Below are 57671 nucleotides of genomic sequence, written 5' to 3'. Positions count from 1 at the left end.
CCCGTGCGCCAGTTGCTGGCGCTCTGCCATCGCATCGAAGCCGATTTCGGCCGGGAGCGTCCCTTTCGCAACGCTCCGCGCACCCTCGACATCGACATCCTGCTGTACGGCGAGCTGTATATCGAAGAGCCGGATCTCGTCGTTCCGCATCCCCGCATGACCGAGCGCGCGTTCGTGCTCGTCCCTCTCGTCGAACTCGACGAATCGCTGATCATTCCGCAGCGCGGCCGCGCCGGCGCGTTTCTCGCGGCCGTCGCCGGGCAGCGCATCGAGAAGGTCAAATCGCCATGCCAGTGTCCGCTGCTGAGCGCGTTCGCGGGCGTGGGCAACGACACGTCGAAAGGCAACTGCCGATGAGTTCACCGCTCGTTTCTTCCCAGACCGCACCGCTGACGGTGACGGCGCCCGCCATGCGCGCACCCGTGCGCCACCTCGCGATCGAAGGGCCGATCGGCGTCGGCAAGACGTCGCTCGCGCGGCGGCTGTCGGAGCGCTGGTCGATGCAACCGATCTTCGAGCGGCCGCAGGACAACCCGTTTCTCGAACGCTTCTATCGCGACACCGCGCGCTACGCGCTCGCCACGCAGTTGCAGTTCGCGTTGCAGCGCGCACAGCAGGCGCAGGAGATCGCGAACGCGCAGGTCAGCGGCGCATCGATCATCACGGATTTCATGACCGAGAAGAACGCGATCTTCGCGCGGCTCACGCTACCCGACGACGAGTGGCAGCTCTACCGCACGCTCGCGCCGCGCATCGATGCGCCGGCGCCGATGCCGGACCTCGTCGTGTATCTGCAGGCGAGCCCCGAGGTGCTGTTCTCGCGCATCCAGAAGCGGGCGATCGCGATGGAGCTGCAGATTCCCGACGCGTACCTGCGCTCGCTGTGCGACGCGTACAACGACTTCTTCTATCACTTCGACGGCGCGCCCGTGCTGACCGTCAACGCGGAACACCTGAATCCGCTCGAATCCGACGCGGACCTTGCGCTGCTCGTCGAGCGCATCGAATCGATGCGCGGCCGCAAGGAATACTTCGTCAAGGGCACGTCGCTCTGAACGCGCGGCGGCGCTCATCGCGTTCCCTCATTTGCCTCTTTTGGACCCTCATTCATGACCTATCTGCAGGAAGCGAGCCGCAGCGCGATCACGGTGCCGAAGCTCCAGGCCATGCGCGACGCCGGCGAGAAGATCGCGATGCTCACGTGTTACGACGCGAGCTTCGCATCGCTGCTGGACCGCTCGGGCGTCGACGTGCTGCTGATCGGCGATTCGCTCGGCAACGTGCTGCAAGGCCATACGACGACGCTACCCGTCACGCTCGACGACATCGCGTATCACACGGCCTGCGTCGCGCGCGCGCAGCCTTCGGCGCTGATCGTCGCCGATCTGCCGTTCGGCACCTATGGCACGCCTGCGGATGCGTTCGAGAGCTCGGTGAAGCTGATGCGCGCCGGTGCGCAGATGGTGAAGCTCGAGGGCGGCGAGTGGGTCGCGGAGATCATCCGCTTTCTCGTCGATCGCTCGGTGCCGGTGTGCGCGCACGTCGGACTCACGCCGCAGTCGGTGCATGCGTTCGGCGGCTTCAAGGTGCAGGGCAAGACCGAAGCCGGCGCGAGCCAGCTGCTGCGCGATTCGCGCGCCATTCAGGACGCTGGTGCGCAACTCGTCGTGCTCGAGGCGATTCCTTCACCGCTTGCCGCAGAAGTGACGAAGCAGCTACGCATTCCGACGATCGGCATCGGCGCGGGGCTCGACTGTTCGGGTCAGGTGCTCGTGCTGCATGACATGCTGGGCATTTTCCCCGGCAAGCGGCCGCGCTTCGTGAAGGACTTCATTCAGGGCCAGCCGAGCATCGCCGATGGTGTGAGCGCGTATGTGAAGGCCGTGAAGGACGGCTCGTTCCCCGGGCCGGAGCATCAGTTCTGATGCGTGGGCGCGCTAGTCGACGATCGTCGCGTTTAGCGCGCCGCGTAGCGCATTGCAGACGATCAACGCTTCAGCGTGCTGCAGATCGTCGAGCGTCAGTACCCGCTCTGCGGCCGCCAATCGCGGATCGTCGAGCAGCACCGCGCGCATCACACCAGGCAACGCCCCCGACGACAACGGCGGCGTCCACCACCGCCCGTCAAGCTTCACGAACACATTCGTCCGGCCGCCTTCGGTCAGCTCGCCACGGTCGTTGAAGAACAGCGTATCGAAACCGCCGCGTGCTTCGGCTTCGCGCCAGCCGCGATCGTAGTCGGCGCGGCGCGTGGTCTTGTGCAGCAGCAATGGATCGTTTGCGTGAGTCGGCGAGAAGCCGTGCTTCGGGCCAATCAACACGCCGACGGTTGCTTCCGGCGCGAGCGGCGTTAGTGCGGCCGTTGTCAGCGTGAGCTTGCCTGCCTTATCCAGCGCGGCACGCATTCGATGCGGCGCGTTAGCGGGTAACGCGCCGCACGCTTCGTCGATCTTTGCCTGGATCGATGCGAGCTCACATGCAAACCCGAGCTTGTTCGCACTGGCCGATAGCCGTGCGAGGTGTCGTTCGACGTACCGCACGCCTTCGTCGCGCGTCGCGTGCATCGTCTCGAAGAGCTGGAAGCCAGGGTCCGCGTCCGTCAGGAAGCGCGCCTTCAGCCGGCATTCCGCGAATTCGTCGGCCGCCACGCTGTCGAGCACGATGCCCGCGCCCACACCCATCGTGCCGCGACGCTGTCCTGTCGTGGTATCGGCCGGGCTCACCATCAACGTGCGGATCGCGACCGACAGGCAGAAGTCGCCACAGGTCGCGTTTGTATCATCGTCGGCAGACGTCGCATCGAGCCAGCCGATCGCGCCCGTGTACACGCCGCGCGGCGTGCTTTCGAGCGCATCGATCAGCTGCATCGTGCTGTGCTTCGGCGCGCCGGTGATCGAGCCGCACGGGAACAGCGCGCGCATCAGATCCGCGAACGACGTGCCCGGCCGCAGCGTCGCCTCGATGCTCGATGTCATCTGCCACACCGACGCATACGGTTCGACCGAAAACAGCGCCGGCACCTTGACCGAGCCCGTCGCGGCGACACGCGAGATGTCGTTGCGCAGCAGGTCGACAATCATCACGTTCTCGGCGCGATTCTTCGCATCCGCCTGCAGATGTGCCGCGGCGGCGCGGTCGTCTTCCGCGTTCGACGCACGCGGGGCGGTGCCCTTCATCGGCCGTGCCCGAAGCATCGCGCCGGACTTCTCGACGAAGAGTTCCGGCGAGCACGACAGCAGCCATTCGTCACCCGGCAGCGCGATCAGCGCGCCGTAGGGCACTGGCTGACTGGCTCGCAGACGACGGTAGAACGCAACCGGCTCGCCGAATACGTCGAAACCGAGCCGGTACGTGTAGTTGACCTGATAGGAGTCACCGGCCCTGAGTGCGTCGTGGATGCGCGAGATCGCGTCGGCAAACTGCGACTCGTCGACGCTCGCGACGAGGTTCGCCGTGCCGGCGACACCAGGTGTTTCGGATGCGTGGTCGTGTTGCGCAAGCCATGCCGAGACTTCATCGGCGGATAGCCGCTCGCAGCGCTCAAAAAGCAAAAAACGCAGCGCGGCATCGCCACGCTGCGTTTCAGAAGAAGCGGACTCGCCGAGCACGAGCAGCCGGCCGAATCCGTAATCCGCCACGACGACCGCATGCAGTGCGGCACGCAGATCGTCCGACACGGCCGCGTTCACGGCATCGAGTTCGAACGGGTGTGCGCACACCCGTTCGTGGGAAAAGCCGGTGTAGAGGCGGCTCGACCGACGCGCCGCGGTAGCGCCGCAATCGTCGAGCAACGCGAACACCGGATCATCGTCAGTCGTCATCGGAACCGCCAATACGGCACGACCGTCAGTCGAAGAAGCTCTTCACGCGATCGAACCAGCTCTTGCTTTGCGGGCTATGCCGCGCTCCGCCTTCCAGCAGCGACTTTTCAAACTGCTTGAGCAGATCGCGCTGATTGTCCGTGAGCTTCACCGGCGTTTCGACCTGCACGTGCACATAGAGATCGCCGGCGATGCTCGAACGCAGCCCCTTGATGCCCTTGCCGCGCAGACGGAACGTCTTGCCCGACTGCGTGCCCTCCGGCACCGTGAAGCTTGCGCGGCCCGCGAGCGTCGGCACCTCGATTTCGCCGCCCAGCGCCGCCGTGGTGAACGGGATCGGCATCTGGCAATGCAGATCGTCGCCGTCGCGCTCGAACACTGTGTGCGGCTTGATGTGAATCTCGACGTACAGGTCGCCCGACGGACCGCCGTTGATGCCCGGCTCGCCGTTACCGGCCGAGCGGATCCGCATGCCGTCGTCGATGCCAGCCGGGATCTTCACTTCGAGCGTCTTGGTTTCCTTCACCTTGCCCGCGCCGTGGCAATGCGCACACGGTTCGGGGATATAGCTGCCGGTGCCATGACACTTCGGGCAGGTCTGCTGGATGCTGAAGAAGCCCTGCGACATGCGCACCGAACCCGAGCCGTTACAGGTCGGACAGGTTTCCGGCTTGGTGCCGGGCTTCGCGCCGGAGCCATGACAGATTTCGCACGACGCCCAGCTCGGCACGCGGATCTGCGTGTCGTAGCCATGGGCGGCCTGCTCGAGCGTGATCTCCATGCTGTAGCGCAGATCGGCGCCGCGATATACCTGCGGACCGGCGCGGCCACGCGCGCCGCCCGCCGCGGCCTGGCCGAAGATATCGCCGAAAATGTCGCCGAAGGCATCGGCGAAACCGCCGAAGCCCTGCGCGCCCGCACCCGCCATGTTCGGATCGACGCCCGCGTGACCGTACTGGTCGTACGCGGCACGCTTCTGCGAGTCGGACAGCATTTCATAGGCTTCCTTCACTTCCTTGAAATGCTCTTCCGCATCCTTGTTGCCCGGATTGCGGTCAGGGTGGTACTTCATCGCAAGCTTGCGATAAGCCTTCTTGATTTCGTCGTCGCCCGCGTTCTTCGCGACGCCCAGAACCTCGTAGTAATCCCGTTTCGCCATATCGGTTCAACACCGGCCACGCGAGCTACGCGCGGCGGTTCCTTTTGAATGCCGGAGTCTTGCGACTCGTCCGGCCATCGTGCCCGTTCGGCCCGCCCCTGTTGCGGACCAACACGACGACCCCTTAAAACAAATTGCCCGGCGAGCCGGATGGCTCGCCAGGCGTATCGACTGCGGACCACGCGGCAGTTGTTGCCGCGCGCGCTGCCCGTGCCCGGGCAGACGAACGGCGCACATTGCTGCACGCCATTCCCGGCCGGTCAAAGCCGGCTCAGTCCTTCTTCACTTCCTTGAACTCGGCGTCCACGACGTCGTCTTCCGGACGTGCCGACGAAGCACCCGCCGATGCGCCCGCGCCGCCTGCCGCGCCCTCTGCGGCGCCTTCCGCCGCACCCTGCGCCTGCATGTCGGCGTACATCTTTTCGCCGAGCTTCTGCGATGCCGTGGCAACCGCTTCGACCTTGGCTTCGATCTCCGCCTTGTCGCTCGAGCTGCTCTTCAGCGCATCTTCGAGGTCCTTCAGCGCGGACTCGATCTTGTCCTTCTCGCCCGCGTCCAGCTTGTCGCCGTATTCGGCGAGCGCCTTCTTCGTGCTGTGGACGAGCGCGTCGCCCTGGTTGCGGGCATCGGCCAGCTCACGCAGCTTGTGATCTTCTTCCGCGTTCGCTTCCGCGTCCTTCACCATTTTCTCGATCTCGGCTTCCGACAGGCCCGAGTTCGCCTTGATGGTGATCTTGTTTTCCTTGCCGGTCGCCTTGTCCTTCGCGCCGACGTGCAGGATGCCGTTCGCGTCGATATCGAAGGTCACTTCGATCTGCGGCACGCCGCGCGGTGCGGGCGGAATGCCTTCCAGGTTGAATTCGCCCAGCAGCTTGTTGCCCGCCGCCATCTCGCGTTCGCCCTGGAACACCTTGATCGTCACGGCGCCCTGATTGTCGTCCGCCGTCGAATACACCTGCGAGTGCTTCGTCGGGATCGTGGTGTTCTTGTTGATCATCTTCGTCATCACGCCACCGAGCGTCTCGATACCGAGCGACAGCGGCGTCACGTCGAGCAGCAGCACGTCCTTGCGGTCGCCCGACAGCACCTGGCCCTGGATCGCCGCGCCCACGGCGACAGCTTCGTCCGGGTTCACGTCACGGCGCGGCTCCTTGCCGAAGAACTCCTTCACCTTCTCCTGCACCTTCGGCATACGCGTCATGCCGCCGACGAGGATCACGTCGTCGATGTCGCCCACCTTCACGCCCGCATCCTTGATCGCGGTGCGGCACGGGTCGATCGTGCGTTCGATCAGCTCTTCGACGAGCGCTTCGAGTTTCGCGCGGGTGAACTTGAGGTTCAGGTGCTTCGGACCGGTTGCATCCGCCGTGATGTACGGCAGGTTGATGTCGGTCTGCTGGCTCGACGACAGCTCGATCTTCGCCTTTTCCGCGGCTTCCTTCAGACGTTGCAGCGCGAGCACGTCCTTCGACAGGTCGACGCCCTGCTCCTTCTTGAACTCGCCGATGATGTAATCGATGATGCGCTGGTCGAAGTCTTCACCGCCGAGGAACGTGTCGCCGTTCGTGGACAGCACTTCGAACTGCATTTCGCCGTCGACGTCCGCGATCTCGATGATCGAGATATCGAACGTGCCGCCGCCCAGGTCGAACACCGCGATCTTGCGGTCGCCCTTCTCTGCCTTGTCGAGGCCGAACGCGAGCGCAGCCGCCGTCGGCTCGTTGATGATCCGCTTCACTTCCAGACCGGCGATACGGCCGGCGTCTTTCGTGGCCTGACGCTGGCTGTCGTTGAAGTACGCGGGAACCGTGATCACGGCTTCGGTGACCGGCTCGCCGAGGTAGTCTTCGGCCGTCTTCTTCATCTTGCGCAGCACTTCAGCCGAAACCTGCGACGGCGCGAGCTTTTCGCCGTGCGCTTCCACCCAGGCGTCGCCGTTGTCGTGCTTGACGATCTTGTAGGGCATCAGGCCGATGTCCTTCTGCACTTCCTTTTCGTCGAAGCGACGGCCGATCAGGCGCTTGACCGCGTACAGCGTGTTCCTCGGATTGGTGACCGACTGGCGCTTGGCAGGGGCCCCGACCAGGATCTCGTTGTCGTCCATGTACGCGATGATCGACGGCGTGGTGCGCGCGCCTTCCGAGTTCTCGATCACCTTGACCTGATTGCCTTCCATCAACGCCACGCAGGAATTCGTGGTGCCGAGGTCGATGCCAATGATTTTGCCCATTTCTACTGATCTCCAGATTTTCGTTCCTGCCGGCGGGGCGCGTAGCTGTCTGGCCCGGCGTTCCGCCATCAAATTCATGCCTGCACCGCAAATGCGTGCGGCGGTTTCGTTTTCAAGACCTTGAACGCGATGCGGTCTTTAATTTTTTTCAATCGGGTGGTACGGGTTCATCGCCTGCGGACGAACCCGTGCGAGCCGCCGCAGCGGCGCCCGGCCGGGCAATTGCGCCCGGGCGGGGGACTTGCCAACCCTTACTTCGGCGCCGCGACCGTCACCAGCGCCGGGCGCAGCACGCGGTCGGCGATCATATAGCCTTTCTGCAGCACCGCGACAACCGTGTTCGGCTCCTGCTCGGCCGGCACCATCGAAATGGCCTGGTGGCGGTGCGGATCGAACTTCTCGCCGACCGGGTTGAGCGCAACGACGCGGCCCTTCTCCAGCGCGCCCACCAGCTGGCGCAACGTCAGCTCGACGCCTTCGCGAACCTTCGCGAGGTCGTCGGATTCGTGCGCGACCGCTGCCTCGAGGCTGTCGATCACCGGCAGCAGATGTTCGGCGAAACCTTCGATCGCGAACTTGTGCGCCTTCGTCACGTCTTCCTGGGCCCGGCGGCGGGTGTTTTCGGTCTCGGCCTTCGCGCGGAGGAAGCCTTCCTGCAGTTCGGCGATCTTCGCCTGAGCCGCGGTCAGCGCAACTTCGGCGCTGTTTTCGGCGACGACGCCTTCCTGCGGCTTGCCTGCAGGGGTCTCGTCGGCGGGCGTGGGAGTCTGGCTCGTCGGGTTCTCTTGCGTGTTTTCCATGTCGCTGAAAGTCGTCAAAAATAAAATGCCAAAAGTGCGTGTCGCACGATCCGTGCTCGACGCGGTTTTCCGCGTTGCTGCCGCGCAACACACCGACCGGTCACTGGCGGTGCAAATATGGGCGAGGTTGGCGTTTTCAAGCGGTTCCGCGGCGTTTTTTGCACTGCTGCCGTGCAACCGAAATGGGCCGTTACAACCATTACGCTGCCGTAGGCCAATTGAGATTGAGAGGAATTCGCGCGTCGCCTAAACTCCACTCATACATCCGAGAAGGCGCGTATACCCTAGTCGGACGACGGTAGTTTCCACCCATTCCAATTGCCCGTTTCCGTCCTGCACTGCCAGGGGGTTGCCGTGAAACTGACCTTTGCTATCTCGGTGGTCGCACTGGTACTCATCGCGGGCACCACGACCATCTGCATGTCCGGCGCTGTCACCGACCGTACAACCGAGTACGGCGGCGTACACGCAACCATCGAGCAGCTCTTCAATCCCCACGCGAAAATCTGTCGATAACGCGTCGGTCCCGCTTGGTCGGCCGCCCATGCATGTCGGCGGCCGGTTCATGAAACGTCTTGCGGCGCTCGTATTCCTGCTGCCGCTTCGTCCTGCTTGCTTCCGTTTCCTCGTAGAGCGTCTGCGCGATGCTGGCCGGCCCGCGCACGTCGCACATGCCGAGCACGCGCACCTGCCACACGATCCGTTCGATCTCGATCTCGACGAGATCGCCGACCCGGACGTCCTTCGAAGGCTTCACCGGCTCGCCGCCGATCCGCACGCGCCCCTTGCCGACCGCATCCGCCGCGAGCGAACGCGTCTTGAAGAAACGTGCGGCCCACAGCCACTTGTCGATCCGCAGCCGCGCGTCGGGTTCAGTCGAAATCCTGTAGTTCATGCTCGTCCATCAGTCCGTCCGATACCCTGAAGCTGCGGTCAGAGTTCGAACAATCAACATGTTAGCGGCGCCGCGTGTCCGGATCGTGCAGCGCGGGCCGCCGTGCGTCGACGCGTAACGGCGCCGTCATTCGACCAGCGCCGCCGGCGCGCTCGTCTGAACCGGCCAGCCCTGCAGGTGCTGCGCGACGATTTCGCCCAGCGCCGCGACGAATGCCGGCGCCGCATTCACGCACGGAATGCGGTGAAACTCCTTGCCGCCCGCATGCACGAATTCGTCGCGCACTTCCATGCCGATCTCCTCGATGGTCTCGAGGCAATCGGCCGTGAAGCCCGGGCAGAACACGTCCACGCGGCGGACGCCGGCCGCGCCCAGTTCCTTGAGCGTCGGCGCCGTGTAGGGCTGGAGCCACTCGGCACGCCCGAAGCGGGACTGGAACGTCACGCGGCACTCCACCGGCGTCAGCTCCAGCGCGTGCATTAGCAGCGTGCCGGTTTGCTGGCACTGGTCATGGTAAGGATCGCCGAGATCCAGCGTGCGCTTCGGCACGCCGTGAAAGCTCAGCACCAGCCGGTCGCCGGCCGCGAAGTCGGGGCGCCCGTGCTGATGCCAGTAGTGATGGATCTGCGCGGCGAGCGCCGCGATATAAGCCGGGTGATCCGCGTACTGACGCACCGTGCGTACTTCCAGCTGGTTGCGCATGCGCTTCATCGCGTGGAACGCGGCATCGAAGGCCGTGGCTGTGGTGGATGACGAGTATTGCGGATACATCGGCATCAGCAGCACGCGCTCCGCTCCAGCGAGTTTCAGCTGGTTCAGCATCGCGGGAATGTTGGGCGTGCCGTAGCGCATCGCGTAGTCGACGAGCACCGTGTAGTCGTTCGCGTGCAGCAGTTGCCGCAGACCGTCCACCTGTTTTTCCGTGTACACCCGCAACGGCGAACCTTCCGGCATCCACACCGCGGCGTATTTCTTCGCCGACGCGCGCGAGCGGAACGGAAGAATCATCAGACGCAGGATCAGCTGCCACAGCAGCGCGGGAATCTCGACCACCCGCGGGTCCGACAGGAACTCCGCCAGATAGCGGCCGACCGCACGCGGCGTTGGCGCGTCCGGCGTGCCCAGATTGATCAGCAGCACCGCCACACGATGGGCGGTGCTGGACTGCAGGGGCCGCTCGAGATCGAAACGCGAAGGCAGGCGCATAAACGGGGGCGACGCAGCGGCACAGGCCGCCGCGCGTGCGGTCGGAGTGAAGATCGGACAGCCATTATAGCGGCGCGATTCCCGCCTGCCCCCTGGCCGGATGGCCAGGTCGAACGGTGGATTGGCGGCCCGGCATGGGCGGCGCAAGATCGTCTCCAGCCGGGCGTGCCGGATCGCGTCGCAACGCCTGCAAACCGTTATTGCTGACTGAGCGTGAGCGAGAGCAGCCGCGCGGTGATGTCGACGATCGGGATCACGCGGTTGTATGCCATCCGCGTGGGGCCGATCACGCCGAGCGTGCCGACGATCTTGCCGTTCACCTCGTACGGCGCGGTCACGACGCTCATTTCCTCGATCGGCACGAGATTCGACTCGCCGCCGATGAAAATCTGCACGCCCTGCGCGTGGCTCGACACGTCGAGCAACTGAAGGAGGCCGGTCTTTTGGTCGAAGATGTCGAAGAGCTTGCGCAACCGCGCCATGTCGGACGACAGGTCCGCGACTTCGAGCAGGTTGCGCTCGCCGGAAATCAGCACGGTTTCGCCGGTGTCGGACGCATCGGTGCTGGCGGTCACGGCCGCGTGCATCAGCGCGGTCATGTCGCCGCGCAGCTCGTCGAGCTCTTCGCGCAGGCGCCGGCGCACCTCGTCGAACGAAAGACCCGCGAAGTGCGCGTTGATGTAATTGGACGCCTCGGTAAGCTCCGACAGCGAGAAGTCGCGCTGCGTGGCCATGATGCGGTTCTGCACGTCGCCTTCCGGCGTGACGATGATGAGCAGGATGCGCTTGTCCGACAGGCGCATGAACTCCACCTGCTTGAACACATGGCTGCGGCGCGGCGTCAGGATCACGCCGGCGAACTGCGAGAGGTTCGACAGCACGCTGGCCGCCGCCGCGACCACCTTCTGCGGCTCGCCGACCTGCAGCGTGGCCTTGACCGCATGCATCATCGCCTCCTCGTTCGCGGCGGACTCGACGGTCAGCATCGTGTCGACGAACAGACGATAGCCGCGCGGCGTGGGAATCCGGCCCGCCGAGGTGTGCGGGCTGATCACGAGTCCCAGCTCCTCGAGGTCGGACATCACGTTGCGGATGGTGGCCGGGGAAAGCTCCAGCCCGGAATACCGCGACAACGTGCGCGAGCCGACCGGCTGACCTTCGGCGATGTATCGCTCGATCAGCGTCTTGAGGAGGGTTTGTGCGCGAGGATCTAGCATGACGGAAAATTTTAGCTCAATGACGGCGTCATCACGGTTGCCGGCAACGTGCGCAACGGTTCGCGCAGGCTGCGCGCCGCGCGGACAGCCGCCCGGCAACGCGGCCTGTCATCAGCACGCCACCATTCTAACGATAATCGTCGTCTGGCCGGGTGCGTCAGCGAGGCCGAAGCGCGCCCCGGACGCCGCTCGCGGGCGGCCGCGGCGCTCGCGAGCGCCCAGCCCCGCCGGTTCTTTTCGCGACCCAGCTATGGTGTAATGCCGGCATGCAGATCAACAGCCAGTTCAAGACGGTTGCGCTTGTCGGGCGCAGCAACACTCCGGGCATCGGCGAGCCGCTGACCGCACTCGCCGCGTGCATCGCAAAGCGCGGCTTCGAAGTCGTATTCGAAGCGGAAACGGCCGGGCAGATCGGCGTGTCCGGCTACCCGACGCTGCGCCCCGCGGAAATCGGCGCGCGCGCGGACGTCGCGGTGGTGCTCGGCGGCGACGGCACGATGCTCGGCATCGGCCGCCAGCTCGCGCCCTACCGTACGCCGCTGATCGGCATCAACCATGGCCGGCTCGGTTTCATCACCGACATCCCGATCTCTGACATGCGCGAGATCGTCCCGCAGATGCTCGCGGGCAGCTTCGAGCGCGAGGAGCGCACGCTGCTCGAATCGCGCATCGTGCGCGATGGCGACCCGATCTACCACGCGCTCGCGTTCAACGACGTGGTCGTGAACCGCAGCGGCTTCTCCGGCATGGCGGAGCTGCGCGTCTCGGTGGACGGCCGCTTCATGTACAACCAGCGCTCGGACGGCCTGATCGTCGCGACGCCCACCGGCTCCACGGCTTATGCGCTGTCGTCGCAAGGCCCGATCCTGCACCCCCAGCTGCAAGGCCTCGTGCTCGTGCCGATCGCGCCGCACGCGCTGTCGAACCGTCCGATCGTGCTGCCGGACGAATCCAGGGTCAGCATCCAGATCGTGTCCGGCCGCGACGTCAACGTGAACTTCGACATGCAGTCGTTCACCGCGCTCGAACTGAACGACGTGATCGACGTGCGCCGTTCGCGCCATACCGTGCCGTTCCTGCATCCGGTCGGCTACAGCTATTACGCGACGCTGCGCAAGAAGCTGCACTGGAACGAGCACCCGTCGCACGAAGACGACCCCACCATTTAAGCCCGTCACTGACGTACGCCACCCGCACGCCATTTCATCGACCTCCATGCTTCGCCATCTCTCGATCCGCGACTTCGTCATCGTCGCCGCGCTCGATCTCGAATTCGACAGCGGCTTCACGGTGTTTTCCGGCGAAACGGGTGCCGGCAAATCCATCCTGATCGACGCGCTCGCGTTGACGCTCGGGGCCCGTGCCGATGCGAGCGTCGTGCGGGCCGGCGAATCGCGCGCCGATATCACCGCCGAGTTCGACACCCATGCGCTCGTCGCGCAATGGCTCGACGAGCAGGCACTCGCCGTCCCGAACGATGACGACCACGCCGGCAGCGTGATGCTGCGACGCGTCATCGATTCGAACGGCCGCTCGCGCGCATTCATCAACGGCACGCCCGCCACACTCACGCAGTTGCGCGAAGTGGGCGAGATGCTGGTGGACATCCACGGGCAGCACGCGCACCAGCTGCTGATGCGGCCGGACGCGCAGCGCAACCTGTTCGACACGCACGCCGGGCTCGCCGATGCCGCCGCGAAGGTGACGCGCGCATGGCGCGGCTGGCGCGACGCGACGCAGGCCGTCGAAGACGCGCAATCGCGCGATCGCGAGTTGCAGCTGGAACGCGAACGGCTCGCGTGGCAGCTCGCCGAACTGGACAAGCTCGCGCCGCAGCCGGGCGAATGGGAAGAAGTCGGCGCCGAGCATCGGCGGCTCTCGCACTCGGCGAATCTGATCGAAGGCGTGCAGGGCGCGCTCGCCGCGCTGTCCGAATCCGACGAGGCGATGATCACGCATCTCGGCTCGATCATCTCGAAGCTGCGCGATCTCGCGGAGATCGATCCCGAGCTCGGCGACGCGCTCGCCGCGCTCGAGCCCGCCGAGATCCAGCTGCAGGAAGCGGCCTACTCGTTGAACCACTACGCGCAGCGGCTCGACCTCGATCCCGATCGGCTCGCACAGGTCGAAAAGCGCCTCGACGCACTCCATTCCACCGCCCGCAAGTTCCGTCTGCAGCCCGAAACGCTGCCGGAAGAACACATGGCGCGCCGAGAACAGCTCGCGAAACTCGATGCCGCCGCTGATCTCGACAGCCTTCGCGCCGCCGAATCCAAAGCGAGAGACGCGTTCTTCGCGGAAGCGAAACTGCTGTCGAAGGCGCGCGCGAAGGCCGCGAAGGCGCTCGGCGCGGCAGTCACGACCGGCATGCAGGAGCTATCGATGGCGGGCGGCAGTTTCGAGGTGGCGCTGGTGCCGCTGCCAGAAGGCGGCGCGCACGGACTCGAGCAGATCGAGTTCCGCGTGGCCGGTCATGCGGGCGTGCCGCTGCGGCCGCTCGCAAAGGTTGCGTCGGGCGGCGAACTTGCCCGCATCTCGCTCGCGCTCTCGGTGATCGCGAGCGCCGCCAGCCCGACGCCGACGCTGATCTTCGACGAAGTGGATACGGGTATCGGCGGCGGTGTCGCGGAAGTGGTCGGCAGGCTGCTGCATCAGCTCGGCGAGCAGCGCCAGGTGCTGTGCGTGACGCACCTGCCGCAGGTGGCCGCGCGCGGCGATCAGCATTTCCAGGTGGCGAAGGCGTCCAACGGCAACGGCGGTACGATCAGCACGGTGAACCCGCTCGACCGCGCGAGCCGCATCGAGGAAGTGGCGCGCATGCTGGGTGGTCTGGAAATTACCGCGACCACCCGCAAGCACGCGAAGGAAATGCTGGCGGCGTAAGCTCCCAACCGGGGCCGCCACCCGAGCCGCAGGTTACCCGAACACCCGCCGCCACAACGCCAGCACCGCGTCGCGCTCGTCGTTCACCGACTCCGGCGCGACGCGCGCCTTCTCCATCCCATCGAGCCGCAGCGTGTGCTGCAGCTTCCGGTAGGTGCGGTACGCGGCGCCGACCGTTTCGGCCTCGTCGGCCGTCATCAGCCCGTAGCGCGACACCTCGCGCAGCAGCGCGATATTGCCGGTGTTGCGGATCAGCTCAGGGTCTTTGGCCGCGTGCAGCAGCACCCAGTACTGCACGAGAAACTCGATGTCCACCATGCCGCCGCGATCGTGCTTCAGGTCGAACAGTTCGGTCCGGTTCGGATGCCCGTCCTCGACCTTTTTGCGCATGTCGACGATCTCCTGCGCGAGCGGCGTCGCCTCGCGCGGGGTGGTCAGCACCTGCACGCGGATCGCTTCGAACTGCTCGCCGATCGCGGCATCGCCCGCGCAGTAGCGGGCACGCGTCAGCGCCTGATGCTCCCAGACCCACGCGGTATTGGCGGCATCGCCTTCGCGCAGCTGGTAGCGGCGGAACGATTCGAGGTCCGTTACGAGCAGCCCGGACTCGCCATTCGGGCGCAATCGTAGATCGACGTCGAACAGCGTGCCCGCGCCGGTCGCCATCGTGAGCCAGGTGATCAGCCGGCGCGCGAACGTCGCGTAAACATCGGATGCCGAATCGTCCGGATCGTCGTGCAGGAAGATCAGATCGAGATCGGACGCATAGCCCAGTTCCTTGCCGCCGAGCTTGCCGTACGCGATCACCGCGAACTTCGGCACGTCGCGATGACGTTTCGACAGCTGCCGCCAGACCGCTTCGACCGTCACGTCGAGCACCGCGTCGGCGAGTTCCGACAGCCGGTCGCTGACGTGCTCAACCGTGAGCTTGCCCGCGAGGTCGATCAGCAGGATACGGAACACCTCGGCCTGATGCGCGTGGCGCAACAGGTCCATCTGCTGCTCCGGACCATCGGCGGCGGCAAGCCGGGCGCGCAGGTTGCGCTTGAACTCCGCCCAGTCGAACGGGCTGCCCATCCCTTCGTCGTCGAGCAGTTCGTCGAGCAGCTGCGGATGGCGGATCAGATAGCCGGCCGCCCAGCGCGACGCGCCGAGCACCGACAGCACGCGGGTCAGCGCCTGCGGGTACTCCGTCAGCAGCGCCAGGTAAGCACCGCGCCGCCCGATGGCCTCCAGCAGATCGAAGCAGCGCGCGACCGTATCGGCGCGGCGCTCCGGCGGCTCGAGCGTGCGCGCGGCTTCGAGTGCCCGTTGCGCGACGACGTCGAAGCGCTGACGACTGCGCTCCGGCAGCCCCGCGTAGCGCGACGAGCGCCACACGCCGCGCAGCCGGGCGAGCAGATCCGCGGGTTCCGCGATGCCCAGCTCGACGAGCCGCGCAGCGAGCGCCTCGTCTTCGCTCTCGTCGGCGAGCGCGCTGCTCCACACCCAGGCGGCCGCGCCGTCCTCGGGCGCCGCACAGCCGCGGTGGCCGTTTACCTTGTCGGCGAAGATCTGGTCGAACTGGCGCTCCACCCGCTCGCGGTGCCCTTCGAGCACCATCATCAGTTCGCCGTAGCTGCCGAAGCCCATCGCGTGCGCGAGGGCCGCGCGTTCGCCCTCGTCGACGGGCATCGCGTGGGTCTGCGCGTCGTCGCGGTATTGCAGCCGGTGCTCGAGTTCGCGCAGAAAGCGATACGCCTGCGTCAGCTCCAGACACACCGACGACGCGATCAGCCCTTGGGCGGTTGCGTGCTGCAGCACCTGCAAGGTCGGGCGGACCCGGAAACCGGCGTCCTGGCCGCCGCGGATCAGTTGGAACACCTGCGCGCTGAACTCGATCTCGCGAATGCCGCCGCGGCCCAGTTTGATGTCGTCCGCCTTGTCGGGGCGCATCGACGCGCGCCGCTGCGCCTCCTGGCGGATCTGCACGTGCAGCGAACGGATCGCGCCGATCACGCCGAAGTCGAGGTAGCGCCGGTAGATGAACGGTGTGACGATCGCGTCGAGCTGCTTCGCGAGCCGCCCTGCCGCGTCGCTCTCGCCTTCCGACACAAGCCGCCCCTTGATCCACGCGTAGCGCTCCCACTCGCGGCCCTGCACGTAGAAATACTCTTCGAGCATGCCGAGACTGCAGACGAGCGGGCCCGAATCGCCGTTCGGCCGCAGCCGCATGTCGACGCGAAACACGTAGCCGTCGGCGGTCACCTCGGCAAGCGCGCCGATCAGTCGGCGCCCGAGCCGCGTGAAGTATTCCTGGGTCGACAGCGGCGAGCGCTGGCCGCCGGCCGTCTCGCCATCGTCCTCGTAGACGAAGATCAGATCGATGTCCGACGACACGTTGAGCTCGCGGCCGCCCAGCTTGCCCATCCCGACCACCCCGAGCGCGAGCCGCTCGCCAAACTCGTCACGCGGCTCGCCGAAGAGCCCCTCCATCTCCGCCGACAGCACGCGCATCGCTCGCTGGATGGTCGCTTCGGCGAGATCCGTCATCGTGCCGGTGACTTCGGCCACATCGGCCGTGCGCGCCAGATCGCGCTCCATCACCGCGCAGAACACCTCGGCACGCAGCTGACGGAGCGCGCGCTTCAGGCCGTCTTCGGCGAGCGGAGCGTCGGGGCCCGCGCGCTCAGCATCGCAAAGCGCGTCGAGCCGCGCGTCGATGCGCTCGCGGGTGATCGGCGCCGCGGCCAGCGTTGCGATCCGGCCGCCCAGCTCGGGACGAGCGGTCAGCATGCGCTGTGCGTATCGGGAATACCCGTGGGAGCAGGCGGAATTCGCAGGGGAGCCGGCTGGAGAATCGGCGGAACTCGGGAGAGGTGCGTCAGTCATCAAAGGTCTGGCTCATCGGTTGCTGGTTCCGCCGACAGCACCCGCTGGAACCAGGGTCTTGTAACTGCTTGCAAATTGTCGGCCCGACGCATGTGAAATTGCGTAAGGTATCCCGGAAACCACAGCCTGAAGGGCCGTCCGGGCCATCCGGCCCTGTGTTACATTTCATCGTCAGACCGCAAAACTACCATACGCCATCCGTCGCAGCATGTCCGAGCGAAACGATTCCGCCGACCAGCACCATGCCGGAGACGTCCACCCGGCGCACGGCGCGGACTGGCTCCACACCGTGCTGCGCCACACGCTGCACGTGGTGCTGGCAATCGGGCTGATCGTCTATTTCATCACCGCGGGCCTGTATGTCGGACTCCGTTACATCGTCCTGCCGCATGCCGACGCGTTCCGTCCGCGCATCGAGGCGCTCGTCTCCGAGAAGATCCACGCGCAACTGTCCATCGGCAAGCTGACGCCGCACTGGACCGGCTACCAGCCCGGGCTCGACATCGAGAACGTGACGATCCGCGATCGCAACGGCCAGCTCGCGCTGCAGATCCCGCATGCCGTCGCCACTGTGTCGTGGCAGTCGCTCGTGCGCTTCACGCCGCTGCTGTCGAGCCTGATCGTAGACCGGCCGGACGTGCTGATCGAGCGGGATTCGGGCGGCGGGCTGTCGGTGGCGGGCGTGCCGGTGCCGACGCGGCACACCGGCAACGACACGCTGTCCACGTGGCTGCTGCGTCAGCAGGCGATCGTGCTGCGCGGCGGCACGCTGCGCTGGCGCGACGCGCAGCACGACGCACCCGAACTCGCGCTGTCGAACATCCGGCTCGCGATGCTCAACGACGGCACGGAGCACCAGGCCGCACTGCAGGCCCCCGCCGATGGCACGCTGCTGCACGGCCCGCTCGACTTCCGCGCAAGTTTCAGGCACACGACGCTGACGGCGATCGGCAAACCGGTGAACTGGACCGGCGAGGCGTACGTGTCCACCGGCCCGGTGGATCTGCCGACGCTCGCGCATTACGTGAACTTTCCGATCTCGACCTACCAGGGGCGCATCGACAACGCCATCTGGTTCGACTTCACCGAAGGCCGCATCACCTCCGCGACCGGCACGCTCGCCGGCACCGACGTGCTGCTGCAGGTGCACCCCACCCAGCCGAAGCTCGACATCCCGGTCGCGAACTTCGACTGGACGATGGCCGTGAACGGCGACGACTACGCGCTGCAGCTGCGCGACCTGCACGCCGAGATGGGCCAGCCGCCGCTCGACGACGGCACGCCGGTGTCGCGCACCCTCGCGCTCTCCACGCTATCCGCGCAATACCGCAAGCCGAGCGTGCAGCACGGCCAGTCGATGAGCATCACCGGCGACCGCATCGACCTCGGGCTGCTGGCGGAATTCAGCCGCGCGCTGCCGCTGCCGCGCCGCTTCCTGAACGCGCTCGTGCGCTTCAATCCGCGCGGCACGGTCGCGAACTACACGATCGCGCTCGAACGCGCGAAGCCCGACGCCGGCGAAGCGGCCACGGAGCAGCGCAGCTCGGTGGTCGAGCCGGTGATCCACTACCGCTTCAAGGCCGACCTGCAGGGCATCAGCGTCGCCGCCCAGGAGCCGCCGCCGGGCCTCACGCCGCTCGGCCATCCGCGCGCCGGCATTCCGGGCTTCGAGAACGTGTGGGGCCACGTCGACGCGGATGAATCGCACGGTTCGATCGCGCTCGATACGGCGAACGCGGCAGTGACGATCCCGGGCGTGTTCGACAACCCCCGCCTCACGTTCGACCGGATGATCGGCCACGGCACATGGACCATCGCGCCGACCGTCGCGGCGGGCGAGCGCCACAAGGCCTTCGACGTTCAGGTGTCCGACTTCAGTGTCGCGAACGCCGATACGAACGCGAAGCTCACCGCGTCGTACTCGAACGCGGGCCACGGCCGTGGCTCGCTGGACCTCAAGGCGCAGTTCGCGCGGGCCCAGGTCGCGCACATCGCCCGCTATCTGCCGACGAGCATCAGCGAGAAGCTGCGCATCTATCTCGGCCACGGTCTGCAAAGCGGCGTGTCGCGCAACGCGACCATCGAGATTCACGGCAACCTCGACAAATTCCCGTATTCGCGCGATCCGACCGCGGGCGTGTTCCATATCGTCGCGCCGTTCCGCGGCGGGCGCTTCGACCCGTCGCCGTTCCCGCCGCGCAATATGCGCAACGGCGCGCCGAGCGTCTGGCCCGCGTTCGACGACATCGACGGCGCGTTCGAGCTGAAGGAAAACAAGCTGCGCTTCGACATCGATCACGCACGCTACAAGCGGGTCACCGCGACGAAGGTGGATGGCCGCATCGAAGACCTCGGCACGAAGGCGTCGCCGCTCGTGATCGACGGCGCGGCACACGGCCCGCTCGCCGACATGCTGGACTACGCGAATCAAAGCTCGCTCGGCTACATGACGAAGCACGAAGGCGACAAGGTCAAGGCGGACGGTTCATCGGCGCTCGCGCTGAAGCTGACCATTCCGCGCTACCCGAAGCCGCACATTGGCGTGGAAGGCGCGCTCACCTTCCAGCGCGACCGGCTCGCCGCGGACAACGTGCCGCCGCTGTCGCAGCTGACCGGCAAGGTCGCGTTCACCGAACATACGGTTGCGCTGAACGGGCTCGCGGGCCAGTTTCTCGGCGGCGACATCCGCGCGAACGGCGGCCTGAAGCAGGACGGCACCTATGCGTTCGATGTCGGCGGCAACATCGCCGTGGATACCGCGCGCGACTCGCTGAACCTGCACGGCACGCCCGCCGAAGTGCTCAAGCGCGTGAGCGGCAGCGCGCCCTACTCGCTCGCCGTGCGCGGCGCGAAAGGCCACATCCCGGCGATCTCGGCGAGCTCCGACATGACGGGCCTCGCGCTCGACTTCCCTGCGCCGTTCGACAAGCCGGTCGGCACCGCGATGCCGCTGCGCTTCTCGCTCGCGCCGACCGACAACCCGGCAGTCGCCGGCGAACAGCGCGCCGACCTGCGCTTCGGCCCGATCGTCGGCACGTATCTGCTCACGCACCAGCCCGGCGAGCCGGCCAAGGTGCTGCGCGGCGCGGTCGGCGTCAACAAGCCCGCCGATCTGCCCACCGAAGGCGTGACGGCCGCAGTGGATCTGCCGACGCTCGACGCCGACGCGTGGCGCACGGTCTTCACGCAGATGCACAACACGGTGGATACCGCGCAGTCGAGCGTCTCGCCAGGCACTGCGATGCAGTACGTGCCCGATCGCCTCGCCGTGCACATCGGCACGTTGACGCTGCTCAAGCGGCAATGGGAAAGCGTCGTGGTCGGCGCGTCGCGCGAGGCGAACAACGGCTGGCAGGCCAACATCGGCTCGAACCAGATGTCGGGCCACGTGTCGTGGCAGCCGGGCGCGACGAAAGACTCGCCAGGCATGCTGCAGGCGCGGCTCGCACGGCTCGTGGTGCCGTCGACGAGCCGCAACGACCTGCTCGGCCAGGCGATCTCGCAGCCGGCGAAGAACGTGCCGTCGATCGATCTGATCGTCAACGAGCTGATCGTGCGCGACCACAACCTCGGCCGGCTCGAAGTCGACGCGCACAACTTCGACGAAGACGGCGTGCCCGTCTGGCAGCTCGACAAGCTCGATCTCAGCAACCCGGCCGCGACGCTCACCGCAACCGGCAACTGGCGCACGTCGACGAAGCTCGGCGCGAACGTCGACGAAGACACCGCGCGCCGCACCGTGTTCGATTTCAAGCTGGACGTGAAGGACGCCGGCGCGCTGCTCGAACGCGCCGGCCAGCCGCGCACGCTGAAGAACGGCTCGGGCACGCTGTCGGGCAAGATCGGCTGGCGCGGCGGCCCGACGGCGATCGACTACCCGACGCTCGGCGGCAACCTCGCGCTCGATCTGCGGCATGGCCAGATCCTGAAGGTCGATCCGGGTGTCGCGAAACTGCTCGGCGTGATCAGCCTGCAAAGCCTCGCGCGTTTCGCGACCCTCAATTTCAAGGACGTGATCGGCGAAGGCCTGCCGTTCGAGCGCGTGACGGGCAGCGCGCAGATCGACAACGGCATCGCGCGCACCGACAACTTCCAGCTCGTCACGGCACCCGCACGCGCGGACATGAGCGGCACCGTCGATCTCGCGCACGAAACCCAGGACCTGCACGTGCACATCACGCCGACGGTCAGCGCGGGCGCCGCCGTGGTCGCTGCGACCGTGATCAATCCGTTCCTCGGGCTGGGCGCGCTGGTGGCGGATTTCGCGCTGTCGCACGGCATCTCGTCGGCGTTCGCGCGCGACTACGCGATCAACGGATCGTGGGCGAAACCCCACGTCGAGCGGGTCCGCGACGATCGGGGTAAGATGGACCACCAGCAGCCGGCACCCGAACCGGGGCCGGAGCAGGTACCGGCCGCAGCGCACTGAAATCACACTGAGGCTGCACTGAAGCACACCCAACCTCGCCTCGTTCCACCTTCCTCGATCAGGGAGAGCCTGAAACGCCCATGAGCGCACCGACCGTCACGTCGTCACCCTTTCGCGTCGCCGCGTTGCAGATGGTCAGCACACCCGAGCGCGACCGCAACCTCGCCGACGCCGAGCGGCTGATCGCCGAAGCCGCTGCCGGTGGCGCACAACTCGTGCTGCTGCCCGAATACTTCTGCTTCATGGGCTTCAAGGACACGGACAAGCTTACCGTGCGCGAAGCGTATCGCGACGGTCCGATCCAGCGCTTTCTGGCCGACGCCGCGCGCCAGCACGGCGTGTGGGTGATCGGCGGCACGCTGCCGCTGACCGCGTCGGAGCCTTCGCGCGTGCTCAATACCACGCTCGTCTTCGATCCACGGGGCGAAGAAGCCGCGCGCTACGACAAGATCCATCTGTTCAATTTCGAAAAGGGCGAGGAGTCGTTCGACGAAGCCCGCACCATTCGCCCGGGCACCGATGTCCGCACGTTCGATGCGCCCTTCGGCCGGGTCGGCCTGTCGGTCTGCTACGATCTGCGCTTTCCCGAGCTGTACCGGAAGATGGGCGACTGCGCGCTGATCGTCGTGCCGTCGGCGTTCACGTACACCACCGGCCGTGCGCACTGGGAAACGCTGCTGAAAGCGCGCGCCGTCGAAAACCAGTGCTACGTGCTGGCCGCGGCGCAGGGCGGAAAGCACGAGAACGGCCGCCGCACGTGGGGCCACAGCATGCTGATCGACCCGTGGGGCGACATCGTCGCGGTGCGCGACGAAGGCGCTGGGGTCGTCGCCGGCGACATCGATCGCGCGCGTATCGACGAGGTACGCGCAAGTCTGCCCGCATGGCGGCACCGCGTACTCTCGTGAGCCGCACGCTCACACTTCAACCGCCTTGATATTGGCCACGCAGCACCGAATCTACCGAACCGACCTTCCCGAACTTTTGCTCGCATGAACATTATCGAACCCGGCATCCGCAATCTGGCGACCGCAAAGGACGTGCTCCTGACGCCCTACGGCCTCGACGAAGCCGTGCTCACGCGCACGCTCGGCGAAATCTTCACGCATCGCGTGGACTACGCGGACCTGTACTTCCAGGCCACGCGCAGCGAAGCCTGGAGCCTCGAGGAAGGCATCGTCAAATCGGGCAGCTTCAGCATCGACCAGGGCGTCGGCGTGCGCGCCGTGTCCGGCGACCGCACCGCGTTCGCCTACTCGGACGACCTGTCTCCCGAAGCGATCCGCCAGGCGGCGATCGCCACCCGCGCGATCGCGAAGGCCGGCGGCGGCAAGCAGAAGGTCAAGGTCGCGTCGTCGCTGACCGGCATCGCCGGCCGCGACCTGTACCTGCCCTCCGACCCGCTGCATTCGCTCGATGCCACCGCGAAGGTCAAGCTGCTGGAACGCGTCGAACAGATGGCGCGCAGCCGCGACCCGCGTATCACGCAGGTGATGGCCGGGCTCGCGGGCGAATACGACGTGGTGCTCGTCGCGCGCAGCGACGGTGCACTCGCGGCGGACATCCGGCCGCTCGTGCGCGTGTCGGTCACCGTGATCGCCGAGCAGAACGGCCGCCGCGAGATCGGCAGCGGCGGCGGCGGCGGACGCTTCGACTACGGCTACTTCACCGACGCGATCCTGTCGAAGTATGTTGACGACGCCGTGCACGCGGCGCTGGTGAATCTCGATGCGCGCCCCGCTCCGGCCGGCGCGATGACGGTCGTGCTCGGCCCGGGCTGGCCCGGCGTGCTGCTGCACGAAGCGATCGGCCATGGGCTCGAAGGCGATTTCAATCGCAAGGGCTCGTCCGCGTTCGCGGGCCGCATCGGCGAACAGGTGGCGGCGAAGGGCGTCACCGTGGTCGACGACGGCACGCTGCCGAATCGCCGCGGCTCGCTCAACATCGACGACGAAGGCAACCCCACGCAGTGCACCACGCTGATCGAAGACGGCGTGCTGAAGGGCTACATCCAGGACACGCTGAACGCGCGCCTGATGAAGATGAACGTGACGGGCAACGCACGCCGCGAGTCGTACGCCGCGCTGCCGATGCCGCGCATGACCAACACCTACATGCTGAACGGCGACAAGGACCCGCAGGAAATTCTCGCGTCCGTGAAGAACGGCCTGTATGCGGTGAACTTCGGCGGTGGCCAGGTCGACATCACGAACGGCAAGTTCGTGTTCTCGGCGTCCGAGGCGTACATGATCGAGAACGGCAAGGTCACGTACCCGGTGAAGGGCGCGACGCTGATCGGCAGCGGCCCGGAGTCGCTCAAGTACGTGAGCATGATCGGTAACGACATGGCGCTCGACACGGGCGTCGGCGTATGCGGCAAGGAAGGCCAGAGCGTGCCGGTGGGCGTCGGTCAGCCCACGCTCCGGATCGACCGGATGACGGTGGGCGGTACGGTTTAACCGCATCTTGACGCACGGTTCTGGCGTCATCCAACAGAACCGTGCGGGAATTCCGCATTTTTGCACGCTCACAGTTGCCAGCCTCGCGCCGGCGGGTTATAAAGCCAAACACCCTTTTTCACGCGCACTGTTCCTTTCGACCATGTTCGCCAGCCAGTTTTATTTTTATTTCTTTTGGTATCTCAGATCGCTGGCGGATCGAGAGGGGTGTTAGTGCGCGAAAGCATCACCCGGAATTCCCGAAAAACCGCCAGCGAGTCTGGCGGTTTTTTTTCGCCCGACGCAGCTGGATTGTCCAACGCAGTGCACTGAGAACGAACCGAGCGGCGCGCGCCGCATTCCCGAAGTAACGGGCCCGCGCCGACACGTAACGCCAAGCATCCTGGAGAACGACATGCCCCCGCACAACACCGACGATGTCCGCATTCGAGAACTCAAAGAGCTCACGCCGCCGGCCCACCTCATCCGCGAATTCCCGTGCAGCGAGTCCGCGTCGAAGCTGATCTTCGACGCCCGCCAGTCGATGCACCGGATCCTGCACGGCATGGAAGACCGTCTGATCGTGATCGTCGGGCCGTGCTCGATCCACGACACGAAAGCCGCGATGGAATACGCGGGCCGGCTCGTCGAAGAGCGCAAGCGCTTCGCGGGCGAACTCGAGGTCGTGATGCGCGTGTACTTCGAGAAGCCGCGCACGACGGTGGGCTGGAAAGGGCTCATCAACGACCCGTACCTCGACAACAGCTTCAAGATCAACGACGGCCTGCGCACGGCGCGCGAACTGCTGGTCGGCATCAACGAGCTGGGGCTGCCCGCCGGCACCGAGTACCTCGACATGATCAGCCCGCAGTACATCGCGGATCTGATCTCGTGGGGGGCGATCGGTGCTCGCACCACCGAATCGCAGGTGCATCGCGAACTCGCATCGGGCCTGTCGTGCCCGGTCGGCTTCAAGAACGGCACCGACGGCAACGTGAAGATCGCCGTCGACGCGATCAAGGCGGCGTCGCAGCCGCACCATTTCCTGTCGGTGACGAAGGGCGGCCATTCAGCGATCGTCTCGACGGCCGGCAACGAGGACTGCCACATCATCCTGCGCGGCGGCAAGGCGCCGAACTACGACGCGAGCAGCGTGAACGCGGCGTGCTCGGACATCGGCAAGGCCGGCCTCGCAGCGCGTCTGATGATCGACGCGAGCCACGCGAACAGCTCGAAGAAGCACGAGAACCAGATTCCGGTCTGTGCCGACATCGGCCGTCAGCTCGCGGCGGGTGACGAACGCATCGTCGGCGTGATGGTGGAATCGCACCTGAAGGCGGGCCGCCAGGATCTGCAGGAAGGCTGCGAACTCGTCTACGGTCAGAGCATCACGGACGCCTGCATCGGCTGGGAAGAAACCATCGGCGTGCTGGAAGGGCTCGCCGAAGCGGTGAAGCAGCGGCGCGTATCGCGCGGCAGTGGAAACTGACGGGCGAGCCATGGACGGCGCGGCAGCGGAAACTGACGCGCTAACAACCTGCGGCGCGGCTACGAAGCCGCGCCCGTTTCAGTCACTTCGCTTTTCCACCCGCGGCAGGCCGAGTTCCTTAGGCTTGCGAAATGCCGATGCGATCTTGTCGCACTCCGCACGCGGCACACCATCGCGCTCGAAGTACGTCCGCCATTCGCGCACGACGCTTGCCAGCTGCCCGATGATGTCGATCGCGTCCCGCCGCGCGATGCCGAAGCGGCCCGCACCGGACAGCGCGTTGTCGAGCGTCGCGAGCCGCCCGGCGGCCGGCCCGATGCCCAGCACCAGAAAACGCTCGTGCGCGACCTGCGGCTTCGGCACGACGTCGTACAGGTCGCTCAGCCGCCAGCCCCGGTTCGCGTGGTCCCACACGAACGCGTGATTGCGCAGATGGTCGTCATCGTTGGTCACGAGGATGTTGAAGACCATGCGCCTGAAAAGCTCGAGCTTGTCCGCCGCGACGAAACCCTTCGCGCCGTGCACGTTCAGCACTTCGGCGAGATCCGCGTAACTCGCCGACGCGGTGTCGCTTTTGTGCATGCCCAGCATCGTGAGCGCGCTCACCACGTGCCGCTTGCCGAACGTGCCTTCCGGCAGCATCACCCGATCGAAGCGCTCGATCAGCATGACGTCGCGGCCATCCGGCAGATGAACCGGACGCGTCGGCGGCACGCGCATCCCGCATTCGCGCGCAAGCTCCAGCGTCGCGCGCTCGACGAGGGGCACGTTGAAGCCATCCCTCAGCGCCGCGAATTTCGCGACCCACTGCCGGCCGTCGTCGAGCAACACCGCTTTCGGCCGCGCACCGCCAAACGTCGCGCCGACGCTGAAGAGCAGCTGCAGGCTCTTCGGCACGCGCTTGCCTTCCTGGATCATGGCGGCCGCATCGAGCAGATACGACAGCTCCCGTGCATCCGGCAGCTTGCCGGGTTCGGCAGGCGCCGTCGGCGAATCGCGGAAGTCGAGCGCGCCGATGCGGTGCGGTCCCGCGTGCGCGAGATAGTCGGTTTCGCGCAAGCCGTCCGGCGCGGCCTTCAGCATGTTCTCGATGACGCGACGCCCCCACGAGTCCGGCGCCGCATCACGGATCGCACCGAACAGGGCGAGACCCGCGGGCGGCTGGAACAGCCTGCCCTTCGCTTCCTTCGCCTCGGCGAGCGGCATGCTGACCGGGTCGATCTCCGCCGAATTCGGACGCTGCAGATACTTGTTGCCGTACACGAACGTCGACGCGACCGGCCGGATGCCTGCCTCGACGACCTCGAGCCGGCCCGCAGGCACGGCTTCGCTCGCGCCTTCGAGCGCGATGAAGACGTACTTGCGCCAGGCGCGGGCGTCAGAAGTCGAGATCATCGGTGTCCGCATCGCTGCGGCGTGCGCGCCGGCGTGCCTTGTCTTGACGCTGGACTTCGCCGACGAGGTCGTTCTGCGGATCGGCGAGCGGCTGCAGCAGGGCGATCAGCCCGGCGCGCTCGAATGCCTGCAGCCAGGACAGGAAGCTGACCGACACGTCGCCTTTCTCGATGCGCACCAGCGTGCTGGGGCTGATGTTCGCGCGCTCGGAAAAATCCTGCCGCGTCATGTTGCGGGCGATCCGGGCCTGGGCGACGGCATGCCCGAGCGCGGCCGATCGGCGAAGGAGATCCGGCGACGCCAGATCGACGTTATTTCGCTTCATTTTGTCATATCTGACATATTAAGGCACCTAATGTGTCAGTATAGACAAAATCCGGTCATCGACAATCTTTTTGATAACGATTTTAGTCATATCTGACCTATTAGATGGGTTAATGTGTCAGATATGACTAAAATCATGATGAAGCGCGTGGGGCAGGCTCCCCTCTCAGCCGTTCGCCCCCCGATCGTGCTGCCACAGCACGTCGCTTCCGCCGGCTGCACGGTTCAGCACCCGAGCCAGCACAAACAGCAGATCGGACAGCCGGTTCATGTACCGGCGCGGCGCCGCTTCGACGTCTTCGGTTTCACCCAGCGCGACGATCGAGCGCTCCGCCCGCCGGCATACGGTTCGGCACACATGCGCAAGCGCTGCTGCGCGCGAGCCGCCCGGCAGGATGAACTCCTGGAGCGGCGGCAGCGTTGCGTTGTAGTCCGCCAGCCAGCCGTCGAGGCGCGCCAGATACGCATCGGTGATCATCGTGTGGCCGGGAATGCAGAGTTCGCCGCCCACATCGAACAGGTCGTGCTGGATCGCGGTCAACGCATGCCGCACGTCGTCCGGCAGCGTCTCGCACAGCAGCACGCCGATCGACGAATTGAGCTCGTCGACGTCGCCGATCGCGGCAATCCGTACGCCGTCCTTGCGGACGCGGCTGCCGTCGCCGAGGCCGGTGGTGCCGTCGTCTCCCGTGCGGGTGGCGATTTTGCTCAGGCGATTGCCCATGGTCGATGTCCTGTTCGTGGCGCTGGATGAAGTGACGTGGTGCCCAATGCCAGCCATTATAGGTTCGCCTCCCGTGCGCCCTCGCCGCCCCGACCGCCTGCCCCCGTGCCCGGCCGGCGGGCGTTCGGCGTAAAATAATCCGCACATTCCGCGCCAGTGGCCGCTTACGCGCCCCCGGACGCAGCAAGCCATACTGCGGCGCAAGGCACTGCCTGCGCCGCACCCCGAGGAGACAGCCTGTGAATCATCCCGTGCCGCCGGTTTCCGTGCGCCGCCCGTTCCCGCCGGCGCTGCTCGCCGCGCTCCAGCAGGCGTTCGGCGAACGTGTGTCCACCTCGGAGGCCGTCCGCGCCCATCACGGTCGCGACGAATCGCCGTTCGACCCGCAGTTGCCCGATGCCGTCGTATTCGCGCAGAGCACCGACGACGTCTGCACCGCGGTCGCGCTGTGCGCGGAACACGACGTGCCGGTCATTCCCTACGGCAACGGCTCGTCGCTCGAAGGCCATCTGCTCGCGATTCAAGGCGGCGTGTCGATCGATCTGTCGGCGATGAACCGGGTGCTGTCGGTCAACGCCGAAGACCTCACGGTCACCGTCGAACCCGGCATCTCGCGCAAGCAGTTGAACGAGGCGCTGCGCGACACCGGTCTCTTCTTCCCGATCGACCCGGGCGCCGACGCGAGCATCGGCGGCATGACCGCGACGCGCGCGTCGGGCACCAACGCCGTGCGCTACGGCACGATGCGCGAGAACGTGCTCGGCCTCACCGCGGTACTCGCCGACGGCCGCGTGATCCACACCGGCAGCCGTGCGCGCAAGTCGTCGGCGGGCTACGACCTGACGCGGCTCTTCGTCGGCTCCGAAGGCACGCTCGGCGTCATCACCGAAATCACGCTGCGTCTGTACCCGCAGCCGGAGGCCGTGTCCGCGGCCGTGTGCGCGTTTCCGTCGATGGGCGATGCGGTGCGCGCGGTCATCGAAACCATCCAGATCGGCGTGCCGATCGCGCGCGTCGAGTTCGTCGATTCGCTCGCGATCAAGGCGATCAACCGCCACTCGAATCTCACGCTGCAGGAATCGCACACGCTCTTCTTCGAGTTCCACGGCACCGACGCGAGCGTGAAGGAGCAGGCGGAGCTGGTGCAGGATCTCGCCGCGCAGAACCACGGCGAAGGCTTCGAATGGGCGACGCGTCCCGAGGAGCGCAGCCGGCTGTGGAACGCGCGGCACAACGCGTACTTCGCGATGCTGCAGCTGAAGCCCGGCTGCCGCGCCGTCACCACCGACGTCTGCGTGCCGATCTCGCGGCTCGCCGAATGCGTGGTCGAAACGGAACGGGACCTGCTCGCGTCGCCGCTGCCGTGCCCGATCGTCGGTCATGTCGGCGACGGCAATTTCCACGTCGCGATCCTGCTCGATCCGGACAAGCCGGAAGAACTCGTCGAAGCCGAGCGGCTGAACGAGCGCATCGTGCAGCGCGCGCTGCGCATGAATGGCACCTGCACCGGCGAGCATGGCGTGGGTCTGCACAAGATGGGCTTCCTGCTCGAAGAACACGGAGAAGCCGCCATCGACGTAATGCGCTCCATCAAGCACGCGCTCGATCCGCGCAACCTGATGAACCCGGGCAAGATCTTCGCGTGGACCGCCTGATCTGCCAGCGCCTGATGGCCCACATCGCAATCGCACACGGCACGCCACCCACGCAGGCAAACAACGACGCGCGCCGTCAGGAGGAGAGATGAACGCATCCGCCGAAGTCGAAATCTCGGCTGAAGTGCTCGCGCAGCGTCAGCGCGAAGTCGTGCAGGCGCTGATGGCCGTGCTGCCTACGCACTGTCTGCTGTACCGCGACGAAGATACGGTTGCGTACGAATGCGACGGCCTTGCCGCCTACCGCCGGCTGCCGCTCGCCGTCGCGTTGCCCGAAACGGAATCGCAGGTGCAGCGCATCGTGCAGATCTGCCAGCGCCTCGACGTGCCGATCGTGCCGCGCGGCGCGGGCACCGGCCTCTCCGGCGGCGCGATGCCGATCCGCCACGGCATCGTGCTGTCGCTCGCGCGCTTTCGCAAGATTCTCGACGTCGACTCGTACGCGCGCACGGCCACCGTGCAGCCCGGCGTGCGCAATCTCGCGATCTCCGAAGCCGCGGCGCCCTACGGGCTCTACTACGCGCCGGACCCTTCGTCGCAGATCGCGTGCACGATCGGCGGCAACGTCTCGGAAAACTCGGGCGGCGTGCACTGCCTGAAATATGGTCTTACGGTGCATAACGTGCTGCGCGTGCGCGCGGTGACGATGGAAGGCGACCTCGTGGAATTCGGCTCGCTCGCGCCGGACGCGCCGGGACTCGATCTGTTGTCCGTAATGATCGGCAGCGAAGGCATGTTCGCGATCGTCACCGAAGTCACGGTGAAGCTGATCCCGCGTCCGCAGACGGCGCAGGTGATCATGGCGAGCTTCGACGACGTGGTGAAAGGCGGCGACGCGGTGGCGGGCATCATCGCGGCGGGCATCATTCCCGCCGGGCTCGAAATGATGGACAAGCCGGCCACCCGCGCCGTCGAAGAATTCGTCGGCGCGGGGTACGACCTCGACGCCGCCGCGATCCTGCTCTGCGAATCCGATGGCACACCTGAGGAAGTGGCCGAGGAGATCGTCCGCATGACGGCCGTGCTGCGCGAGCATGGCGCCACCCGCATCCAGATTTCGCGCTCGGAGAGCGAGCGCCTCAAGTTCTGGTCGGGCCGCAAGAATGCGTTCCCGGCGGCGGGACGCATCTCGCCCGACTACTACTGCATGGACGGCACCGTGCCCCGCCGCAGCATCGGTCCGCTGCTCGCGCGCATCGAGCAGATGGAACAGAAGTATCGTCTGCGCTGCATCAATGTGTTCCACGCGGGCGACGGCAACATGCATCCGCTGATCCTCTTCAACGGCAACGATCTCGACGAATGGCACCGCGCCGAAGCGTTCGGCTCCGACATCCTGGAAAGCTGCGTCGAACTGGGCGGCACCGTGACGGGCGAGCATGGCGTCGGCATCGAGAAGATCAATTCGATGTGCGTGCAGTTTTCGCCGGAGGAGCGCGATGCGTTCCACGCGGTCAAGCGCGCGTTCGATGCGCCCGGCCTGCTCAATCCCGACAAGGGCATTCCGACGCGTGCGCGCTGTGCCGAATACGGCAAGATGCACGTGCGCGGCGGTCTCTTGCCGCATCCGGAGTTGCCACGCTTCTAGCCTGCGTTCGATGGACGCCGCAACGGTCCCCGGCCAGGCTCGTCCATTGGGGTCCGCGCCGGGTTGCGTGTCTGAAGCTGGCCGGTACAATCGAACGGGACGACATAAAACACACCAAGCGGGACATCATGGAAGAGGAAGACATTGTCGCCGTCTGGTCAGAACGAATCCGTTCAGCCACTGCCGAGGGCCGGCCGCTGCGCATCCGCGGCGGCGGCACGAAAGACTGGTACGGGCAGACGCTCGAAGGCGAAATCCTCGATACGCGCGCGCATCGCGGCATTGTTGCCTACGATCCGGCCGAGCTCGTGATCACCGCCCGCGCGGGCACGCCGCTCCTCGAAATCGAGGCGACGCTCGCGGAGCACAACCAGATGCTGCCGTTCGAGCCGCCCCACTTCGGCGCGCAGGCTACGCTGGGCGGCTGCATCGCCGCCGGCATCGCGGGTCCGCGGCGGCCTGCCGCCGGTTCGCCGCGCGACTTCGTGCTCGGCGCCGTCGTGATGAACGGCCATGGCGAGATCCTGCATTTCGGCGGGCAGGTGGTGAAGAACGTCGCCGGCTATGACGTGTCCCGGCTGATGGCGGGCTCGCTCGGTACGCTCGCGCTGATCCTCGAACTGTCCGTCAAGGTACTGCCCCGTCCGAAGGCGGAGGCCACGCTCAAGTTCGACATGAACGGCACCGACGCCGTGCGCAAGCTCAACGAATGGGGCGGCCGCCCGCTGCCGATCACGGCGAGCGCGTGGCGTCACGGCACGCTCGCGGTACGGCTCGGCGGCGCGGAAGCCGCGGTGAAAGCGGCGAAGTCGGCGCTCGGCGGCGAAGTCGTCGATGCGGTCGAGGCCGAGCGCTTCTGGGCTGGCCTGCGCGAGCAGACCGATCCGTTCTTCTCGGCGATCTCGCCGCACGCGGCGCTCTGGCGTCTCGCCCTGCCGTCGATCACCGAGCCGTTGCAACTGCCCGGCGCACAGCTGATGGAATGGGGCGGCGCGCAACGCTGGTGGATCACCGACACCGACGCGCAGACCGTGCGCATCAGCGCGAAGCAGGCCGGCGGCCATGCGACGATCTTCCGCACCGGCCACGGCTACGATCGCAGCAGTGGGGTGTTCACGCCGCTGCCGGCGCCGCTGATGAAAATCCATCGCGGTCTGAAGGCCGCGTTCGACCCGGCCCGCATCTTCAACCGCGGCCGGCTCTATTCCGACTTCTGAGCAACGCGATGCAAACCAACCTCGCGGACTTCATTCGCAATACGCCCGACGGCGACGAGGCTGATGCAATCCTGCGCAAATGTGTGCATTGCGGCTTCTGTACTGCGACCTGCCCGACCTACCAGCTGCTCGGCGACGAGCTCGACGGGCCGCGCGGCCGCATCTACCTGATCAAGCAGATGGTCGAAGGGTCGCCGGTGACGCGTAGTACGCAGACCCACCTCGATCGCTGCCTCACCTGCCGCAACTGCGAATCGACCTGCCCGTCCGGCGTGCAGTATGGGCGGCTCGTCGAGATCGGGCGAAAGATCGTCGAAGAGCAGGTGGAGCGGCCGTTCGGCCAGCGGCTGCTGCGGCGGATCCTCGCGAGCTTCGTGCCGAACAGCGCGCTCTTCACGCCCGCGATGCGGCTCGGCCAGCACGTGCGGCCGCTGCTGCCGAAGAAGCTGCGCGACAAGGTGCCCGCGCGTCACCGCGTGCTCGACTGGCCGACCGCCACGCATTCGCGCAAGGTGCTGATGCTGGCCGGCTGCGTGCAGCCGTCGATGATGCCGAACGTCAATATCGCGACCGCGCGCGTGTTCGATGCGCTCGGCGTGCAGACGCTGATCGCGCCGGAAGCAGGCTGCTGCGGCGCGATCCGCCTGCACCTCGGCTACAACGACGAAGCCTTCGACGATATCCGCCAGAACATCGACGCATGGTGGCCATACGTCGAGCAAGGCGTCGAAGCGATCGTGATGAACGCGTCGGGTTGTGGCGCGACGGTGAAGGAATACGCGCATCTGCTGCGCGACGATCCCGCCTATGCGGAGAAAGCGCGCCGCATCGTCGAGCTCACGCGCGACGTATGCGAGATCCTGCCGGAGTTCCAGGAAACGCTGACGCCGCTCGTGCAGCGTCGCGCGATCCATACGGTCGCGTATCACCCGCCGTGCACGCTGCAGCACGGCCAGCAGCTGCGCGGCAAGGTCGAACAGCTGCTCGGCGCGCTCGGCATCGAAGTGCGGCTGCCGGCGGATAGTCACCTGTGCTGCGGCTCGGCGGGCACTTATTCGCTCACGCAGCCGGCGCTGTCGTACACGCTGCGCAACCAGAAGCTCGAAAAGCTGCAGGCCGTCGAACCGCAGATGATCGTGTCGGGCAACGTGGGCTGCATTTCGCATCTGCAAAGCGGCACGCAAACGCCGGTTGCGCACTGGATCGAGCTGGTCGAGCATATGATCTACGGCTGACCACCCGTTTTCTTCTCCATGTCCGATCTCGCTCATCATCTCGACGCGGTGCATCAGCGCATCGCCCTCGCCGCGCAGCGCGCTGGACGCGATCCGCGCGACATCACGCTGCTCGCGGTCTCGAAGACCTTTCCCGCCGACGACGTGCGCGCCGCGAGCGCCGCCGGCCAGCGCGCGTTCGGCGAAAACTACGTGCAGGAATCGATCGCGAAGGTCGAAGCGCTCGCCGATCTGCGCGCGTCGATCGAATGGCATTTCATCGGCCCGCTGCAATCGAACAAGACGCGGCCCGTCGCGCAGCATTTCGACTGGGTACATTCGGTCGACCGGCTGAAGATCGCGCAGCGTCTGTCGGAACAACGCCCCGATGAACTGGCGCCGCTCAACGTCTGTCTGCAGGTCAACGTCAGCGGCGAAGCATCGAAAAGCGGCGTCACGATCGACGAAGCCGCCGGTGTTGCGCGCGAAATCGCCGCGCTGCCAAAGCTGCGGCTGCGCGGCTTGATGTCGATTCCGGAACCGGCCGGCGATCTCGAAGCGCAACGCGTACCGCATCGGCAGCTGCGCGAGCTGTACGAGCAGCTGCGCGCGGACGGGCTCGCGCTCGACACGCTGTCGATGGGCATGTCCGCCGACCTCGAGGCCGCGGTGCTCGAGGGCGCGACGATCGTGCGCGTCGGCACCGCGATCTTCGGCGCGCGCGACTATTCACACTGAGCGCACTGCGCACACTGAGCGCCGCGCCCTGCCCGCCCTGAACCCTTTGCATTGACCTCTTCGGATACTTCATGAAAATCGCATTCATCGGCGCCGGCAACATGGCCGCCGCGCTCATCGGCGGCATGATCAAGCGCGGTGTGCCCGCCGCCAATCTCTATGCGGTCGATCCGCACGACGACACGCGTTCGCGCGCGGCCGCGCAATTTGGCATCGGCAGCGCCGCGGCGCCGGATGCCGCGCTGAAGTCGTACGACGCGATCGTGCTCGCGGTGAAGCCGCAGGTCGCGAAGGCCGTCGCCGAGACGCTCGCGCCGCATCTCGACGCACAGCAGCTGGTGATCTCGATCGCGGCCGGCATTCGCGCGAGCGACCTGTCGCGCTGGCTTGGCGGCCATGCGCGCATCGTCCGCACGATGCCGAACACGCCCGCGCTGATCGGCATGGGCGTGACGGGTCTCGTCGCGCTCGAAGGCGTCGATGCGGCTGGGCGCGAGCTTGCGTCGCAGATCCTCGGCGCGGTCGGCGAAAGCGTGTGGTTCGATGACGAAGCGAAGATCGACGCGGTCACCGCGATCTCCGGCAGCGGGCCGGCGTACGTGTTCTATTTCATCGAAGCGCTGGAAGAAGCCGCGCGTCAGCTCGGCATGGACGCGGAACAAGGCCGCGCGCTCGCCGTCGCCACCTTCACCGGCGCCGCGCAGCTTGCCGCGCAATCGGGCGAGCCGGCTTCCGTGCTGCGCGAGCGGGTGACGTCGAAGGGCGGCACGACCGCGGCCGCGCTGGCGGCGTTCGATGCGTCGGGCGTGAAGGATGCGATCGTGCGCGGCGCGCTCGCGGCCGATGCGCGCGCGAAGGAAATGGGCGAGGAATTCGGCCGGCAGTAATGCGGGGTTTTGCGGTGCGGCGCGATGCAGTGCGATGCGTCGCGCCGCTTCGAACGAAAAAGGCGTGACGGTTTCTTCCGTCACGCCTTTTCCATGTCATGTCGAACGCAGCGCGTGCGTTCGCCTGGCTCAGAGATCCGCCAGGCGTTCGCCTGGCTCAAAGCCCCGCCAGCGCATAGTGCGCCGCGATGCCGGCAAACAACGCGCCGCCGAGCCAGTTGTTGTGCCGGAACGCGGCGAAGCAGGCCATCCGCTCGCGGCCGCGGATCAGCGTGTAGTGATAGCCCGCGCAACCGATCGCGACGATCAGCCCGATCCAGTACACGGCGCCGAAGTCGAGCGACACGCCGATGCCGACGTAGATCGCGAACGTCGCCGCGTAGCACAGCATCACCGCGAGCACGTCGAAGCGGCCGAACGTCAGCGCCGACGTGCGGATGCCGAGCTTGATGTCGTCGTCGCGATCGACCATCGCGTATTCGGTGTCGTACGCGACGGCCCAGAACACGTTTGCGACCAGCATGAGCCACGCGAGCATCGGCACGTGGTTCTGCGTCGCGGCGAACGCCATTGGAATGCCGAAGCCGAACGCGATGCCGAGATACGCCTGCGGAATCGCGAAGAAGCGCTTCATGAACGGATACGAGCCGGCGACGAACAGCGCGACCACCGACAGCTCCTTCGTCAGCGCATTGAGCGGCTGGATCAGCAGGAATGCGACGAGCGACAGCCCGACCGCCAGCGCCACGGCCTCCCACGCCTTGATCTTGCCGGACGTCAACGGACGGTTCGCGGTGCGCTTCACGTGCAGGTCGAAGTCGCGGTCGGCGTAATCGTTGATCGCGCAGCCCGCCGAGCGCATCAGCACGGTGCCGACCACGAAGATCGCGAGCAGCGACAGCGACGGATGGCCGCCGGTGGCAATCCACAACGCGTTCAGCGTCGGCCACAGCAGCAGCAGGCTGCCGATCGGCTTGTCCATCCGGACGAGGCGCAGATAGAGCGGGAAGCGGGCAAACATGGGCGAACCGGTGAAGAGCGATGCCGCTATTGTAGGGCAGCGCGCTTTACGGCTGTCTGCAGCGGTCCGCTCAGGCGAGCATCGAACGCAGCATCCACGCGGTTTTTTCGTGCGTCTGCATGCGCTGCGTCAACAGGTCGGCGGTCGGTTCGTCGTTCGCGGCTTCCGTGGCCGGGAAGATTTCGCGCGCGGTACGCACCACCGCTTCCTGACCTTCCACCAGCTGGCGGATCATGTCTTCAGCGGCCGGCACACCGTCGGCTTCCGGGATCGACGACAGCTTCGCGAACTCGCGGTAGCTGCCCGGCGCATGTACGCCCAGCGCGCGGATGCGTTCCGCGATCGCGTCGACGGCGAGCGCCAGTTCGTTGTACTGCGTCTCGAACATCAGATGCAGCGTGTTGAACATCGGACCCGTGACGTTCCAGTGGAAGTTGTGGGTCTTCAGATAGAGCGTGTAGGTATCGGCGAGCAGGCGCGACAGACCGTCCGCGATCTTCTTGCGGTCCTTGTCGCTGATACCGATGTTGATGGACGTAGCGGCGGCTTTCTTGGCCATGATGACTCCCTTGAAGAGTGATGCGAACCATTCGGCGGGGGCATGAATCGCGACCGCATCCGCGGCGGCAATTCACGACATACGATCGGCCGACAGTGTAGCTTGAAAACAGCCGGCATCCGCGCGAACGCGGCTGCGCGGCGTCAATCTAGAAACCTGCGACGTGATGCAGGCCGTGCGCGAAGATCACCGCGAAGCCGCTGCCGACGATCGCGAGACCTACCATTTTCCGCACGAGCCCAACGTGGCGCAGCGCCATTGGTTGCGCGCGCATCTCATTGCCGATACCCGATAACATCATCTGGATCATGATCGTTCTCCTTCGATTCACAGGACACACATCAGGCCGCGAGCGCGCGGTCGGCGAGCAGCGCGAACGCGATGGTTCGCGCGCTGGCGATCACACTGCGAGTCGATGCGTGCGTGTCCTGGCGAGGTTGGGAGGCGTGCTGCTGAAGCGGCTGCGTGGTGTGCTGCGTCATGGCGTCCTCCGGAATGTTCTGGTCGGGATCTCGCGACCCATGGAGGCACTATACGCGCAACTATTGAATATTTAAATTTGATTGATTTTATTTATCCGATAGCGTGTTGGACTATCGGATGGGGCGGGGTCAACGCCCAGCGCCGCCGCGCCGGGCCTTCCGCCGAGCCTTCAGTTCACGGCCGCCGGCAGATCGAGCTTCCTGACGCCCGGCAGCGCGCACGCGGCGATCGCGTCGCAGATCGCGTCGATCGCGGGCATCCGCGTGAAACTCTTGCGCCACGCAAGCACCACGCGCCGGTCGGGCACGGGTTCGTCGAACGGCACGTAGCTGAGCAGTCCCGAGTCGACGCCGCCCGCGTGCGGCTTCACTTCCTGCACCGACATGCGCGGCAGCACCGTAATGCCGACGCCGCTCGCCACCATGTGCCGGATCGTCTCCAGCGACGACCCTTCGAAGGTCTTCTGGATGCCGTCCGCGTTCTGCGAAAAGCGCATCAGCTCCGGGCAGACGCCCAGCACGTGATCGCGGAAGCAGTGGCCGCTGCCGAGCAACAGCATGGTTTCCTGCTTCAGATCGCCCGGATCGATCTTCGGCCGCTTTTCCCACGCGTGCCCCGACGGCAGCGCGACGACGAACGGCTCGTCGTACAACGGACGCAGCATCAGCCCGGTCTCCGGGAACGGCAGCGCCATGATCGCAACGTCGATCTCGCCCTGCTTCAGCAGCTCGATCAGCTTCAGCGTGTAGTTTTCCTGCAGCATCAGCGGCATCTGCGGCACGCGCTGGATCATCTGCTTGACCAACGTGGGCAGCAGGTACGGCCCGATCGTGTAGATCACGCCAAGACGCAGCGGTCCGACGAGCGGATCCTTGCCCTGCTTCGCGATTTCCTTGATCGCGAGCGTCTGTTCGAGCACCCGTTGCGCCTGGGTCACGATCTGCTCGCCGATCGGCGTCACGCTCACTTCGCTCGTGCCCCGCTCGAAGATCTGCACGTTCAGTTCGTCTTCGAGTTTCTTGATCGCAACCGACAGCGTCGGCTGGCTGACGAAACACGCCTCGGCCGCGCGGCCGAAGTGTCGCTCGCGTGCAACCGCGACGATGTATTTCAGTTCGGTGAGGGTCATATGGACCAATCAGGGCAATGAATTCGATAGGTTTCAGTTATACACCGCTGGAACCGATTCGCCAATATTCAAGCGGCACGAAAGGGCCGGATGCATATCCGGTCTTCGTTCAGTCAGGCTTTCAGATAGTGCTCGCGGGCGCCGAGCCAGCGCGCGAGGTGCTGGGTCACGACGTCGGGCCAGCCCTCCAGCAGCCGCGCCGCCGCATCGCGCGCCGGCTCGATCAGCCAGCCGTCCTGCTCCAGATCGGCGAAGCGCAGCATCGCCGCGCCCGACTGCCGCGCGCCGAGGAATTCGCCGGGACCGCGAATTTCGAGGTCGCGCCGCGCGATCTCGAAGCCGTCGGTGGTTTCGCGCATCGTCTGCAGGCGCGCGCGCGCCGTTTGTGACAGCGGCGTCGCGTACATCAGCACGCAGACGGACGCCGCCGTGCCGCGCCCCACCCGGCCGCGCAGCTGATGCAGCTGCGCGAGGCCGAAGCGCTCCGCGTGCTCGATCACCATCAGCGATGCGTTCGGCACGTCGACGCCCACTTCGATCACGGTCGTCGCGACGAGCAGCTGCACCTCGTTGCGGCTGAACGCATCCATCACCGCGGCCTTCTCCGCGGGCCCGAGGCGCCCGTGCACGAGCCCGACCCGCAGTTCCGGCAGCGTGGCGACGAGCGTCTCGAAGGTCTCGACGGCCGTCTGCAGCTGCAGCGTCTCGCTTTCCTCGATCAGCGGACAGACCCAGTACACCTGGCGCCCGGTCAACGCGGCCTCGCGCACCCGGCCGATCACCTCGCCGCGGCGCGCATCGGACACGAGCTTCGTCAGGATCGGCGTGCGGCCCGGCGGCAGTTCGTCGATCGTCGAGACATCGAGATCGGCGTAGTAGGTCATTGCGAGCGTGCGCGGAATCGGCGTCGCGGACATCATCAGCTGGTGCGGCTGGAAGTCCGCCGCGCCATCGGCGGCGTTTTGCGCTTTCGCGCGCAGCGCAAGCCGCTGTTCCACACCGAAACGGTGCTGTTCGTCGACGATCACGAGCCCAAGTCGCGCGAACTCGACGGTATCCTGGATGATCGCGTGCGTGCCAATCACGAGCTGCGCGGTGCCGAGCGCGGCGGCTTCGAGCGCGGCGCGTTTCTCCTTCGTCTTCAGGCTGCCGGCGAGCCATGCGACCTGCACGCCGAGCGGTTCGAGCCAGCCGCGCAGCTTGCGCGCGTGCTGCTCCGCGAGAATTTCGGTGGGCGCCATCATCGCGGCCTGGTAGCCGGCGTCGATGGCCTGCGCGGCGGCGAGCGCCGCGACGATCGTCTTGCCGCTGCCGACGTCGCCCTGCAGCAGACGCTGCATCGGATGCGGCTCCGTCAGGTCGTGCGCGATCTGGGCGCCCACGCGCTGCTGCGCGCCGGTCAGGCTGAACGGCAACGCGGCCAGCAGCCGCGCGACGAGCGAGCCTTCGTCCGCCGCGGACCGCCGTGGCATCGCGGGCGCCGCGCGGGTGCGGCGCGCCTCGTGCGCGCGCTTCAACGACATCTGCTGCGCAAGCAGTTCCTCGAACTTGATGCGGGTCCACGCGGGATGCGTGCCGTCGATCAGCGCGGTCTCGTCGGCATCGGCGGGCGGATGGTGCAGCGTGCGCACCGCGTCCATCAGCGGCGGCACGCCGAGCGGCTGCAGCGATTCGCGCGCGACGGGCTCCGGCAACAGCTCGGGCAGGCTCGCGCGCGACAGCGCGTTGTCGATCGCCTTGCGCAGATAGGCCTGCGTGATGCCCGCCGTGCTCGGGTAGACGGGCGTCAGCGCCTGCGGCAGCGGCGTGTCTTCATCGACGACGCGCACGGCCGGATGCACCATCTCCATCCCGAAGAAGCCGCCGCGCACGTCGCCGCGCACCCGCAGCCGCCGGCCGATCGCCATCTGCGCGACCTGCGAGCCGTAGAAGTTGAGAAAGCGCAGGATCAGTTCGTCGCCGCGCTCGTCGCGCATTTTGACGAGCAGCTGGCGGCGCGGCCGGTACGCGATTTCGTTGTCGAACACGACGCCTTCGGTCTGCGTGGTGTCGCCGGGCAACAGCTCGCCGATCGGGGTGAGTGCGGTTTCGTCTTCGTAGCGCATCGGCAGATGCAGCACGAGGTCGATGTCGCGGGTGAGGCCGAGCTTCGCGAGTTTGTCGGCGGTGGTGCGAACCGCCGGCTTTTCTGCCGCCGCAGTTTTTTTGGCGCCGCGTTTGCCCTTGGTTTTTTCGGACCCCGCAGCGTCGACAGCGGGCTGCGCAGCCTTCGTGGGCGTGCTCCCCACGCTCGCGTCGTCACGCGCGGTGCGATCGCGCTGCGTGGCGGCGTCGTCCGTGTCGGGTGTCAGGCGGCGGGAAGACAAAGGCATGGGTCGCTTCGCAAGTACAATATCGGCTTTCAGGTAATCGGGTCATGCGGCCGGCATCCGCCCCGCAATCATAGCCGCTCGGCGGCGTGTCACGGCGCTCCGGCCCGGCTTTGCGATGCATGACCGGCAGTGCGGCACATCGGCGGTACGCCGATCGCACGGCAGCGACAACGCGCCACGCCACCGTGGCAACGCGCAAAGCACCCCGCCCGATTCCGCTTCCATCCCGTTACGTCAGTCCGCATGTTCACGCTTTCCGATTTCGATTTCGACCTGCCGCCCGAACTGATCGCGCAAACCGCGTTGCCCGAGCGCAGCGCGAGCCGCCTGCTCGAGGTGAACAACCGTACTGCGCCACCCGTTCTCACCGACCGTCGGTTCGCCGATCTGCCCGCGTGCATCGAGCCGGGCGATCTGCTGGTGTTCAACGATACCAAGGTGCTGAAAGCGCGCTTCCTCGGCCAGAAGGCCAGCGGCGGGCGCATCGAGGTGCTGGTCGAACGGCTGACCGGCGAGCGCACCGCGCTCGCGCAGGTGCGCGCGAGCAAGAGCCCGCAGCCGGGCACAACGCTGCGCCTGGCGGATGCGTTCGACGTCACCGTGGGCGAGCGCGTCGAGCCGTTCTACACGCTGCACTTCCCGGACGACTGCCTGACGCTGATCGAGCAATACGGCCGGCTGCCGCTGCCGCCGTATATCGAGCACGATCCCGACGCCGTCGACGAAACGCGCTACCAGACCGTCTACGCGCGCAATCCGGGCGCGGTGGCCGCGCCGACGGCCGGTCTCCATTTCGACGACGCGCTGTTCGCGCGGCTCGACGCGATGGGCGTGGAACGCGCGACGCTGACGCTGCACGTCGGCGCGGGCACCTTCCAGCCGGTGCGCGTCGAGAACATCGCCGAACACACGATGCACAGCGAGTGGTATGCGTTGCCGCAAGCGCTCGTCGACCGGATCGCGGCCGTGAAAGCGCGCGGCAACAAGGTGATCGCCGTCGGCACGACATCGATGCGCGCGCTCGAAGCCGCCGCGCGCGACGCAGAGACTGCGGGCCGCCCGCTCGCCGCGACCGCCGCCGAAACCGACATCTTCATCACGCCTGGCTACCGGTTCCGGATCGTCGACCGGCTGGTGACAAACTTCCACCTGCCGAAATCGACGCTGCTGATGCTGGTGTCCGCATTCGCCGGCGTCGAGACGATCCGCGCGGCCTACCGGCATGCGATCGACGAACGCTACCGCTTTTTCAGCTACGGCGACGCGATGCTGCTGACGAAGGGCGAAGACGCCTGACCGCAGAGCCGCGCCGCGCAAGGCCGGCAACCCGTGGCATTACGCACTTGTGCTCGCCGCGACCACGTGACACCATGCGGCCCGCGGTGCGCCGAACGCGCGGCGACACGCCGCCGCGATGCGCGTTGAAGCAGCGCTCGGCAACGTACGCCATGTGCACACGGCCTCAGCCGCTGCCGCGCAGCCATCCGCATCGCCCGTTTTACCCGCCACTGTCGCGAATCGCGCGATGGCAGCGTTCACCATCTGCGCCGGACTGTTCTCCGGTGGCACAGGAGTTTTCATGACCCAGGGTCATACCGATCACGCACGCGACGACCACGCCGCGCCGGGCGCCGAAACCGACAACCGCGCCGACAACGGCGCCGGTACACAAAAGCCCGCCAACGGCCTCGAATTCGAACTGCTCACCACCGATGGCCAGGCCCGCCGCGGCCGCCTGAAGCTCAATCACGGCGTGATCGAAACGCCGATCTTCATGCCGGTCGGCACGTACGGCACCGTAAAAGCGATCCAGCCGCGCGAGCTCGAAGAAATCCGCGCGCAGATCATTCTCGGCAATACGTTTCACCTGTGGCTGCGCCCTGGGCTCGACGTGATCGACGCGCACGGCGGCCTGCACGGCTTCATGGGCTGGAAGCGGCCCATTCTGACCGATTCCGGCGGCTTTCAGGTGTTTTCGCTCGGCGATCTGCGCAAGATTACCGAAGATGGTGTCACGTTCGCGTCGCCGATCAACGGCGACAAGCTATTCCTGTCGCCGGAAGTGTCGATGCAGATCCAGAAGGTGCTGAACTCGGACATCGTGATGCAGTTCGACGAGTGCACGCCCTATGCGACCGACGGCGTGCCGACGTCGCACCAGGACGCCGCCGACTCGATGCGCATGTCGATGCGCTGGGCGCAGCGTTCGCTCGACGAATTCGGCCGCCTCGGCAACCCGAACGCACTGTTCGGCATCGTCCAGGGCGGCATGTTCGAGGATCTGCGCGACGAGTCGCTCGCGGGTCTTGCAGACATGGGCTTCCACGGGCTCGCGATCGGCGGGCTGTCGGTCGGCGAACCGAAGGACGACATGATGCGGGTGCTGAACCACATCGGCCCGAAGCTGCCGGCCGACAAGCCGCACTACCTGATGGGCGTCGGCACGCCGGAAGATCTGGTGGCGGGCGTGGCGGCCGGCGTCGACATGTTCGACTGTGTGATGCCCACCCGCAACGCGCGCAACGGCTGGCTCTTCACCCGCTTTGGCGACATCAAGATCCGCAACGCGACGCACCGCAACTCGCTGCGCCCGCTCGACGAACAGTGCGGCTGCTACACCTGCCGCAACTTCACGCGCGGCTATCTGCACCACCTGCATCGCGTCGGCGAAATTCTCGGCGCGCAGTTGAACACGATCCACAACCTGCACTACTACCTGGAGCTGATGGGCGAGATCCGCGCGGCGATCGAAAGCCATACGTTCGATGCGTTCCGCCGGCGCTTCCAGGACGACCGTGCGAGAGGGGTCGACTGATGCGCGAACGGATGCGCCCGCATCAAGTCGGGCGCGCATGACGCGGCACGCATTACAATCCACTGCCGAAATGGAAACCGCGCGGGTACCGCGTGGATGCCACGCGAATGCCCGCGCTGCCGGATGCGCTTAACAGCTTGATCGCAAAGCGCATTCACCGATCGTCAGGTCAATGGCAGGTGGTAGAATATTCGGCTGACTTTTTTTGATCGTTATAACGGAGAGACCAACGTGTCGTTCATTTCCAGTGCCTTCGCACAGAATTCTGCCGGTGGAGCGGAATCGAGCCTGATGAGCTTCCTGCCGCTGATCCTGATGTTCGCGGTGCTGTATTTCATCATGATCCGCCCGCAAATGAAGCGCCAGAAGGAACATCGCAACATGCTCTCCGCGATGGCGAAGGGCGATGAAGTGGTCACGAACGGCGGCATCGTCGGCAAGGTGACGAAGGTCGGCGAAGCGTACGTGGGCGTCGAAATCTCGGAAGGCACGGAGATCACCGTGCAGAAGGGATCGATCACCACGATTCTCCCGAAGGGAACGATCAAATCGCTCTAAGGCCTGCTCTCCCGCGTCCGGCGCGGCCTCGCGAACCAGCAGCGGCAGCTGTCATGACCCGCTCCTCTCTCGCGCACATCGCCGGGCGCATCGCATAGAAGCCAACCTTACCGTTGGGCCATCCCATGAATCGCTACCCCCTCTGGAAATACGTCGTCATGCTGGTGGCGCTCGCCATCGGCCTCTTGTACACGTTGCCCAACTTCTTCGGCGAAGCGCCGGCCGTCCAGGTGTCGAGCGGCAAAGCCACCGTGAAGCTCGATTCCGGCACGCTGTCGAACATCGAAACCGCGCTCGCCTCGAACAACATCAAGCCTGACGACATCACGTTCGACAACTCCACGCTCAACGCGAACATCCGCGTGCGCGTGCGCGACACGGACACGCAGCTGCACGTGAAGGACCTGCTGTCGAAGGCGCTGAACAGCGACCCGAACGATCCGACGTACGTCGTCGCGCTGAACCTGCAGAGCGCATCGCCGAACTGGCTGACCGCGCTGCACGCGCTGCCGATGTACCTCGGTCTTGACCTGCGCGGCGGCGTGCACTTCCTGCTGCAGGTCGACATGGCGGGCGCGCTGAACAAGAAGCTCGATTCCGACGCGTCGGACGCGCGCACCATCCTGCGCGACAAGAACATCCGCGACGGCGGCACGAACCGCGTCGGCCAGTCGGTCGTGATCGACTTCGCCGACAAGGACACCGCCGAAACCGCGCGTCGCGAACTGCTCACGGGCGTCGCCGAACTGCAGTGGAATGAACAGCAGGCGCCGACCGGCGGCGGCTGGCAGCTGATCGGCACGTTCACGCCGCAGGTGCAGAAGGCCGTACAGGACGCCGCACTCAAGCAGAACATCACCACGCTGCACAACCGGGTGAACGAACTCGGCGTGTCGGAACCGGTGATCCAGCAACAGGGCGACGACCGCATCGTCGTCGAACTGCCGGGCGTGCAGGACACGGCGAAGGCGAAGGACATCATCGGCCGCACGGCCACGCTCGAAGCGCGCCTCGCCGACCCGCTCGGCCTGCATCCGAATCCGGGCGACCCGGTGCCGGCAGGCGACGAGCTCTTCACGCAGGGCAACCAGGCGCCGGTGCTGCTGAAGAAGCAGGTGATCTTCACCGGCGACCGCATCATCGACGCGTCGGCCGGCTTCGACGAACACCAGCGTCCGTCCGTCAACATCACGCTCGACTCGGCCGGCGGCCGCGCCGTGCGCGCGGTGTCGCGCGACAACATCGGCAAGCCGATGGCGATGGTGCTGTTCGAGAAGGGCAAGGGCGAAGTGCTGACGGTCGCGACCATCCAGTCCGAACTGGGCGACCGCTTCCAGATCACCGGCCAGCCCACGCCGCAGGCGGCAACCGACCTCGCGCTGCTGCTGCGCGCCGGCTCGCTCGCGGCGCCGATGGACATCATCGAGGAACGCACGATCGGCCCGAGCCTCGGCGCGGACAACATCAAGAAGGGCTTCGACTCGGTCGTCTACGGTTTCGCCGCGATCGCCGTCTTCATGATCGCGTACTACCTGCTGTTCGGCGTGGTCTCGATCATCGGCCTGTCGGTGAACCTGCTGCTGCTGATCGCCGTGCTGTCCATGTTGCAGGCCACGCTTACGTTGCCGGGTATCGCCGCTATCGCGCTCGCGCTCGGTATGGCGATCGACGCGAACGTGCTGATCAACGAACGCGTGCGTGAAGAGCTGCGCAACAACGCGCCGCCGCAGCTGGCCATCCAGAACGGCTACGCGCATGCATGGGCGACGATTCTCGACTCGAACGTGACGACGCTGATCGCCGGTCTCGCGCTGCTCGCATTCGGCTCGGGTCCGGTGCGCGGCTTCGCGGCCGTGCACTGTATCGGCATTCTTACGTCGATGTTCTCGGCCGTGTTCTTCTCGCGCGGTATCGTGAATTTCTGGTACGGCGGCAAGAAGAAGCTGAAGTCGCTCGCGATCGGTCAGGTGTGGAGGCCGGAAGGCGCGACACCTGTCGGCGCGGGTTCAGTCGCAGCCGCACTCGCCTCGCCGGATGCGGACACCGACACCGGCCGCGCGGTGACCGCGGCATCGAAGCCGTCCAAATCGGCCCCGCGCGCGAAGCCGACCGTGCGTCGCCGCAACGCGCCGGGCACGCCGACCGCGCAGCCCAGAAAACCGGGTTCTTCCCGCTGAGTCCCGGAGACGAACATGGAATTTTTCCGCATCCGTAAAGACATTCCGTTCATGCAGCGCGCGTTGATCTTCAACGCGATCTCGCTCCTGACGTTCATCGCTGCCGTGTTCTTCCTGATTCACCGCGGGCTGCACCTTTCCATCGAATTCACCGGCGGCACGGTGCTCGAGGTGCAGTATCCACAGGCGGTGCCGCTCGAACCCGTCCGCACCACGCTCGATAAGATCGGCTACAGCGATGCGCAGGTGCAAAGCTTCGGCACGTCGCGCAACGTGATGATCCGTCTGCCGGTGAAGCACGGTCTGACGTCCGCGCAGCAGAGCGATCAGGTGATGGCGTCGCTGAACCAGGACACGCCTGGCGTGCAGTTGCAAAGCGTCGAGTTCGTCGGTCCGCAGGTAGGCAAGGAGCTGGCCACCAACGGTCTGCTGGCGCTCGCGTGCGTGGTCGTCGGCATCGTGATCTACCTGTCGTTCCGCTTCGAATGGAAGTACGCGGTGGCCGGCGTGATCGCCAACCTGCACGACGTGGTGATCATTCTCGGCTTCTTCGCGTTCTTCCAGTGGGAGTTCTCGCTGTCGGTGCTGGCCGCGGTGCTCGCGGTGCTCGGCTACTCGGTGAACGAGTCGGTGGTTATCTTCGACCGGATCCGCGAAACCTTCCGCCGCGAGCGCAAACTCTCGGTGATGGAAGTGATCAACCACGGCATCACGAGCACGATGTCGCGAACCATCATCACGCACGGCTGTACGCAGATGATGGTGCTGTCGATGTTCCTGTTCGGCGGCCCGACGCTGCACTACTTCGCGCTTGCGCTGACGGTCGGTATCCTGTTCGGTATCTACTCGTCGGTGTTCGTTGCCGCCGCGCTCGCGATGTGGCTCGGCGTGAAGCGCGAGGACCTGATCAAGGAAAAGAAGGCCGCGCACGATCCGAACGATCCGAACGCCGGCGCGCAGGTCTGATCGTCCGCTGCTGCGCCGGATTCCGCGGCGCGGCGGAAGCAGTCAGAACGCAGTTGAAAAAAGGCCGATTCCTGCGAATCGGCCTTTTGCTTTTGGCGGACCGGCTCTGCCCTGCCCGCTTTACTTGAAGCCGAGCTTGCGCCGCGCCACCACCAGCGCCACAAGACTGATCACCGCCGCAAACATCAGGTAGAAACTCGGCGCGACCTTCAGGCCCGTTTCGCGGATCAGCCACGCGATGATGAACGGACCGAATCCGCCAAACACCGTCACCGCGATGTTATAGCCGAGCGACATGCCCGTCGTGCGCGTCTGCACCGGAAACAGTTCCGACAGCAGGCCGGGCATCGCCGCGAAATAGCCGGTCAGAAGCAGGCCGAACAGGATCTCGACGACGAGCAGCGTGCCGAAGGTCGGATGCGCGACGAGATACAGGAAGCCCGGCAGCACCAGCACGAGCAGGAGCGCGCCCGCCACGAACATGATCCGCGTGCGGCCGTGCAGATCCGACAGATGGCCGATCACCGGCGAGAGCACCAGCTGGATCACGCCGATCGACACGATCGCCGCGAACGCCGAAGACGGCGACAGCCCGAGCTGCTTGATCGCGTAGGTGGGCATGAACAGCACGAGGTAAGTGGCGACAGTCGCGAGCACCACCACGCCGATCGCGACCGCGAGCCGCAGCTTCTGCGATGCGAAGGTGTCGCGCAGCGGCGACGCTGTAGTGTCGGCGGCGAGGAACTCGGGCGTTTCGTCGAGCTTCGTGCGGATGAACCACGCAACCGGCCCGATCAGGAGGCCGAAGAAGAACGGCACCCGCCAGCCCCACGCGGCCATCTGCAGCGCCGTCAACGATCCGGTGAGCAATGTGCCGAAGCCGGCCGCGAGCAGCGTGGTCAGCCCCTGGCTCGCGATCTGCCAGCTCGCGAAGAAGCCGCGCCGGCCCGGCACGTGCTCGGCGAGATACGCGGTGGCGCTGCCGAACTCGCCGCCCGCCGAGAACCCCTGCATCAACCGCGCGAATACGAGAATCAGCGGCGCCGCGACGCCTATCGTATCGTACGTGGGCAGCACCGCGATGATCAGCGTGCCTGCCATCATCAGCAGGATCGACAGGGTGAGCGCCGCCTTGCGCCCGTGCCGGTCCGCGTAGGCGCCGAGCACGATCGCGCCGAGCGGCCGCATGAAGAACGACACGCCGAACGTGCCGAGCGTCAGCAGCAGCGAAACCGTATCGTTGCCCGCCGGAAAGAACAGCTTTGAAATGACGACGGCGAAAAAGCCGTAGACGACCAGATCGAACCACTCGAGCGCATTGCCGATCGATGCGGCCACCACCATGCGCCACGCTCCCCGCCCGCTCGCCGTTGCGGCTGCGGCTGTCGTTGCACCCATCAGGATCTCCACGCGCGCGCTGGTTGTGATCGCTCGTTGCAATCGTCTCCGCGACGAAAATCGCACAGCCGGCCGGACTGCGGGCACGCGTCGCCGCTCCGGGGCCTGCGCCACTATGTACCTGAAAAAATTGTTCTGCGCGAGCGTTCGCGGGTTCGCCCTGGTGAGCCCGGGTGAGCTCCAGGCGGCTGCCTACCGCAAAAACGGCAGCATCCGCGCGAGCAGCCCGTCGCGATCGATCAATTGATGCTTCAGCGCGGCCAGCACGTGCACGCACACGAGCACGAGCAGCACATAGTTGAGCGTGATGTGCACGTCCTTCAGCACGACCTTCAGGACAGGATCCGGCGCGATCAGGCGCGGCAGCGGGATCAACCCGAGATAGACGACCGGCACGTTCGCCGCCGAACTGTACAGGTAACCGGACACCGGAATCACGATCATCAGCGCGTACAGCGCGAAGTGCGTCAGATTCGCGGCCGCCCGCTGCCAGGCGGACATCCGCCGCGGCAGCGGCGGCGCGCCGTGGGTGGCGCGCCACAGGATGCGCAGCACGGCCAGCGCGAACACCGTCACGCCGATCCACTTGTGCCACGAGAAGTAGCGCAGCTTGGTGGGCGTGAAGCCGGGGATATCGGTCATGACCCAGCCGAGCGCGAAGCCGCAGACGATCAGCAGCGCGATCAGCCAGTGAAACGCTATGGCCGTGCGCGTGTACGAATCGTGAGGCCCGAACGACGGAGTGGGTGGCATGACGAACCCGCGATCGAAAATGTGACGACGACGTCCGGCTCTTCCTTCGGCACACGCAGACGAAGCGCGCGACGGGTTCGATACGCAGCCGGTTGGTACGACATTATTCTCCACTGGCGAAAATCCGGTTACCCAATCTTTCGTAGACTGTTCGGATAACGATATGCCCCGGGGCCAGGCACGCGGTGTGCGAGGGCGTTCCGGCTTTCGATCCGCCAGCACCCGCGGGAGGTCGGCGAGATGGGTCACGCGCTCCTGGCTTCGCCGCCTTTCGGACGCGCGCAACGAGTGGAACGATCGCACGCTCAAAACGGTCCCAACACGACGTGACAGTTCGGCTAGACTTCAGGCGCCTTCGGCCGCGGAATACAGACGTTTCTCGAGAGGCGCCTTTGATACTATTGCAGCAGAATTCCTGGCGGGCTCGCGTGCGTGCCGGTCAGGTCATCACGCTCCACCGAAGTCACACGCTCTGCGCATGGAACAAGACAATCTGATCGCGTGCCACGAGTGCGACGCGCTGTACCGCAAGCCGAAGCTTGCCGGGCGCGCCACTGCGCACTGCCCGCGTTGCGGCGCGACGCTGGTGCGGCACAGTTCGCCCGGCCGGCTCGATCGCGTCTGCGCGATGACCTTCGGCGCATTGATCACGTTTCTGATCGCGCAGGCTTATCCGATTCTCGAACTCGAAACAAACGGCATCACGAGCCAGACCACGCTGTTCGGCGCGCTCGTCGCGCTGTGGAATCAGGACATGCAGATCGTCGCGGTGATGGTGTTCCTGTCCACCACGCTGTTTCCCCTCACCGAGTTGCTCGCGCTGCTGTACGTGATGCTGCCGATCCGCGCCGGCCATGTGCCCGCGGGTTTCAACCGCGTGCTGCGCGCCATCCAGTTCGTGCGCCCGTGGGGCATGATCGAGGTCTTCATGCTGGGCGTGCTCGTCACCGTCGTGAAGATGACGAGTCTCGCGCGCGTGATCCCCGAGGCGGCAATCTTCGCGTTCGCCGCGCTGACGCTGATGTTCGCAGTCGTGGTCACGTTCGATCCGCGCACGCTGTGGGACATCGCCGACGAACTGGCGGAGCGCGAAGCCGCGGCACGGCAAGGCAAGCGCAATGGCAGGCTGCCGCCCGAAGTGGTGGCGAACAAGGCCCGTTCGGTCACGGTCGGGCAATCCGCGCCGGGCGGAGAAGGATAAACGCATCATGCGATACCCCACCGCGCTGCGCACCGGTCTCGTCGTCTGCCACGCCTGTGGCCAGGTGCTGCGCCACGTGCGATCCATCGAGCCGCAACGCTGTACGCGCTGCGGCGCCGTGCTGCACCGGCGCCACCCGGACAGCCTGATGCGCACCTGGGCTCTGCTGATTGCCGCGGCGCTGCTGTACATTCCCGCGAACCTGCTGCCGGTCATGCACACGGCGTCGCTCGTCGGTTCGGAGGACGATACGATCATGAGCGGCGTCGTCTATTTCTGGACCTCGGGCGACTGGCCGCTCTCCATCATCGTGTTCATCGCGAGCATCCTCGTGCCGATGCTCAAGCTGAGCGTGCTCGCGCTGCTCACGATCACCGCGCAGAACCGCTCGCGCTGGCGCCCGCATGAACGCACCACGCTCTACCGCATCGTCGAGCGGATCGGCCGCTGGTCGATGCTCGACGTGTTCGTGATCACGATGACGGTCGCGCTCGTGCGCTTCCAGTCGCTCGCGGTGATCACGGCCGGACCGGGCGCGATCGCGTTCGGCTCGGTCGTCGTGCTGACGATGATCGCGTCGATGCAGTTCGATCCACGGCTCATCTGGGACCCGATCGACAGCGATACGAAAAACTCTCAGGACCCCCATCCATGACCAGCCCGCAAGGACCGAACTCCGATCCCGGCGCACCGCGCAACGAACCGACCCGCCCTGTCGTGCCGCCGGATCTGCCGGAGCCCGACATCGACACGAAGCGGGGCTGGTTGCCTTCGCTCGTGTGGGTAATTCCGCTCATCGCCGCGCTGATCGGTATCACGCTGGTCGTGAAAACGGTCCTGGAGCGCGGCCCCACAGTCACCATCAGCTTCAACACCGCGGAGGGACTCGAGCCGGGCAAGACCAAGGTCAAGTTCAAGGACGTGGACATCGGCACCGTGAAGAGCATCCGGCTGTCGACGAACCTGTCGCGCGTGCTCGTCGAAGTCGAACTCACGAAGGAAGCACAGGATTTCGCGGTGAAGGACACGCGCTTCTGGGTCGTGCGGCCACGGGTCGGCACGACCGGCGTATCGGGGCTCACCACACTGCTGTCGGGCGCGTACATCGGCGTCGATGCCGGACGCTCGAAGGAGACCGAGCACAATTTCGTCGGCCTCGAAACGCCACCCGCCGTCACTGGCGACCAGAAGGGGCGCCGCTTCACGTTACGCGGCGAATCGCTCGGCTCGATCGACATCGGCTCGCCGATCTACTACCGGCGCGTGCAGGTCGGTCAGGTGGTCGGCTTCTCGCTCGACAAGGACGGCACCGGCGTGACGATCCAGGTGTTCGTCTCCGCGCCATACGACCAGTACGTCGGCACCAACTCGCGCTGGTGGCACGCAAGCGGCGTCGACCTGCGGCTCGATTCGAACGGCTTCACGCTGAACACGCAGTCGCTCGCTACGGTGATCGTCGGCGGTCTCGCGTTCCAGTCGCCGCCAGGGCAGTCGGTCGGCGAACAGGCGCCGGACGATCAAACCTTCCGCCTCGCCGCCGACGAATCGGACGCAATGCGCGAGCCGGACGGCACGCCGGTGCGCGTCGTGATGAACTTCAACCAGTCGCTGCGCGGCCTGTCGGTCGGCGCGTCGGTCGACTTCCGCGGCATCGTGCTCGGCCAGGTGACGAACATCGGCGTCGAATACGACCCGAAGGCGCGCAACTTCACGATGCCGGTCACGATGGACATCTATCCGGACCGTCTGCGCCGCCGTTCTCGCGATCAACTGCCGGCGCAAGGCACGCCCGCGCAGCACCAGCTGCTGGAGGACCTCGTCGCGAACGGGCTGCGCGGCCAGCTGCGCACCGGCAACCTGATCACGAGCCAGCTGTATATCGCGCTCGACATCTTCCCGAAGGCGCCGCGCGCGAAGGTCGACATCTCGCAGGATCCGATCGTGCTGCCGACCATGCCGAACACGCTCGACGAACTGCAGGTGCAGGTCGCCGATATCGCGAAGAAGCTCGATGCCGTTCCGTTCGACAAGATCGGCAACAACCTGAACGACTCGCTGCAGAACGCGAACAAGCTGTTCGACCAGCTGAACAGCCAGGTGATGCCGCAGGCGCGCGACACGCTGAAGGCCGCGCACGACACGTTCACCTCCGCGCAGGCCACGCTGCAGCAGGACTCGCCGCTGCAGTCCGACGTCCACCAGGCAATGCAGGAGCTGACGCGCACGCTGCAGTCGCTCAACGCGCTCGCCGACTACCTCGAACGACATCCCGAATCGCTGCTGCGCGGTAAATCAGGAGATAAACCATGATGTCAGTCCCGCGCGTGACGTCGCGCCTCGCCGCCTGTGCGGCGTTCGCCGCGCTCGGTCTGCTCGCCGCGTGCGCGTCGCCGGCGAGCCACTTCTACACGCTGAGCGCGGACAGCGCGCCCGCCGCTCAGGCCGCGAGCGCGGCGCGCACTGCGACGCACCCGTCGCTGCTGATCGAAGTCCCGCCGATCGACGTGCCGGCGCAGGTCGCGAAATATCAGTTCGTCGTGCAGACCGCGCCGACCCAGGTCGACGTGCTCGAGCAGCAGCGCTGGGCGTCGCTGCCCTCCGACGAAATCCGCCGCGCGCTGTCGGCGGACCTCACACAGCAGCTCGACACCATCGACGTGTACGGCACTGCCTACCCGCAAGGCATGCCGGTGTATCGCGTCAGCGTGAACGTGCAGCGCTTCGAATCGTGGCCCGGCTCGCATGCGCTGATCGATGCCGTGTGGAGCGTGCGCGCGGTGAAGACGGATACGGTGATGACCTGCCGCAGCACCATCAGCGAGCCGGTGCAGAGCGGCTACGACGCGCTCGTCGATGGCCATCGTCGCGCGGTCGCGCAGATCTCGACGGAAATCGCCGCGGCCGTGCGCGAGCTCGCGTCGGCGCCGCAACCGATGGCACCGATGGGCTCGTCTTCATCGCCCGGAAAATCGAGGAGCGCCGCGCCCGTCGCACGTCCGCAGCCGGTGCTGCCGTGCCCGACCGAAGGCGCGGCGCCGCTCGCGGCGAAGTAGCCGACGCTGCTCGCCGGATCGCGCGCGCAGACGCGATAGAAGGCGTCCGGTCTTCGACGGCCGGGCGCCTTTTTCATTGGCGATGGCGCCGCGTACAATATCGCCTTCTGTCCGAGCCTTCCGGCACTCTCCATGTCTTTCGACTTTTTCATCCCCTGTCCGCGCGGGCTCGAAGCCGCGCTGGCCGCCGAACTCACCGACATCGCGGCGAATCGCCTGAACGGCGCGGCGTTCACGCCCGGCGCGCAGGTGCCCGGCGGCGTCCACTTCCGCGGCGGCTGGCCGGCCGGCATGGCCGTCAACCTGCACTCGCGCATCGCGAGCCGCGTGCTGCTGAAGATCGCGGAGCGTCCGTATCGCAACGAGCAGGACATCTACGCGCTCGCGCTCGAACAGCGCTGGGAGCAGTGGTTCTCGGCGAACGAGACGCTGCGCGTCGATACGACCGCGATCAAGTCGCCGCTACGCAGCCTCGAGTTCGCGACGCTGCGCGTGAAAGACGCGGTATGCGACCGGCTGCGCGACGTGAGCGGCGCACGGCCGAGCGTCGATACCGCGTACCCCGACGTGCGCGTGTTCGTGTTCCTCACCGCAACCGAATGCACGCTGTACCTCGACACATCCGGCGAGCCGCTCTTCAAGCGCGGCTGGCGGCTCGACAAGGGCGCGGCGCCGCTGCGCGAGAACCTCGCGGCCGGTATCCTGCGGCTGACCGGCTGGACGCCGGACGTGCCGCTGTACGACCCGATGTGCGGCAGCGGCACCTTCCTCGCGGAAGCCACGCAGGTCGCGCTGGATATTGCGCCGGGTGTGGAGCGCCGGTTCGGCTTCGAGAAGCTGCGCCAGTACGACGTGAGCGCATGGCAGGCGCTGAAGAGCGCGGCCATCGACGCGAAGCGCGCGGCACGCGGCGGCAAGAAACATCTGCAGATCTACGGCAGCGACATCTCGGGCGACATGCTCGAGAAGGCGCGCGCCAACTTCGAGCGCGCGGGCTTCGACAGCATTCCGCTCAAGCAGCTCGACGCGCGCGGCATGACGCCGCCCGCCGCCGGGCCCGGCATTCTGGTCGCGAACCCGCCGTATGGCGAGCGGATCGAGGTGCGTGGCCGTGGTCCGCGTGGCGAAGTGCGCACGCGCGAGCGCGATTCGCGCGATGACACTTTCCACCGTGCGCACGCCGACGCGCCCGATGCCGAGTTCTTCCAGGCGCTCGGCGACGCGCTGAAGCAGCGCTTCACCGGATGGCACGCGTTCGTGCTGACGTCGGACCGCAAGCTGCCGGGCCAGTTGCGGCTGCGCGAATCGGCGAAAACGCCGCTCTTCAATGGCGCGCTCGAATGCCGGCTGTTCCGCTTCGATCTGATCGCGGGCAGCGTGCGGCAGCGGCCGGCGGGAGATACGAACGCGGCGTCGTAAGCGCGCCGCCGCTTCGTTCGTTCACTTCGAGCAGTTGCCCCAGCGCTGCTTCGTCATCGCCATCGCCTCGCCGGTTTCGAGCAGCGACTTGAGGCTCGACAGCACCGCGGGCCAGCCTTGCGAAATGCCCTTCGCCGTTTCCGGGTCGCCTTCGAGCTGATCGTGCGTGACGGTCAGACGGACGGCGCCGAACGCGTCGTCGATCTGGTACGTGACGCGCGATTCGCCGGTGCGTCCCGGCTTTCCCCACGTCACGACCAACCGCCGCGGCGGCTCGCACTCGAGCACCGTGCCGACCACGTCGACCTGCGACGCGTCGTCGTAATGCTGGTACTCCCAGCGCGAGCCGGGCTGCCAGTCCGACACCGGACGGCCGCGCCCCCAGTAGTCCTTCGTCAGCTCCGGGTCGCGCAGCGCATCGAACACCTTCTGCGGCGTCGACGCGATATACGTGACGTAGACGAATTCAGGTTTGCTCATCACCGCCTCCTTCATTGTCTTCATGGGTGCGGCGCCGGGCCGCGCCGTCATCGCCTTCCAGATGACGCTTCAGGTCGTGCAGCACGCGCAGCCGGTTGCGTTCGAACTTGCCGATCCAGCGCTCCGCGATTTCGTGGATCGGCACCGGGTTCAGGTAATGCAGCTTTTCGCGCCCGCGCCAGACCACCGCGACGAGGTTCGCTTCCTCGAGCAGCGCGAGATGCTTGCTCACCGCCTGCCGGCTCATGTCGAGCCCTTCGCAGAGCTCGCCGAGCGTCTGCCCGTTGTGCGCATGGAGCAGATCGAGCAGTTGACGGCGGGTTGGATCGGCCAGCGCCTTGAAAACCAGGTCCATGGATCGTGCGGGATCGTTTGCTGAATTATGCAACCTTTTGGTTGCATGTCAAGTGATGTGGATGAAATGCGGATTCGCTGCCAGCTACTGACAGCACGCTGTCAGTAACCCCCACGCACACTGCGGTCACGCCATCCGGCGTTCATTCATCGCAGTGATCCCAAGGAGAATCGTCATGTCAGCCAATCCGCAACGCGTCCTGTCGTGGTTCGAAATCCCCGTCGCCGACATCGATCGCGCGACGCGCTTCTACGAAGCCGCGCTCGATACGAAGCTGCACCGCGAGCAGCTCGGCACCGAGACCATCGCAGTGTTCGCATACGACCAGCCATGCACCGGCGGCTGCCTCATCGAACGCGGCGATCATCAGCCGGCGCTCGACGGCGCGACGCTCTATCTGAACGCGACGCCGAACGTCGATGCCGCGCTCGCGCGCATCGAACGTGCTGGTGGCAAGACGCAGGGGCCGGCGGTCCAGTTGCCGAACGACATCGGCTACATCGCGTTCTTCACCGACAGCGAGGGCAACCGCATCGGGCTGCATTCGCCCGCTAACGGCTGAACGCAACCGCTGCAGCCGCAGCAGCCGCGCGCTCGGCTCTCGCGGTACGGGCGCTACGAAGCCACGACCGCCGGAGCGGACGATGCGGCGCTATCATCGCGACACCGTCTTTCTTCCCAGTCGCCTGGCCTTCACGATGACCCGCCGCGCCGACCGCCTGTTCCAGATCGCCGAGCTGCTGCGCGGCCGCCGCCTCACGACTGCGCAGCAGCTCGCGGAGTGGCTGCACGTGTCGCTGCGCACGGTCTATCGCGACGTGCGCGATCTGCAACTGTCAGGGGTGCCGATCGAAGGCGAAGCGGGCATCGGTTACCGGCTGAATCGCAACGCGAGCCTGCCGCCGCTCACCTTCACCGCCGACGAACTCGCTGCGCTCGCGGCCGGTGCGCGCATGCTCGAAACCTGGGGCGGCGCGGGGTTCGCGTCGGGCGCGCGCGGTGCGCTCGCGAAGATCGCGTCCGCGATGCCCGCCGACCGGCGCGCAACGCTTGACCGGCTGCCGATCTACGCGCCGTCGTTTCACATCAAGCCGGAGTTTTCCGCGAAGGTCGATCTGCTGCATCAGGCGATCGACGGGCGGCGCGTTGCGCGCTTCGCGTATCAGGACCGCGACGGTGCGCAAACCGAGCGACGCGTGTGGCCGCTCGGTCTCGCGTATTGGGGCGCGCGCTGGACGACCGGCGCGTGGTGCGAACTGCGCAACGACTTCCGCAACTTCGACATCGACCGGATGCGGGACGTCGAACTGCAGGAGCCGTTTCCCGACATCGAAGGCCGACGTCTCGCGGACTTTCTGCGGGTGGTGCGGGCGAAACAGCGCTGACGCCGCAGCGTTGCCCGCGGCGTCAGGGCCATCTGCGCTTATGGCTTATTCGACCGACTTCACCATATCCTCGATCACCTTCTTCGCGTCACCGAACACCATCATCGTCTTGTCCATGTAGAAGAGCTCGTTGTCGAGACCGGCGTAACCCGCCGCCATCGAGCGCTTGTTGACGATGATCGTGCGCGCCTTGTACGCCTCGATGATCGGCATGCCCGCGATCGGCGACTTCGGATCGTTCTTTGCCGCCGGGTTCACCACGTCGTTCGCGCCGAGCACCAGCACCACGTCGGTCTGGCCGAACTCGTTGTTGATGTCCTCCATCTCGTACACGAGGTCGTACGGCACTTCGGCTTCCGCGAGCAGC

General features: G+C 66.2%; 49 protein-coding genes (1 of these 49 running past the window's edge). 27 read left to right on the top strand and 22 right to left on the bottom strand.

What is annotated here, in order from left to right:
• The 3 genes in view from folK to panB are tightly spaced (at most 54 nt apart) and all read left to right on the top strand, a layout consistent with a single transcriptional unit that may run on beyond the window.
• Positions 1 to 357 carry the 3' portion of a 2-amino-4-hydroxy-6-hydroxymethyldihydropteridine diphosphokinase gene (gene folK, locus DVS29_RS26685; protein ID WP_118183531.1) on the top strand. 192 nt of this gene lie to the left of the window's left edge, so only the last 357 of its 549 coding nucleotides appear in the window; its start codon lies beyond the left edge, outside the window; it ends in the stop codon at positions 355 to 357.
• Complete coding sequence (locus DVS29_RS26680; RefSeq protein ID WP_118183530.1) at positions 354 to 1055, top strand: deoxynucleoside kinase; 702 nt, start codon at positions 354 to 356, stop codon at positions 1053 to 1055. The genes folK and DVS29_RS26680 overlap by 4 nt, the downstream gene beginning before the upstream one ends.
• Before the next feature lie 54 nt (positions 1056 to 1109).
• Positions 1110 to 1925, top strand: coding sequence for a 3-methyl-2-oxobutanoate hydroxymethyltransferase (gene panB / locus DVS29_RS26675; protein WP_118183529.1), 816 nt, complete (start codon positions 1110 to 1112; stop codon positions 1923 to 1925).
• Positions 1926 to 1937: 12 nt separating this feature from the next.
• Here the strand turns inward: panB and pabB are convergent, their stop codons facing one another.
• The 7 genes from pabB to hrcA form a co-directional block, all read right to left on the bottom strand.
• Positions 1938 to 3821, bottom strand: coding sequence for an aminodeoxychorismate synthase component I (gene pabB / locus DVS29_RS26670; protein ID WP_118183566.1), 1884 nt, complete (start codon positions 3819 to 3821; stop codon positions 1938 to 1940).
• Between the two features lie 25 nt (positions 3822 to 3846).
• Positions 3847 to 4980, bottom strand: a complete 1134-nt coding sequence (dnaJ, locus tag DVS29_RS26665) for a molecular chaperone DnaJ (RefSeq protein ID WP_118183528.1) — start codon at positions 4978 to 4980, stop codon at positions 3847 to 3849.
• A gap of 271 nt (positions 4981 to 5251) precedes the next feature.
• Positions 5252 to 7210: a molecular chaperone DnaK gene (gene dnaK, locus DVS29_RS26660; protein WP_118183527.1), complete on the bottom strand. Its 1959-nt coding sequence runs from the start codon at positions 7208 to 7210 to the stop codon at positions 5252 to 5254.
• A 251-nt stretch (positions 7211 to 7461) separates the two neighbouring features.
• Positions 7462 to 8010, bottom strand: coding sequence for a nucleotide exchange factor GrpE (gene grpE, locus DVS29_RS26655; protein WP_118183526.1), 549 nt, complete (start codon positions 8008 to 8010; stop codon positions 7462 to 7464).
• A gap of 487 nt (positions 8011 to 8497) precedes the next feature.
• The gene (locus DVS29_RS26645; protein ID WP_118183524.1) at positions 8498 to 8905 is read right to left on the bottom strand and encodes an RNA-binding S4 domain-containing protein; all 408 of its coding nucleotides are present in this window, start codon (positions 8903 to 8905) and stop codon (positions 8498 to 8500) included.
• Between the two features lie 126 nt (positions 8906 to 9031).
• A complete protein-coding gene (gene hemH / locus DVS29_RS26640) occupies positions 9032 to 10111 on the bottom strand; it encodes a ferrochelatase (protein ID WP_118183523.1) in 1080 nt (359 codons plus the stop codon).
• Positions 10112 to 10308: 197 nt separating this feature from the next.
• The gene (gene hrcA, locus DVS29_RS26635; protein WP_118183522.1) at positions 10309 to 11328 is read right to left on the bottom strand and encodes a heat-inducible transcriptional repressor HrcA; all 1020 of its coding nucleotides are present in this window, start codon (positions 11326 to 11328) and stop codon (positions 10309 to 10311) included.
• A 266-nt stretch (positions 11329 to 11594) separates the two neighbouring features.
• Here hrcA and DVS29_RS26625 point away from each other — a divergent pair, with 266 nt between their 5' ends.
• Both DVS29_RS26625 and recN read left to right on the top strand, forming a co-directional pair.
• Entirely contained in the window at positions 11595 to 12497 is a 903-nt protein-coding gene (locus tag DVS29_RS26625; RefSeq protein ID WP_118183521.1) for an NAD kinase, read from the top strand.
• Between the two features lie 46 nt (positions 12498 to 12543).
• Positions 12544 to 14211 carry a DNA repair protein RecN gene (recN, locus tag DVS29_RS26620; RefSeq protein ID WP_118183520.1) on the top strand — a complete coding sequence of 556 codons (1668 nt, stop codon included), beginning with the start codon at positions 12544 to 12546 and terminating at the stop codon, positions 14209 to 14211.
• A 33-nt stretch (positions 14212 to 14244) separates the two neighbouring features.
• Here the strand turns inward: recN and glnE are convergent, their stop codons facing one another.
• Positions 14245 to 16986 (bottom strand): bifunctional [glutamate--ammonia ligase]-adenylyl-L-tyrosine phosphorylase/[glutamate--ammonia-ligase] adenylyltransferase, encoded by a 2742-nt coding sequence (gene glnE / locus DVS29_RS26615; RefSeq protein WP_240655808.1) that lies wholly within the window; start codon positions 16984 to 16986, stop codon positions 14245 to 14247.
• Between the two features lie 304 nt (positions 16987 to 17290).
• On the opposite strand from glnE, the gene DVS29_RS26610 reads away from it, so the two are divergent.
• From DVS29_RS26610 to aroG, 4 genes are all read left to right on the top strand, one after another.
• Complete coding sequence (locus tag DVS29_RS26610) at positions 17291 to 21511, top strand: YhdP family phospholipid transporter (protein ID WP_118183518.1); 4221 nt, start codon at positions 17291 to 17293, stop codon at positions 21509 to 21511.
• Between the two features lie 80 nt (positions 21512 to 21591).
• On the top strand, positions 21592 to 22419 hold the full coding sequence (locus tag DVS29_RS26605) for a carbon-nitrogen hydrolase family protein (RefSeq protein WP_118183517.1): 828 nt from the start codon (positions 21592 to 21594) through the stop codon (positions 22417 to 22419).
• An 84-nt stretch (positions 22420 to 22503) separates the two neighbouring features.
• A complete protein-coding gene (tldD, locus tag DVS29_RS26600) occupies positions 22504 to 23970 on the top strand; it encodes a metalloprotease TldD (RefSeq protein ID WP_118183516.1) in 1467 nt (488 codons plus the stop codon).
• A 394-nt stretch (positions 23971 to 24364) separates the two neighbouring features.
• Positions 24365 to 25438, top strand: coding sequence for a 3-deoxy-7-phosphoheptulonate synthase AroG (gene aroG / locus DVS29_RS26595; protein WP_118183515.1), 1074 nt, complete (start codon positions 24365 to 24367; stop codon positions 25436 to 25438).
• Between the two features lie 78 nt (positions 25439 to 25516).
• On the opposite strand, the gene DVS29_RS26590 is transcribed toward aroG, so the two are convergent.
• The 3 genes from DVS29_RS26590 to DVS29_RS26580 form a co-directional block, all read right to left on the bottom strand.
• Positions 25517 to 26833: a type II toxin-antitoxin system HipA family toxin gene (locus tag DVS29_RS26590; RefSeq protein WP_164707994.1), complete on the bottom strand. Its 1317-nt coding sequence runs from the start codon at positions 26831 to 26833 to the stop codon at positions 25517 to 25519.
• Positions 26817 to 27158 carry a helix-turn-helix domain-containing protein gene (locus tag DVS29_RS26585; RefSeq protein WP_118183513.1) on the bottom strand — a complete coding sequence of 114 codons (342 nt, stop codon included), beginning with the start codon at positions 27156 to 27158 and terminating at the stop codon, positions 26817 to 26819. Before DVS29_RS26585 ends, DVS29_RS26590 begins: the two co-directional genes overlap by 17 nt.
• 165 nt (positions 27159 to 27323) lie before the next feature.
• Positions 27324 to 27881: a cob(I)yrinic acid a,c-diamide adenosyltransferase gene (locus DVS29_RS26580; RefSeq protein ID WP_118183512.1), complete on the bottom strand. Its 558-nt coding sequence runs from the start codon at positions 27879 to 27881 to the stop codon at positions 27324 to 27326.
• A 239-nt stretch (positions 27882 to 28120) separates the two neighbouring features.
• Here DVS29_RS26580 and DVS29_RS26575 point away from each other — a divergent pair, with 239 nt between their 5' ends.
• From DVS29_RS26575 to proC, 6 genes are all read left to right on the top strand, one after another.
• On the top strand, positions 28121 to 29536 hold the full coding sequence (locus DVS29_RS26575; RefSeq protein ID WP_118183511.1) for an FAD-binding oxidoreductase: 1416 nt from the start codon (positions 28121 to 28123) through the stop codon (positions 29534 to 29536).
• An 88-nt stretch (positions 29537 to 29624) separates the two neighbouring features.
• Entirely contained in the window at positions 29625 to 31124 is a 1500-nt protein-coding gene (locus DVS29_RS26570) for an FAD-linked oxidase C-terminal domain-containing protein (RefSeq protein WP_118183510.1), read from the top strand.
• A gap of 128 nt (positions 31125 to 31252) precedes the next feature.
• Entirely contained in the window at positions 31253 to 32341 is a 1089-nt protein-coding gene (gene glcE, locus DVS29_RS26565) for a glycolate oxidase subunit GlcE (RefSeq protein ID WP_118183509.1), read from the top strand.
• Between the two features lie 8 nt (positions 32342 to 32349).
• Complete coding sequence (gene glcF, locus DVS29_RS26560) at positions 32350 to 33576, top strand: glycolate oxidase subunit GlcF (protein WP_118183508.1); 1227 nt, start codon at positions 32350 to 32352, stop codon at positions 33574 to 33576.
• A gap of 18 nt (positions 33577 to 33594) precedes the next feature.
• Entirely contained in the window at positions 33595 to 34293 is a 699-nt protein-coding gene (locus DVS29_RS26555) for a YggS family pyridoxal phosphate-dependent enzyme (RefSeq protein WP_118183507.1), read from the top strand.
• A gap of 71 nt (positions 34294 to 34364) precedes the next feature.
• A complete protein-coding gene (proC, locus tag DVS29_RS26550; protein ID WP_118183506.1) occupies positions 34365 to 35180 on the top strand; it encodes a pyrroline-5-carboxylate reductase in 816 nt (271 codons plus the stop codon).
• A 157-nt stretch (positions 35181 to 35337) separates the two neighbouring features.
• On the opposite strand, the gene ubiA is transcribed toward proC, so the two are convergent.
• From ubiA to recG, 6 genes are all read right to left on the bottom strand, one after another.
• A complete protein-coding gene (gene ubiA, locus DVS29_RS26545) occupies positions 35338 to 36201 on the bottom strand; it encodes a 4-hydroxybenzoate octaprenyltransferase (protein ID WP_118183505.1) in 864 nt (287 codons plus the stop codon).
• 70 nt (positions 36202 to 36271) lie between these two features.
• A complete protein-coding gene (locus DVS29_RS26540; protein WP_118183504.1) occupies positions 36272 to 36760 on the bottom strand; it encodes a Dps family protein in 489 nt (162 codons plus the stop codon).
• 148 nt (positions 36761 to 36908) lie between these two features.
• Entirely contained in the window at positions 36909 to 37070 is a 162-nt protein-coding gene (locus DVS29_RS37425; protein ID WP_164707993.1) for a hypothetical protein, read from the bottom strand.
• A 31-nt stretch (positions 37071 to 37101) separates the two neighbouring features.
• Positions 37102 to 37242, bottom strand: coding sequence for a hypothetical protein (locus tag DVS29_RS37420; RefSeq protein ID WP_164707992.1), 141 nt, complete (start codon positions 37240 to 37242; stop codon positions 37102 to 37104).
• A gap of 170 nt (positions 37243 to 37412) precedes the next feature.
• The gene (locus DVS29_RS26535) at positions 37413 to 38372 is read right to left on the bottom strand and encodes a LysR substrate-binding domain-containing protein (protein ID WP_118183503.1); all 960 of its coding nucleotides are present in this window, start codon (positions 38370 to 38372) and stop codon (positions 37413 to 37415) included.
• Positions 38373 to 38485: 113 nt separating this feature from the next.
• A complete protein-coding gene (recG, locus tag DVS29_RS26530; RefSeq protein ID WP_118183502.1) occupies positions 38486 to 40744 on the bottom strand; it encodes an ATP-dependent DNA helicase RecG in 2259 nt (752 codons plus the stop codon).
• Between the two features lie 243 nt (positions 40745 to 40987).
• Here recG and queA point away from each other — a divergent pair, with 243 nt between their 5' ends.
• The 5 genes from queA to secF all read left to right on the top strand — a co-directional run bounded on the left by queA (position 40988) and on the right by secF (position 47260).
• A complete protein-coding gene (gene queA / locus DVS29_RS26525; protein ID WP_118183501.1) occupies positions 40988 to 42040 on the top strand; it encodes a tRNA preQ1(34) S-adenosylmethionine ribosyltransferase-isomerase QueA in 1053 nt (350 codons plus the stop codon).
• 283 nt (positions 42041 to 42323) lie between these two features.
• Positions 42324 to 43559, top strand: coding sequence for a tRNA guanosine(34) transglycosylase Tgt (tgt, locus tag DVS29_RS26515; RefSeq protein WP_118183499.1), 1236 nt, complete (start codon positions 42324 to 42326; stop codon positions 43557 to 43559).
• A gap of 231 nt (positions 43560 to 43790) precedes the next feature.
• Positions 43791 to 44117: a preprotein translocase subunit YajC gene (gene yajC / locus DVS29_RS26510; RefSeq protein WP_118183498.1), complete on the top strand. Its 327-nt coding sequence runs from the start codon at positions 43791 to 43793 to the stop codon at positions 44115 to 44117.
• Positions 44118 to 44242: 125 nt separating this feature from the next.
• Positions 44243 to 46294: a protein translocase subunit SecD gene (gene secD / locus DVS29_RS26505; RefSeq protein ID WP_118183497.1), complete on the top strand. Its 2052-nt coding sequence runs from the start codon at positions 44243 to 44245 to the stop codon at positions 46292 to 46294.
• Between the two features lie 15 nt (positions 46295 to 46309).
• Positions 46310 to 47260, top strand: coding sequence for a protein translocase subunit SecF (secF, locus tag DVS29_RS26500; RefSeq protein ID WP_118183496.1), 951 nt, complete (start codon positions 46310 to 46312; stop codon positions 47258 to 47260).
• A 120-nt stretch (positions 47261 to 47380) separates the two neighbouring features.
• Here the strand turns inward: secF and DVS29_RS26495 are convergent, their stop codons facing one another.
• Together DVS29_RS26495 and DVS29_RS26490 are read right to left on the bottom strand one after the other, a co-directional pair.
• Positions 47381 to 48658 carry an MFS transporter gene (locus DVS29_RS26495; protein ID WP_118183495.1) on the bottom strand — a complete coding sequence of 426 codons (1278 nt, stop codon included), beginning with the start codon at positions 48656 to 48658 and terminating at the stop codon, positions 47381 to 47383.
• A gap of 192 nt (positions 48659 to 48850) precedes the next feature.
• The gene (locus DVS29_RS26490) at positions 48851 to 49411 is read right to left on the bottom strand and encodes a cytochrome b (RefSeq protein WP_118183494.1); all 561 of its coding nucleotides are present in this window, start codon (positions 49409 to 49411) and stop codon (positions 48851 to 48853) included.
• A 478-nt stretch (positions 49412 to 49889) separates the two neighbouring features.
• On the opposite strand from DVS29_RS26490, the gene DVS29_RS26485 reads away from it, so the two are divergent.
• The 5 genes from DVS29_RS26485 to DVS29_RS26465 all read left to right on the top strand — a co-directional run bounded on the left by DVS29_RS26485 (position 49890) and on the right by DVS29_RS26465 (position 55084).
• Entirely contained in the window at positions 49890 to 50612 is a 723-nt protein-coding gene (locus DVS29_RS26485) for a paraquat-inducible protein A (protein ID WP_118183493.1), read from the top strand.
• A 7-nt stretch (positions 50613 to 50619) separates the two neighbouring features.
• Positions 50620 to 51267, top strand: a complete 648-nt coding sequence (locus DVS29_RS26480; protein WP_118183492.1) for a paraquat-inducible protein A — start codon at positions 50620 to 50622, stop codon at positions 51265 to 51267.
• Positions 51264 to 52922, top strand: coding sequence for a PqiB family protein (locus DVS29_RS26475; protein ID WP_118183491.1), 1659 nt, complete (start codon positions 51264 to 51266; stop codon positions 52920 to 52922). The genes DVS29_RS26480 and DVS29_RS26475 overlap by 4 nt, the downstream gene beginning before the upstream one ends.
• A complete protein-coding gene (locus tag DVS29_RS26470) occupies positions 52919 to 53665 on the top strand; it encodes a PqiC family protein (RefSeq protein WP_118183490.1) in 747 nt (248 codons plus the stop codon). The genes DVS29_RS26475 and DVS29_RS26470 overlap by 4 nt, the downstream gene beginning before the upstream one ends.
• Before the next feature lie 132 nt (positions 53666 to 53797).
• The gene (locus DVS29_RS26465; RefSeq protein WP_118183489.1) at positions 53798 to 55084 is read left to right on the top strand and encodes a THUMP domain-containing class I SAM-dependent RNA methyltransferase; all 1287 of its coding nucleotides are present in this window, start codon (positions 53798 to 53800) and stop codon (positions 55082 to 55084) included.
• A 21-nt stretch (positions 55085 to 55105) separates the two neighbouring features.
• On the opposite strand, the gene DVS29_RS26460 is transcribed toward DVS29_RS26465, so the two are convergent.
• Together DVS29_RS26460 and DVS29_RS26455 are read right to left on the bottom strand one after the other, a co-directional pair.
• Entirely contained in the window at positions 55106 to 55564 is a 459-nt protein-coding gene (locus tag DVS29_RS26460) for an SRPBCC family protein (protein ID WP_118183488.1), read from the bottom strand.
• The gene (locus DVS29_RS26455; protein ID WP_118183487.1) at positions 55551 to 55919 is read right to left on the bottom strand and encodes an ArsR/SmtB family transcription factor; all 369 of its coding nucleotides are present in this window, start codon (positions 55917 to 55919) and stop codon (positions 55551 to 55553) included. The genes DVS29_RS26460 and DVS29_RS26455 overlap by 14 nt, the downstream gene beginning before the upstream one ends.
• A gap of 175 nt (positions 55920 to 56094) precedes the next feature.
• Here DVS29_RS26455 and DVS29_RS26450 point away from each other — a divergent pair, with 175 nt between their 5' ends.
• Both DVS29_RS26450 and DVS29_RS26445 read left to right on the top strand, forming a co-directional pair.
• Complete coding sequence (locus DVS29_RS26450) at positions 56095 to 56481, top strand: VOC family protein (protein WP_118183486.1); 387 nt, start codon at positions 56095 to 56097, stop codon at positions 56479 to 56481.
• Between the two features lie 82 nt (positions 56482 to 56563).
• On the top strand, positions 56564 to 57304 hold the full coding sequence (locus tag DVS29_RS26445; RefSeq protein WP_118183485.1) for a helix-turn-helix transcriptional regulator: 741 nt from the start codon (positions 56564 to 56566) through the stop codon (positions 57302 to 57304).
• 45 nt (positions 57305 to 57349) lie between these two features.
• Here the strand turns inward: DVS29_RS26445 and DVS29_RS26440 are convergent.
• On the bottom strand, positions 57350 to 57671 hold a 322-nt coding region (locus tag DVS29_RS26440), incomplete at its 5' end, for an NAD(P)(+) transhydrogenase (Re/Si-specific) subunit beta (protein WP_164707991.1).

The sequence above is a fragment of the Paraburkholderia phosphatilytica genome, from assembly GCF_003443895.1.
In the GTDB taxonomy this organism is placed as follows: domain Bacteria; phylum Pseudomonadota; class Gammaproteobacteria; order Burkholderiales; family Burkholderiaceae; genus Paraburkholderia; species Paraburkholderia phosphatilytica.
This window is presented reverse-complemented; position numbering and strand designations above follow the sequence as displayed.

Bases quoted from the DNA above. Each gene is read 5' to 3' on its own strand.
- DVS29_RS26680 (WP_118183530.1), top strand. From the start codon at position 354: ATGAGTTCACCGCTCGTTTCTTCCCAGACCGCACCGCTGACGGTGACG.
- panB (WP_118183529.1), top strand. From the start codon at position 1,110: ATGACCTATCTGCAGGAAGCGAGCCGCAGCGCGATCACGGTGCCGAAG.
- pabB (WP_118183566.1), bottom strand. From the start codon at position 3,821: ATGACGACTGACGATGATCCGGTGTTCGCGTTGCTCGACGATTGCGGC.
- dnaJ (WP_118183528.1), bottom strand. From the start codon at position 4,980: ATGGCGAAACGGGATTACTACGAGGTTCTGGGCGTCGCGAAGAACGCG.
- dnaK (WP_118183527.1), bottom strand. From the start codon at position 7,210: ATGGGCAAAATCATTGGCATCGACCTCGGCACCACGAATTCCTGCGTG.
- grpE (WP_118183526.1), bottom strand. From the start codon at position 8,010: ATGGAAAACACGCAAGAGAACCCGACGAGCCAGACTCCCACGCCCGCC.
- DVS29_RS26645 (WP_118183524.1), bottom strand. From the start codon at position 8,905: ATGAACTACAGGATTTCGACTGAACCCGACGCGCGGCTGCGGATCGAC.
- hemH (WP_118183523.1), bottom strand. From the start codon at position 10,111: ATGCGCCTGCCTTCGCGTTTCGATCTCGAGCGGCCCCTGCAGTCCAGC.
- hrcA (WP_118183522.1), bottom strand. From the start codon at position 11,328: ATGCTAGATCCTCGCGCACAAACCCTCCTCAAGACGCTGATCGAGCGA.
- DVS29_RS26625 (WP_118183521.1), top strand. From the start codon at position 11,595: ATGCAGATCAACAGCCAGTTCAAGACGGTTGCGCTTGTCGGGCGCAGC.
- recN (WP_118183520.1), top strand. From the start codon at position 12,544: ATGCTTCGCCATCTCTCGATCCGCGACTTCGTCATCGTCGCCGCGCTC.
- glnE (WP_240655808.1), bottom strand. From the start codon at position 16,986: ATGCTGACCGCTCGTCCCGAGCTGGGCGGCCGGATCGCAACGCTGGCC.
- DVS29_RS26610 (WP_118183518.1), top strand. From the start codon at position 17,291: ATGTCCGAGCGAAACGATTCCGCCGACCAGCACCATGCCGGAGACGTC.
- DVS29_RS26605 (WP_118183517.1), top strand. From the start codon at position 21,592: ATGAGCGCACCGACCGTCACGTCGTCACCCTTTCGCGTCGCCGCGTTG.
- tldD (WP_118183516.1), top strand. From the start codon at position 22,504: ATGAACATTATCGAACCCGGCATCCGCAATCTGGCGACCGCAAAGGAC.
- aroG (WP_118183515.1), top strand. From the start codon at position 24,365: ATGCCCCCGCACAACACCGACGATGTCCGCATTCGAGAACTCAAAGAG.
- DVS29_RS26590 (WP_164707994.1), bottom strand. From the start codon at position 26,833: ATGATCTCGACTTCTGACGCCCGCGCCTGGCGCAAGTACGTCTTCATC.
- DVS29_RS26585 (WP_118183513.1), bottom strand. From the start codon at position 27,158: ATGAAGCGAAATAACGTCGATCTGGCGTCGCCGGATCTCCTTCGCCGA.
- DVS29_RS26580 (WP_118183512.1), bottom strand. From the start codon at position 27,881: ATGGGCAATCGCCTGAGCAAAATCGCCACCCGCACGGGAGACGACGGC.
- DVS29_RS26570 (WP_118183510.1), top strand. From the start codon at position 29,625: ATGAACGCATCCGCCGAAGTCGAAATCTCGGCTGAAGTGCTCGCGCAG.
- glcE (WP_118183509.1), top strand. From the start codon at position 31,253: ATGGAAGAGGAAGACATTGTCGCCGTCTGGTCAGAACGAATCCGTTCA.
- glcF (WP_118183508.1), top strand. From the start codon at position 32,350: ATGCAAACCAACCTCGCGGACTTCATTCGCAATACGCCCGACGGCGAC.
- DVS29_RS26555 (WP_118183507.1), top strand. From the start codon at position 33,595: ATGTCCGATCTCGCTCATCATCTCGACGCGGTGCATCAGCGCATCGCC.
- proC (WP_118183506.1), top strand. From the start codon at position 34,365: ATGAAAATCGCATTCATCGGCGCCGGCAACATGGCCGCCGCGCTCATC.
- ubiA (WP_118183505.1), bottom strand. From the start codon at position 36,201: ATGTTTGCCCGCTTCCCGCTCTATCTGCGCCTCGTCCGGATGGACAAG.
- DVS29_RS26540 (WP_118183504.1), bottom strand. From the start codon at position 36,760: ATGGCCAAGAAAGCCGCCGCTACGTCCATCAACATCGGTATCAGCGAC.
- DVS29_RS37425 (WP_164707993.1), bottom strand. From the start codon at position 37,070: ATGATCCAGATGATGTTATCGGGTATCGGCAATGAGATGCGCGCGCAA.
- DVS29_RS37420 (WP_164707992.1), bottom strand. From the start codon at position 37,242: ATGACGCAGCACACCACGCAGCCGCTTCAGCAGCACGCCTCCCAACCT.
- DVS29_RS26535 (WP_118183503.1), bottom strand. From the start codon at position 38,372: ATGACCCTCACCGAACTGAAATACATCGTCGCGGTTGCACGCGAGCGA.
- recG (WP_118183502.1), bottom strand. From the start codon at position 40,744: ATGCCTTTGTCTTCCCGCCGCCTGACACCCGACACGGACGACGCCGCC.
- queA (WP_118183501.1), top strand. From the start codon at position 40,988: ATGTTCACGCTTTCCGATTTCGATTTCGACCTGCCGCCCGAACTGATC.
- tgt (WP_118183499.1), top strand. From the start codon at position 42,324: ATGACCCAGGGTCATACCGATCACGCACGCGACGACCACGCCGCGCCG.
- secD (WP_118183497.1), top strand. From the start codon at position 44,243: ATGAATCGCTACCCCCTCTGGAAATACGTCGTCATGCTGGTGGCGCTC.
- secF (WP_118183496.1), top strand. From the start codon at position 46,310: ATGGAATTTTTCCGCATCCGTAAAGACATTCCGTTCATGCAGCGCGCG.
- DVS29_RS26495 (WP_118183495.1), bottom strand. From the start codon at position 48,658: ATGGGTGCAACGACAGCCGCAGCCGCAACGGCGAGCGGGCGGGGAGCG.
- DVS29_RS26490 (WP_118183494.1), bottom strand. From the start codon at position 49,411: ATGCCACCCACTCCGTCGTTCGGGCCTCACGATTCGTACACGCGCACG.
- DVS29_RS26485 (WP_118183493.1), top strand. From the start codon at position 49,890: ATGGAACAAGACAATCTGATCGCGTGCCACGAGTGCGACGCGCTGTAC.
- DVS29_RS26480 (WP_118183492.1), top strand. From the start codon at position 50,620: ATGCGATACCCCACCGCGCTGCGCACCGGTCTCGTCGTCTGCCACGCC.
- DVS29_RS26475 (WP_118183491.1), top strand. From the start codon at position 51,264: ATGACCAGCCCGCAAGGACCGAACTCCGATCCCGGCGCACCGCGCAAC.
- DVS29_RS26470 (WP_118183490.1), top strand. From the start codon at position 52,919: ATGATGTCAGTCCCGCGCGTGACGTCGCGCCTCGCCGCCTGTGCGGCG.
- DVS29_RS26465 (WP_118183489.1), top strand. From the start codon at position 53,798: ATGTCTTTCGACTTTTTCATCCCCTGTCCGCGCGGGCTCGAAGCCGCG.
- DVS29_RS26460 (WP_118183488.1), bottom strand. From the start codon at position 55,564: ATGAGCAAACCTGAATTCGTCTACGTCACGTATATCGCGTCGACGCCG.
- DVS29_RS26455 (WP_118183487.1), bottom strand. From the start codon at position 55,919: ATGGACCTGGTTTTCAAGGCGCTGGCCGATCCAACCCGCCGTCAACTG.
- DVS29_RS26450 (WP_118183486.1), top strand. From the start codon at position 56,095: ATGTCAGCCAATCCGCAACGCGTCCTGTCGTGGTTCGAAATCCCCGTC.
- DVS29_RS26445 (WP_118183485.1), top strand. From the start codon at position 56,564: ATGCGGCGCTATCATCGCGACACCGTCTTTCTTCCCAGTCGCCTGGCC.